The 56,911-nt window shown below is 61.4% G+C and carries 55 protein-coding genes and 1 tRNA gene (1 of these 56 only partly in view); 35 read left to right on the top strand and 21 right to left on the bottom strand.

The window, feature by feature from the left end; translation table 11 throughout:
- Positions 1-141 precede the first annotated feature (141 nt).
- Both ET418_RS11580 and nadA read left to right on the top strand, forming a co-directional pair.
- Positions 142-1,776 (top strand): class I adenylate-forming enzyme family protein, encoded by a 1,635-nt coding sequence (locus ET418_RS11580; RefSeq protein ID WP_149307777.1) that lies wholly within the window; start codon positions 142-144, stop codon positions 1,774-1,776.
- 179 nt (positions 1,777-1,955) lie between these two features.
- Positions 1,956-2,870, top strand: coding sequence for a quinolinate synthase NadA (gene nadA, locus ET418_RS11575; RefSeq protein ID WP_149307776.1), 915 nt, complete (start codon positions 1,956-1,958; stop codon positions 2,868-2,870).
- A 141-nt stretch (positions 2,871-3,011) separates the two neighbouring features.
- Here the strand turns inward: nadA and ET418_RS11570 are convergent, their stop codons facing one another.
- Complete coding sequence (locus tag ET418_RS11570; protein WP_149307775.1) at positions 3,012-3,788, bottom strand: MlaE family ABC transporter permease; 777 nt, start codon at positions 3,786-3,788, stop codon at positions 3,012-3,014.
- A gap of 62 nt (positions 3,789-3,850) precedes the next feature.
- Positions 3,851-5,302, bottom strand: coding sequence for a hypothetical protein (locus tag ET418_RS11565; RefSeq protein ID WP_149307774.1), 1,452 nt, complete (start codon positions 5,300-5,302; stop codon positions 3,851-3,853).
- Positions 5,303-5,471: 169 nt separating this feature from the next.
- Here ET418_RS11565 and ET418_RS11560 point away from each other — a divergent pair, with 169 nt between their 5' ends.
- From ET418_RS11560 to ahcY, 5 genes are all read left to right on the top strand, one after another.
- Positions 5,472-6,560, top strand: a complete 1,089-nt coding sequence (locus ET418_RS11560; protein WP_149307773.1) for an NAD(P)H-dependent flavin oxidoreductase — start codon at positions 5,472-5,474, stop codon at positions 6,558-6,560.
- Positions 6,561-6,737: 177 nt separating this feature from the next.
- Positions 6,738-7,661 carry an ArsR/SmtB family transcription factor gene (locus ET418_RS11555; protein WP_149307772.1) on the top strand — a complete coding sequence of 308 codons (924 nt, stop codon included), beginning with the start codon at positions 6,738-6,740 and terminating at the stop codon, positions 7,659-7,661.
- Positions 7,662-7,731: 70 nt separating this feature from the next.
- Positions 7,732-8,286: a hypothetical protein gene (locus ET418_RS11550; RefSeq protein WP_149307771.1), complete on the top strand. Its 555-nt coding sequence runs from the start codon at positions 7,732-7,734 to the stop codon at positions 8,284-8,286.
- 44 nt (positions 8,287-8,330) lie between these two features.
- On the top strand, positions 8,331-8,927 hold the full coding sequence (locus ET418_RS11545) for a transposase (RefSeq protein WP_246153033.1): 597 nt from the start codon (positions 8,331-8,333) through the stop codon (positions 8,925-8,927).
- A gap of 106 nt (positions 8,928-9,033) precedes the next feature.
- On the top strand, positions 9,034-10,428 hold the full coding sequence (gene ahcY / locus ET418_RS11540; protein WP_149307770.1) for an adenosylhomocysteinase: 1,395 nt from the start codon (positions 9,034-9,036) through the stop codon (positions 10,426-10,428).
- Between the two features lie 91 nt (positions 10,429-10,519).
- On the opposite strand, the gene ET418_RS11535 is transcribed toward ahcY, so the two are convergent.
- From ET418_RS11535 to ET418_RS11525, 3 genes are all read right to left on the bottom strand, one after another.
- Entirely contained in the window at positions 10,520-11,161 is a 642-nt protein-coding gene (locus ET418_RS11535; RefSeq protein ID WP_149307769.1) for an OmpH/Skp family outer membrane protein, read from the bottom strand.
- Positions 11,162-11,277: 116 nt separating this feature from the next.
- Positions 11,278-12,522, bottom strand: coding sequence for an HD domain-containing phosphohydrolase (locus ET418_RS11530; RefSeq protein ID WP_149307768.1), 1,245 nt, complete (start codon positions 12,520-12,522; stop codon positions 11,278-11,280).
- Between the two features lie 161 nt (positions 12,523-12,683).
- Positions 12,684-12,770: transfer RNA gene (locus ET418_RS11525), tRNA-Leu, on the bottom strand.
- A 134-nt stretch (positions 12,771-12,904) separates the two neighbouring features.
- Between ET418_RS11525 and ET418_RS11520 the strand changes: the two genes are divergently transcribed.
- Both ET418_RS11520 and ET418_RS11515 read left to right on the top strand, forming a co-directional pair.
- On the top strand, positions 12,905-15,391 hold the full coding sequence (locus ET418_RS11520; protein WP_149307767.1) for a TIGR03960 family B12-binding radical SAM protein: 2,487 nt from the start codon (positions 12,905-12,907) through the stop codon (positions 15,389-15,391).
- 36 nt (positions 15,392-15,427) lie between these two features.
- Positions 15,428-16,951, top strand: a complete 1,524-nt coding sequence (locus tag ET418_RS11515; protein ID WP_149307766.1) for an Rne/Rng family ribonuclease — start codon at positions 15,428-15,430, stop codon at positions 16,949-16,951.
- Between the two features lie 96 nt (positions 16,952-17,047).
- Here ET418_RS11515 and ET418_RS11510 read toward each other — a convergent pair whose 3' ends face one another.
- The 9 genes from ET418_RS11510 to ET418_RS11470 all read right to left on the bottom strand — a co-directional run bounded on the left by ET418_RS11510 (position 17,048) and on the right by ET418_RS11470 (position 25,313).
- Entirely contained in the window at positions 17,048-17,236 is a 189-nt protein-coding gene (locus ET418_RS11510; protein WP_149307765.1) for a ribbon-helix-helix domain-containing protein, read from the bottom strand.
- 202 nt (positions 17,237-17,438) lie between these two features.
- On the bottom strand, positions 17,439-19,739 hold the full coding sequence (locus ET418_RS11505; protein ID WP_149307764.1) for a sigma 54-interacting transcriptional regulator: 2,301 nt from the start codon (positions 19,737-19,739) through the stop codon (positions 17,439-17,441).
- Between the two features lie 285 nt (positions 19,740-20,024).
- On the bottom strand, positions 20,025-20,429 hold the full coding sequence (locus ET418_RS11500; protein ID WP_149307763.1) for a hypothetical protein: 405 nt from the start codon (positions 20,427-20,429) through the stop codon (positions 20,025-20,027).
- 126 nt (positions 20,430-20,555) lie between these two features.
- Positions 20,556-21,971: an ATP-binding protein gene (locus ET418_RS11495; protein WP_149307762.1), complete on the bottom strand. Its 1,416-nt coding sequence runs from the start codon at positions 21,969-21,971 to the stop codon at positions 20,556-20,558.
- Complete coding sequence (locus ET418_RS11490) at positions 21,947-22,609, bottom strand: response regulator (RefSeq protein WP_149307761.1); 663 nt, start codon at positions 22,607-22,609, stop codon at positions 21,947-21,949. The genes ET418_RS11495 and ET418_RS11490 overlap by 25 nt, the downstream gene beginning before the upstream one ends.
- Positions 22,609-23,316, bottom strand: a complete 708-nt coding sequence (locus tag ET418_RS11485) for a phosphatase PAP2 family protein (protein WP_149307760.1) — start codon at positions 23,314-23,316, stop codon at positions 22,609-22,611. The genes ET418_RS11490 and ET418_RS11485 overlap by 1 nt, the downstream gene beginning before the upstream one ends.
- An 18-nt stretch (positions 23,317-23,334) precedes the next feature.
- The gene (locus tag ET418_RS11480; RefSeq protein WP_149307759.1) at positions 23,335-24,093 is read right to left on the bottom strand and encodes a COG4705 family protein; all 759 of its coding nucleotides are present in this window, start codon (positions 24,091-24,093) and stop codon (positions 23,335-23,337) included.
- A gap of 61 nt (positions 24,094-24,154) precedes the next feature.
- Positions 24,155-24,751: an undecaprenyl-diphosphatase gene (locus tag ET418_RS11475; RefSeq protein ID WP_149307758.1), complete on the bottom strand. Its 597-nt coding sequence runs from the start codon at positions 24,749-24,751 to the stop codon at positions 24,155-24,157.
- Positions 24,752-25,082: 331 nt separating this feature from the next.
- Positions 25,083-25,313 carry a hypothetical protein gene (locus tag ET418_RS11470; RefSeq protein WP_149211975.1) on the bottom strand — a complete coding sequence of 77 codons (231 nt, stop codon included), beginning with the start codon at positions 25,311-25,313 and terminating at the stop codon, positions 25,083-25,085.
- 392 nt (positions 25,314-25,705) lie between these two features.
- On the opposite strand from ET418_RS11470, the gene ET418_RS11465 reads away from it, so the two are divergent.
- From ET418_RS11465 to ET418_RS11455, 3 genes are all read left to right on the top strand, one after another.
- Positions 25,706-26,197 (top strand): hypothetical protein, encoded by a 492-nt coding sequence (locus ET418_RS11465; RefSeq protein WP_149307757.1) that lies wholly within the window; start codon positions 25,706-25,708, stop codon positions 26,195-26,197.
- Positions 26,194-26,919, top strand: a complete 726-nt coding sequence (locus ET418_RS11460) for a M48 family metallopeptidase (protein WP_149307756.1) — start codon at positions 26,194-26,196, stop codon at positions 26,917-26,919. The genes ET418_RS11465 and ET418_RS11460 overlap by 4 nt, the downstream gene beginning before the upstream one ends.
- Before the next feature lie 115 nt (positions 26,920-27,034).
- Positions 27,035-27,997: a TIM44-like domain-containing protein gene (locus tag ET418_RS11455; RefSeq protein ID WP_149307755.1), complete on the top strand. Its 963-nt coding sequence runs from the start codon at positions 27,035-27,037 to the stop codon at positions 27,995-27,997.
- Between the two features lie 119 nt (positions 27,998-28,116).
- Here ET418_RS11455 and ET418_RS11450 read toward each other — a convergent pair whose 3' ends face one another.
- Both ET418_RS11450 and ET418_RS11445 read right to left on the bottom strand, forming a co-directional pair.
- A complete protein-coding gene (locus tag ET418_RS11450; RefSeq protein WP_149307754.1) occupies positions 28,117-29,067 on the bottom strand; it encodes an aldo/keto reductase in 951 nt (316 codons plus the stop codon).
- The gene (locus ET418_RS11445; protein WP_149307753.1) at positions 29,064-29,360 is read right to left on the bottom strand and encodes an integration host factor subunit alpha; all 297 of its coding nucleotides are present in this window, start codon (positions 29,358-29,360) and stop codon (positions 29,064-29,066) included. Before ET418_RS11445 ends, ET418_RS11450 begins: the two co-directional genes overlap by 4 nt.
- Positions 29,361-29,510: 150 nt before the next feature.
- On the opposite strand from ET418_RS11445, the gene lexA reads away from it, so the two are divergent.
- The 6 genes from lexA to ET418_RS11415 all read left to right on the top strand — a co-directional run bounded on the left by lexA (position 29,511) and on the right by ET418_RS11415 (position 33,942).
- Entirely contained in the window at positions 29,511-30,116 is a 606-nt protein-coding gene (lexA, locus tag ET418_RS11440) for a transcriptional repressor LexA (RefSeq protein WP_149307752.1), read from the top strand.
- Between the two features lie 36 nt (positions 30,117-30,152).
- Positions 30,153-31,388, top strand: a complete 1,236-nt coding sequence (dinB, locus tag ET418_RS11435; protein ID WP_149307751.1) for a DNA polymerase IV — start codon at positions 30,153-30,155, stop codon at positions 31,386-31,388.
- A 149-nt stretch (positions 31,389-31,537) separates the two neighbouring features.
- Positions 31,538-32,728, top strand: coding sequence for a molybdopterin-dependent oxidoreductase (locus ET418_RS11430; protein ID WP_149307750.1), 1,191 nt, complete (start codon positions 31,538-31,540; stop codon positions 32,726-32,728).
- A gap of 10 nt (positions 32,729-32,738) precedes the next feature.
- Positions 32,739-33,050: a SorB family sulfite dehydrogenase c-type cytochrome subunit gene (sorB, locus tag ET418_RS11425; RefSeq protein WP_149307749.1), complete on the top strand. Its 312-nt coding sequence runs from the start codon at positions 32,739-32,741 to the stop codon at positions 33,048-33,050.
- Positions 33,051-33,078: 28 nt separating this feature from the next.
- Positions 33,079-33,558: a class II SORL domain-containing protein gene (locus ET418_RS11420; RefSeq protein WP_149307748.1), complete on the top strand. Its 480-nt coding sequence runs from the start codon at positions 33,079-33,081 to the stop codon at positions 33,556-33,558.
- Positions 33,559-33,600: 42 nt separating this feature from the next.
- Positions 33,601-33,942 (top strand): c-type cytochrome, encoded by a 342-nt coding sequence (locus ET418_RS11415; protein WP_149307747.1) that lies wholly within the window; start codon positions 33,601-33,603, stop codon positions 33,940-33,942.
- Positions 33,943-34,029: 87 nt separating this feature from the next.
- On the opposite strand, the gene ET418_RS11410 is transcribed toward ET418_RS11415, so the two are convergent.
- Positions 34,030-35,202, bottom strand: a complete 1,173-nt coding sequence (locus ET418_RS11410; RefSeq protein WP_149307746.1) for a hypothetical protein — start codon at positions 35,200-35,202, stop codon at positions 34,030-34,032.
- A gap of 230 nt (positions 35,203-35,432) precedes the next feature.
- Here ET418_RS11410 and ET418_RS11405 point away from each other — a divergent pair, with 230 nt between their 5' ends.
- Both ET418_RS11405 and rocF read left to right on the top strand, forming a co-directional pair.
- Positions 35,433-36,518, top strand: coding sequence for a putative NPN-dependent ornithine cyclodeaminase (locus tag ET418_RS11405; RefSeq protein WP_149307745.1), 1,086 nt, complete (start codon positions 35,433-35,435; stop codon positions 36,516-36,518).
- Positions 36,519-36,550: 32 nt separating this feature from the next.
- Positions 36,551-37,441 (top strand): arginase, encoded by an 891-nt coding sequence (gene rocF / locus ET418_RS11400; protein ID WP_149307744.1) that lies wholly within the window; start codon positions 36,551-36,553, stop codon positions 37,439-37,441.
- A gap of 68 nt (positions 37,442-37,509) precedes the next feature.
- On the opposite strand, the gene ET418_RS11395 is transcribed toward rocF, so the two are convergent.
- Positions 37,510-37,923 carry a response regulator gene (locus ET418_RS11395; protein ID WP_149307743.1) on the bottom strand — a complete coding sequence of 138 codons (414 nt, stop codon included), beginning with the start codon at positions 37,921-37,923 and terminating at the stop codon, positions 37,510-37,512.
- Between the two features lie 255 nt (positions 37,924-38,178).
- On the opposite strand from ET418_RS11395, the gene folK reads away from it, so the two are divergent.
- From folK to ET418_RS11340, 11 genes are all read left to right on the top strand, one after another.
- Complete coding sequence (folK, locus tag ET418_RS11390) at positions 38,179-38,685, top strand: 2-amino-4-hydroxy-6-hydroxymethyldihydropteridine diphosphokinase (protein WP_149307742.1); 507 nt, start codon at positions 38,179-38,181, stop codon at positions 38,683-38,685.
- Positions 38,682-38,939, top strand: a complete 258-nt coding sequence (locus ET418_RS11385) for a transcriptional regulator (protein WP_338045081.1) — start codon at positions 38,682-38,684, stop codon at positions 38,937-38,939. The genes folK and ET418_RS11385 overlap by 4 nt, the downstream gene beginning before the upstream one ends.
- Positions 38,940-38,951: 12 nt before the next feature.
- A complete protein-coding gene (fsa, locus tag ET418_RS11380) occupies positions 38,952-39,596 on the top strand; it encodes a fructose-6-phosphate aldolase (RefSeq protein WP_149307741.1) in 645 nt (214 codons plus the stop codon).
- 100 nt (positions 39,597-39,696) lie between these two features.
- Positions 39,697-41,217: a glycogen synthase gene (locus ET418_RS11375; RefSeq protein ID WP_149307740.1), complete on the top strand. Its 1,521-nt coding sequence runs from the start codon at positions 39,697-39,699 to the stop codon at positions 41,215-41,217.
- 32 nt (positions 41,218-41,249) lie between these two features.
- Positions 41,250-42,536, top strand: coding sequence for a pyridine nucleotide-disulfide oxidoreductase (locus ET418_RS11370; protein ID WP_149307739.1), 1,287 nt, complete (start codon positions 41,250-41,252; stop codon positions 42,534-42,536).
- 127 nt (positions 42,537-42,663) lie between these two features.
- Complete coding sequence (locus tag ET418_RS11365; protein WP_149307738.1) at positions 42,664-43,827, top strand: hypothetical protein; 1,164 nt, start codon at positions 42,664-42,666, stop codon at positions 43,825-43,827.
- Positions 43,828-43,987: 160 nt separating this feature from the next.
- Entirely contained in the window at positions 43,988-45,046 is a 1,059-nt protein-coding gene (locus ET418_RS11360; protein ID WP_149307737.1) for a DHH family phosphoesterase, read from the top strand.
- A gap of 74 nt (positions 45,047-45,120) precedes the next feature.
- Positions 45,121-46,518, top strand: coding sequence for a UbiD family decarboxylase (locus ET418_RS11355; RefSeq protein ID WP_149307736.1), 1,398 nt, complete (start codon positions 45,121-45,123; stop codon positions 46,516-46,518).
- Positions 46,519-46,671: 153 nt separating this feature from the next.
- A complete protein-coding gene (locus ET418_RS11350; RefSeq protein WP_246153031.1) occupies positions 46,672-47,529 on the top strand; it encodes a 4-hydroxybenzoate octaprenyltransferase in 858 nt (285 codons plus the stop codon).
- Positions 47,526-48,134, top strand: coding sequence for a UbiX family flavin prenyltransferase (locus ET418_RS11345; protein WP_149307735.1), 609 nt, complete (start codon positions 47,526-47,528; stop codon positions 48,132-48,134). The genes ET418_RS11350 and ET418_RS11345 overlap by 4 nt, the downstream gene beginning before the upstream one ends.
- Positions 48,135-48,148: 14 nt before the next feature.
- Positions 48,149-49,414 (top strand): glycosyltransferase family 2 protein, encoded by a 1,266-nt coding sequence (locus ET418_RS11340; RefSeq protein ID WP_149307734.1) that lies wholly within the window; start codon positions 48,149-48,151, stop codon positions 49,412-49,414.
- Between the two features lie 78 nt (positions 49,415-49,492).
- Here ET418_RS11340 and ET418_RS11335 read toward each other — a convergent pair whose 3' ends face one another.
- Positions 49,493-50,686 (bottom strand): FprA family A-type flavoprotein, encoded by a 1,194-nt coding sequence (locus ET418_RS11335; RefSeq protein ID WP_149307733.1) that lies wholly within the window; start codon positions 50,684-50,686, stop codon positions 49,493-49,495.
- A gap of 170 nt (positions 50,687-50,856) precedes the next feature.
- On the opposite strand from ET418_RS11335, the gene ET418_RS11330 reads away from it, so the two are divergent.
- Complete coding sequence (locus ET418_RS11330) at positions 50,857-51,471, top strand: HEAT repeat domain-containing protein (RefSeq protein ID WP_149307732.1); 615 nt, start codon at positions 50,857-50,859, stop codon at positions 51,469-51,471.
- Positions 51,472-51,491: 20 nt separating this feature from the next.
- On the opposite strand, the gene ET418_RS11325 is transcribed toward ET418_RS11330, so the two are convergent.
- Positions 51,492-52,871: an HD-GYP domain-containing protein gene (locus ET418_RS11325; RefSeq protein WP_149307731.1), complete on the bottom strand. Its 1,380-nt coding sequence runs from the start codon at positions 52,869-52,871 to the stop codon at positions 51,492-51,494.
- A 2-nt stretch (positions 52,872-52,873) separates the two neighbouring features.
- Positions 52,874-54,463: a HEAT repeat domain-containing protein gene (locus tag ET418_RS11320; RefSeq protein WP_149307730.1), complete on the bottom strand. Its 1,590-nt coding sequence runs from the start codon at positions 54,461-54,463 to the stop codon at positions 52,874-52,876.
- Positions 54,464-54,624: 161 nt separating this feature from the next.
- On the opposite strand from ET418_RS11320, the gene radA reads away from it, so the two are divergent.
- The 3 genes from radA to ET418_RS11305 all read left to right on the top strand — a co-directional run.
- Entirely contained in the window at positions 54,625-55,974 is a 1,350-nt protein-coding gene (radA, locus tag ET418_RS11315) for a DNA repair protein RadA (protein ID WP_149307729.1), read from the top strand.
- Between the two features lie 90 nt (positions 55,975-56,064).
- On the top strand, positions 56,065-56,421 hold the full coding sequence (dksA, locus tag ET418_RS11310; RefSeq protein WP_149307728.1) for an RNA polymerase-binding protein DksA: 357 nt from the start codon (positions 56,065-56,067) through the stop codon (positions 56,419-56,421).
- A 41-nt stretch (positions 56,422-56,462) separates the two neighbouring features.
- Positions 56,463-56,911, top strand: partial view of a GAF domain-containing sensor histidine kinase gene (locus tag ET418_RS11305; protein ID WP_149307727.1) — the start only. 925 nt of this gene lie beyond the right edge of the window; the window shows 449 of its 1,374 coding nt (coding positions 1-449); it begins with the start codon at positions 56,463-56,465; its stop codon lies off the right edge, out of view.

Here is a 56,911-nt window from a genome sequence, read left to right as displayed (position 1 = left end):
TACTCTTGACTTGCCAGCCCGAAATTCCTATTCTACTCCCTTCAAAATTAAACTCATAGCGAAGCAAACGTGCGATGTGCCGGTTACATTCCCGCATATTGCCGGCGCAAAACAGTATGAGTACGTCAGAAGGCCTCGAAAATGCCCATCACAGAAATTCTTGCCCGCAACGCTGCCCTGTACGGCGAAGAGATCAGCCTGGTCGAAATCAATCCCGGCATCAGAGAGGTTAAAGCAAGCTGGAAGGATTACGAGCTTGTGGAAACCAATCCGGAAAAGAAGTACCGGAGGGATATTACCTGGCGCGAGTTTGACGACAAAGCCAACCGCTTGGCCAATTTCCTGCGGGAAAGAGGCTTGCAGAGAGGCCACAAGGTTGCCATTCTGCTTATGAACTGCCTTGAGTGGCTGCCGATTTATTTCGGCATCCTGAAGACCGGTGCCATTGCGGTGCCGCTCAACTACCGATATACCGAGGAAGAGATCAAATACTGCCTCGATCTGGCCGAGTGTGACATTTTGGTTTTCGGGCCGGAATTTACCGAGAGGGTCGCTGCGATCCGCGGGCAGATTCCGAAGGTAAAGATACGGCTGTTTTTGGGGCATGGTTGCCCCGCTTTTGCCGAAAGCTATTATGCGCTCACGGCGTGCTGCTCCTCCACGGCTCCCAAAGTCACACTCTCCGACGATGATGACGCGGTTATCTATTTTTCATCCGGCACCACCGGTTTCCCAAAGGCGGTGCTTCATGCGCACCGCAGCCTGATGACATCCTGCGCCGCTGAAATGAACCACCACAAACAGACACGCGAGGACAACTTCCTCTGTATTCCGCCGCTCTACCATACCGGAGCGAAAATGCACTGGTTCGGCAGTCTCCTGTCCGGCAGCAAAGCCGTTCTGCTGCGTGGCGTCAAACCGGAGTGGATAATCAAAACCATATCCGAGGAGCGGATAACAGTCCTTTGGCTGCTCGTTCCGTGGGCGCAGGACATCCTGGACGCCATCGACCGCGGGGATATAACGCCGGAGGAATATCATCTGGATCAGTGCAGGCTCATGCATATCGGCGCGCAGCCGGTTCCCCCCAGCTTGATCAATCGCTGGAAAAAACATTTCCCCCATCACGATTACGACACCAATTATGGCCTGTCGGAAGCCATCGGCCCCGGCTGTGTCCATCTCGGCATCGAAAATAGCCATAAAGTCGGCGCTATCGGGAAGGCGGGATACCAATGGGAATTGCAGATCGTGGATGCAAGCGGCCGTGAGGTGGAGCCGGGCGAAGTCGGCGAGCTTTGCGTGAAAGGCCCCGGCGTCATGAAATGCTATTACAACAACCCCGAAGCCTCTGCCGAAGTGCTCAAGGACGGGTGGCTGTACACCGGCGATATGGCGCGCATGGATGAAGACGGTTTTGTCTATCTCGTTGATCGCAAAAAGGATGTAATCATCTGCGGTGGCGAGAACCTGTATCCCGTGCAGATCGAGAATTTTCTGCATACGTACGACGCGGTCAAGGATGTGGCCGTAATCGGCCTTCCCGACCGGCATCTGGGTGAAATACCAGCGGCGATAATTGAGTTGAAGCCGGGCTTTTCCTGCTCTGAAGCCGAGATGGCGCAGTTCTGCACCGGGTTGCCGCGCTACAAGCGGCCGCGCAAAATCATATTCGAAGAGATACCGCGCAATCCCACGGGAAAAATTGAAAAGCAGCGACTCCGCGAGAAGCATTTTTGCGGCAGCCTTGTGGAGGCGCAAACCGAGAACCATTGACACGACAATCGGATGTATCCCCGCATGCATGCTTCCGTCCCACGCGTCATGCCTTGTTTTTTGGGGGACTTTCGGGTAGCATGTCCGCCTGCCTGATCAGGGGCGGGCGGGAGGACAGAACGCGAGGGGCCGCGAAGAATACCTACTATGATCAGGTACCTCCGGGAGGATCGGGAACGATGAACAACAGTATCGGGCAAGAGATCAGGGAACTGCTCAAGCTGCACAATGCCGTGCTGCTGGCTCACAACTACATGCGCGACGAGGTTCAGGAGATAGCGGACATCACCGGAGATTCCCTGGCCCTCTCCATGGAGGCGGCCAAGACGAAGGCGGATGTGATCGTCTTTTGTGGTGTGCACTTCATGGCCGAGTCGGCCGCCATTCTGTCCCCCGACAAAAAGGTGCTGCTGCCCCGCCCCGATGCCGGCTGTCCCATGGCCGACATGGTCACGGTGGAGGAGTTGGAGGCGCTCAAAGCCAAACACCCCGGCGTGCCGGTGGTGACCTACGTCAACTCGTCGGCCGAGATCAAGGCCCACTCCGATATCTGCTGCACCTCGGCCAATGCCCTCAGGGTGGTCAGATCGCTTACGGAGGACGAACTCATCTTTGTGCCGGACCGCAACCTGGGGCGCTGGGTGGCCCGATTCGTCCCGGAAAAGCGCTTCGTCTTCTGGGAGGGGTTCTGCCCGACCCACGAACGAATGACCGTGGAGGCGGTTCAGCGGAAAAAGAGCGAACACCCCGACGCCCTGTTCATCTGCCACCCGGAAAGTGCGCCCGAGGTCTCGGCCCTGGCCGATCATGTCTGCTCCACCAGCGGGATGTACGACTACTGCCGCGCCAGTTCGGCCCGGAAGTTCATCGTCGGCACCGAGGCCGGCATCCTCTACAAGCTGCGGCTGGAGAATCCGGGCAAGGAGTTCATCCTGGCCTCGCCGGCCCTGATCTGCCCCAACATGAAGCTCACCTCCCTGGAGGACGTACTCTACTCGCTCCAGACCATGTCGCCGGTGGTGACCGTTACCGAGGAGACCCGCGTCAAGGCCAGGCAGGCCCTGGACAGGATGCTGGCCGTGCCACGGGACTGAGAGGTTGTTGAAAAACTAAGGTTGTTCAAAAATAGTCAGATCGTCACACCCGCAGAATGCCCTGAGGAGGCGTAGCAGCGCTACGCCGCACGAAAAGGCGTTCGAGGACGGCGGCGAGATGGCTGTTTTTCAACAACCCACCTACATCAGGATGCGCGTCAGGAAGTAATCCGCCACCAGGATCAGCATGAAGGAGAGCACCACCGAACGGGTGGTGGAAACGCCGATCCCCCGCGCACCGCCCGAGGTGTTGAACCCCACGTAGCAGCAGATGACGGCGATGATGCCGCCGAAGACAAAGGACTTGATCAGGCCGGCGGCGATCTCCCTGAATTTGAGCGCCAAGCGCAGGGAATCGGTGTAGGTGGCGTAGGAGATGAACAGCTTCGGGTGCAGGTGGCTGATGATGGCGCCGCCAAGCATGCCGACGCAGTCGGAATAGATGGTCAGGATCGGCACGCAGATCAGGGCCGCGATCAGGCGCGGCATGGCCAGATAGCGCACCGGGTCGATCTCCAGGGTCGTGAGGGCGTCGATCTCCTCGTAGACCTTCATGACGCCGATCTCCGCCGCCATGGCGCTGCCCGCCCTGCCCGCCACCAGGAAGCTGACCATGACCGGCCCCATTTCCCGCACCATGGAGAGGCCGACGATACTGCCGACGATATCCTGGGTGCCGTACTTGGACAGTTCCACCCCGGTTTGCAGCGCCAGGACCATGCCGACGAAGAAGGCCATCACCGAGGCCACCGGCAGGGTCTCATAGCCGATGATGGCCACCTGGGCCAGGATGGACGGCATGTTGTGGGGCGCCTCGCGGAAGGCGAATACGGTCCGCTTGAGCAGGATCAGCACCTCGCCGACGATGCCGAACGAGTAGATCAGTTGTTTGCCGATGAATTCGAGAAATTTGGTCATGGTTTATCCTGAAAGAGGCCTTCTCCCGCATGGTCCGGGGTGTTCATGGTGTACAGAATACCCTATATCCCGAACGGTATCCAGAAGATACTCAGGGATGTCCCCCCCTTGTCCGTGGCATAGCCGAACAGTCCCTTCAGCAGTTTGAATTCGCTCCCCTCCCGGGCGGAACGGTACGAAACCAGCGGCGAGAGTTCCCAGGCGCTCTCGTTGCCCCGTTTTTCACGCCAGAAGAGGTTCCAGAGGATCGATGTCGCGCCATCACCCTTGTCGTCCCACGTGCTGATGAAAAGCCTCCAGAGCGGTGCCAGGTTGCGTTCAACCCGGTCGTTCCAGAAGACCGGTTCCACCAGGGCGGGCATGGAGAGGGTCCGCAGGCCGTTCTCGTCCCGCTTCCAGGCGTAGAGCGGCCAGAAGGCGCTCTGGGCGCGATCTTTGCCCGCTTGGGGCCAGGATTCGTCCGCACGGTGGAACAGGAAATAGAAGAGGCTGGTCTTCTCCTGGCGGAACAGGGGGGAGTCGATGGTCGCTTTGCGGTAGATCGGCCACATGACCCAGCGGCTGCTCCCCTCCTTGGTCTTCGATTCGGCATAAAAGGGGATGAAGCGTTCGGTGCTGGAAGTGGCGCTCGTGGCGGTCACCCAGAAGGGCCAGAAAAAGTCCCGCTCCACGACCGTTCCCGCGCCGTCCCGCACCACGCCGCACAGGGGCCAGGGGATGTGGGTCGAACTGCGCTGCGGCGACTCTGACGAGGCATAAAACGGCAGCAGGTTGAGGTTTCTGGTCGGATTATCCGTGTCCTGGCCGAGATGCTCGTCGCTGTAGATCGGCCAGAGTGCGAACCGTTTTTCGTAAACCCCCTCCTTGCGCGACTGTCCGTACAGGGGCCAGACGGCGAAGCCGCTTTCTTTTTCGCCTGACACGCTGTTGAAGATCGGGTAGAGCCAGTTGGTGGAGGTGGTGCCCCGCTTCACGGTGCGCCCATAGAGGGGAAACAGGACGTAATGGTACTCGTCGCGCCAGAAGCGCTCGTAGATGTCCCCGTACAGGGGGAATACGGAGGTGTAGGGGCCGTATTTGTCGGAGGTGCCGCTGATGTAGAAGGGGAACAGCATGCTGCTGTGCCGCTCCTCATCCGTCCCGGCGCGTTCGGTATGTTTTTGGAACAGGTGCAGCACCTGGGTGTCGGAATCGGTCTCGCCGCTGCTGGTGGAGGCCAGGGGGTAGAGGATATCGCTTTCGGCGGCTCCAGGGGTTGATTGCTTGAAAAAGAGCGGCCTGACGGCGGTCCTGGTCGTGTCGCCGCTGCGTTCCCGTTTGAAGATCGGCCCCAGGATGGAGAGGTTGCTGTAGCCGGTCGCCGGGCTGGAACGATAATCGAACAGCGGCCAGAGGGTGACGATGGTGCCCGATGGCACCGGTGGTGGTTCTGCGGGCTCGGCATTTCCCTCGCCATGGGCGAGGGCGGTGCTTACAAGAAGGATCGCGATGCAGTGTACAAACGTTTTTTTCATTCCTGCTCCCTGGGATCATCGACGGCAGGGCCATTATTCCTTATCGGCCCAGGAGAGTCAACCGCGAAAGGCCCTTGTTGCCGGGCGCTTTTACAAAACTATTACAAACATCAAATCCGATCCCCTGTATGATGACTTCATGGATGTAGAGTCTCTTTGGAGGAGAGTTATGGCGCAGTCGTTGACGATAGGAAAGTACACCGTCCCGTATCCGATTATTCAGGGGGGGATGGGGGTGCGCATCTCCGCCGGCCGCCTGGCCGGCACTGTCGCCAAGTGCGGCGGCATCGGGCTGGTTGCGGCGGCCGGTATCGGCCTGGGCAGCGGTTTTTACAACGGCAGGAATTTCTTCCAGGCCGATGCCGAGGGCTTTAAGGCAGAGATTCGCAAGGCCTATGAGATCGCACCGGACGGGGTCATCGGCGTCAACGTCATGGTCGCGTTGTCCGATTTCGAACAACTCGTCAGGGCTGCCGTGGAAGCGGGCGCCAAGGTGATCGTCTGCGGCGCCGGACTCCCCATGAGTCTGCCGGAGTTGACCGCCGAGCATCCCGATGTGGCCCTGGTGCCGATCGTATCCTCCCTGCGGGCGGCACAGCTCATTGCCCGCAAATGGCTGAAAGCCTATAAGCGTCTGCCGGATGCGGTGGTGGTCGAAGACCCGGATACCGCCGGTGGCCACCTGGGTGAAAAGATGGAGAATATCGGCACCGGCGAGTATGACCAGTATGCCACCGTGCGTCAGGTCAAGGCTTTTTTCCGCGACGACTGCGGCGTCGAGGTTCCGGTGATCGCGGCCGGCGGCGTATGGGACCGGGCCGACGTGGAACATGCCTTGGCGGAAGGCGCCGACGGCGTACAGATGGCCAGCCGTTTTGTCTGCACCGAAGAGTGCGATGCCGATGATGCCTTTAAGCAGGCCTACCTCAGCTGCACCAAGGAGGATATCGGGCTGATCATGAGTCCGGCCGGTCTGCCGGGGCGGGCCATTTTGAGCAACAAGGACAACATCCGCCGCTATGATGTGGAGAATAATACCCCCTGCCGCATGGGATGCCTGAAAAAATGCTCCTACAAGGAAACCGGCGAACGTTTCTGTATCGTCTCCTCTCTTGATCGCGCCCAGCGGGGGGAGGTGGACACCGGTCTGGTCTTCTGCGGCACCAATGCCTGGAAAGCCGATCGCATCACCACCGTGCAGGAGATCTTCGACGAACTGTTCGGCGAGGCGGAAGAGGCGCTGCAGGAAGCAGCCTGATCCTTACCCCCTGCCACACGACAGAGTACCTACCTCGGCCCGCCGGAATTTTTTCCTGCGGGCCGTTTTCGTTCCGCACCCCGCTGGCCGCCCCGTCCCCTCCCGTTTTCCCTTGACCGTCACCAGGTCCGATGTTATATAAAGAAAAGTTGATATAATAAAATTGGTAATCGTGATATGAACCTGCTGGATACACTCAAAGCCCTTGCCGACCCTTCCCGCCTCCGTCTGGTGGCGGTGCTGCTGCACGGTGAATTTACCGTCCAGGAATTGACCCGCATCCTGGCCATGGGGCAGTCTCGCATCTCCCGGCATTTGAAGATCCTGACCGAGGCCGGTGTGTTGGCCGTCAAGCACCAGGGGACCTGGAGCTACTACCGGGCGGGCGAGGCGAGTCGTTTTTTCAACGCCATCCGCCCGGCTTTCGAGGTCGAGTTGAACGGCCTGCCCGAGCGGGGCCGCGACCTGTCCGCTGTGGCCGAGGTGCTGGAGGACCGCCGGCGGCGCAGCCAGGAGTTTTTCGACCGCCATGCCCGCCAGTGGGACGACCTGGCCGGGACGCTCCTGCCGGTTCCCGAGTATCGCCGGCACCTGCTTGAACTTGTGCCCGATGATGGTACCGTTTTAGAGATCGGTACCGGCACCGGCGGGCTGCTGCCTGAACTGGCGGCCCGGGCGGCCAGGGTGATCGGCGTGGACCATTCCCCCGCCATGCTGGAGGAGGCCCGTCGCCGGCTGGCGCACGACGGCGCAGGCGGCATCGAACTGCGCCTGGGGGAGATGACCCACCTGCCCCTGTCCGACGCCTCGGTGGGATGCGTGGTGGCCAACATGGTGCTGCATCATGCCGCCAACCCGGCGGCCGTACTTGCCGAAATCAGGCGGGTGCTGGCCCCCGGGGGGGTACTGTTGCTGGCCGATCTTGCCCGCCATGAGCGGGAAGCGGCCCGGGAACAGTTGGCCGACCAGTGGCTGGGGTTTGAGGAGGCGGAGTTGGGCTCGTGGCTGATGACGGCGGGATTTTCCAAGGCTTCTTGTGAAAGAATAGAAGGGGAGAGCGGACAGGAAACGGTGCTGGTGGTGAAGGGAGTGGTATCGTAGGGGCGCTGCTTGCTGCGCCCGATAGTCTGTGTTGGCGAGAGTACAGGGTCTAGCTTCCCGAGTAACTACTATGAAAGAAAAATTTGAGAAATTTTCACAACTCGTTGAGTCAGGTCAGGTTGAAATTTATAACGAGTTCAGCCTGCAGCATGAGTTGGGTCTTTATCTGAGGTCTGCAATTCAGGATGCAAAGGTAAAGGTACAGTTTGAGAGGAATGTCTCCTTCTTCTTTGATTCAATCAATTCATTTCGAAAAAAAGAAATTGATATTTCTATTTTTTTAACTGACAAATCCAGGAAACTTTGCGCTATCGAGTTAAAATATCCACGCAATGGACAGTACCCAGAACAAATGTTCAGTTTTTGCAGAGACATTCACTTTTTAGAACAGCTCAAAGTGGCAGGGTTTGAAAAAGCATACTTCATAGTTTTTGCGGATGAAAAGCCATTTTACGAGGGCAAAGCAGACGGGATTTATGGGTACTTCCGAAGTGGGAGGACACTGTCTGGAACTATCCAGAAGCCAACTGGAAGCAGAGATGATTTCATAGAAATCGGTGGGAGTTATTCTGTCTGTTGGAGCACTGTCAGAGGTGATCTTAAGTTCGCTATCGTTGAAGTGTGAAAATTAGGCCCGAAAGGCAGCCGGGTCAAGGTGTATGGAAATTATTGGGCGAAATACCAGAGCACAACGAAGCAACGCCCCGCGACGTGAATAAAACTATGACCTTCAACCCGGATATCCATCATCGCCGTTCCATCCGGCTCCGTGATTACGATTATACCTCTGCCGGGGCGTATTTCGTAACGATCTGCACACAGGGAAAGGAATGTCTATTTGGGCGGATTGATGGGGAAGTTATGGTGGCGAATGATGCCGAGCGGTTGGTTGAATCGGTATGGTATTCATTACCGGAGCGGTTTTCCGGCACTGAATTGGATGCCTTCGTGATCATGCCAAATCATGTGCATTTCATTGTTTTTCTCGTAGGGGCGACGCTTGCTCCGCCCCTAACAAAAGACGGTGGGACAAGCAAGGGCGCAGCAAGCAGCACCCCTACATTGGGTTCCGTTGTCCGGGCATTCAAATCGATATCCGCCATTGAGGTAAACCGAGTGCTGGGACGACAGGGACAACCGTTATGGCAACGCAATTATTATGAACGGGTAGTGCGGGATGATGGCGAATTGCGTGGATTCCGCGAATACATCCAGCACAACCCGGCCTGCTGGTCCGAGGACGAAAACAATGATTTAACGACGTAGGGGCGCTGTTTGCTGCGCCCCGTTTCCCGGGCTCAATAAACCAGGGCGGAGCAAGCGCCGCCCCTACAAAATCGATACGAACACCACACAAAAGGAGAGTAAACAGATGTCCAAAGATTTTATCGTCGCAGACCTTGCCCTGGCCGATTGGGGCCGCAAGGAGATCAGGATTGCCGAAACCGAGATGCCGGGCCTGATGGCCATCCGCGAGGAGTATGCCGCCGCCAAGCCGCTCAAGGGAGCCCGCATTACCGGTTCGCTGCACATGACCATCCAGACCGCCGTGCTGATCGAGACGCTGGTTGCCCTGGGCGCCGAAGTGCGCTGGGCATCCTGCAACATCTTCTCGACCCAGGACCACGCCGCCGCCGCCATTGCCGCCGCCGGCGTGCCGGTCTTCGCCGTCAAGGGGGAGAGCCTGGAACAGTACTGGGACTACACCCACAGGATCTTCGAGTGGCCCGATGGCGGCTTCTCCAACATGATCCTGGACGACGGGGGAGACGCCACCCTGTTGCTGCACCTGGGCGCACGGGCCGAGAAGGATAGCAGCGTGCTCAATAACCCCGGTTCCGAGGAGGAGACCATCCTCTTCGCCGCCATCGGGAAAAAACTGGCCGTTGACCCGACCTGGTACTCCACCCGCATCGCCCGGATCCAGGGCGTGACCGAGGAGACCACCACCGGCGTGCATCGCCTCTACCAGATGCATGAGCGCGGCGAACTGCGCTTCCCGGCCATCAACGTCAACGATTCGGTCACCAAGTCCAAGTTCGACAACCTCTACGGTTGCCGCGAATCCCTGGTGGACGGCATCAAACGCGCCACCGACGTGATGATCGCCGGCAAGGTGGCCCTGATCTGCGGCTATGGCGACGTGGGCAAGGGCTCGGCCCAGGCCATGCGGGCGCTGTCGGCCCAGGTGTGGGTGACCGAGGTCGATCCGATCTGCGCCCTGCAGGCCGCCATGGAAGGCTACCGCGTGGTGACCATGGAATACGCCGCCGACAAGGCCGACATCTTCGTCACCTGCACCGGCAACTACCACGTCATCACCCACGACCACATGGCCCGCATGAAGGACCAGGCCATCGTCTGCAACATCGGCCACTTCGACAACGAGATCGAGGTCGCCGCCCTGGAGAAATACCAGTGGGAGGAGATCAAGCCCCAGGTGGATCACATCATCTTCCCGGACGGCAAACGCATCATCCTGCTGGCCAAAGGGCGCCTCGTCAATCTGGGCTGCGCCACCGGCCACCCCAGCTATGTGATGAGTTCCTCCTTCGCCAACCAGACCATCGCCCAGATCGAGATCTTCACCAATCCTGGCAAATACCCGGTGGGGGTCTACACCCTGCCCAAGCATCTGGACGAGAAGGTGGCGCGCCTGCAACTCAAGAAGCTCAATGCCCAATTGTCGGTGCTGAGCGACGAACAGGCCGCGTATATCGGGGTGAAGAAGGAAGGCCCCTACAAGGCGGAGCATTACCGGTATTGAGCCGGCCCGCATAACGGGGCTGGGCAGCACAACGAAAGGGGGCGGCATCATGCGATGCCGCCCCCTTTTCGTTTCGTGTGCCGCGGGAAGGCTATTTCTTTTTGTCCGCCTCGTCCATCGTCTTGATCAGGGCGTCGGTCACGTCCTGAGCGTCCACGTCGCTGCCGACATAGAGCAGTTGCTTTTTGATGATGATAATGGCAAAGCCGTTGGCCTTACCGTAGGCCGCGGCCGCCCGCTCGGTTTCATCGTACAGCGCCTTGGTTTCCTTTTCCTGCAGGGAGGACAACTCCTCTTCCAATTGTCTGCCGAACTTCTGGAACTCTTCCACCTTTTTCTGGAATTCCTTTTCCCTGGCGGCACGTTGGGCCGGGGAGAGAGTGGGGAGCTTGGCCTGGATGCTGGCGCGCAGTTTGTCCAACTGCTTCCGCTTGCCGTCGACCCTGGTCTGGAGCTTGTCCTTCTTTGCCTGGAGTTTGGTTTGAACCGCCTTGCCCCGTTCGGTTTCGTCGCCGACACGGGCCAGGTCAACGGTGCCGAGCTTGGTCGTCTGGCGGATCGGGGCGGCCTCGGAGGTTTTCTTCTCCGGCGCGGCCGCCGCGGGGGCGGTGGGGGCAGATGCTGCTGCGGCAGGCTTTGTGCCGGCTGCCGGAGCCGGATCGGAAGCGGCTGCCAGGCCGGGGAGGCTTGTGACAAGGGCAGCGACGAGAAGCGTTTTCACTAGGGTGATCATAACAACTCCATTTCGTTTTTGGGGAATGATGCTACCGCTACAGCATAAAAGGATTGGCGTCGTGAGGCAACACAATTTCCCGCAGCAGGGCGGCGCCGGGCGCGGTCCTGGGGGCTCTAGTTGAGGACCTCCATGTAGATGTCGAACGCATTTTTCTGATACAGGGCCCTGATGTCGTTGATCTCGTCATAGGCGGAGACCAGCGTCGAGGTGACATAGGGGTCCAGGTGGGTGCCGGTGAGGCTGTTCAGGGTGCTGATGGTGTCGCGCTTGCACATCCCCTTGCGATAGGGCCTGTCCTCGGAGAGGGCCGTAAAGATATCGGCGACCGCCATGACCCGGGACCCCAGGGAGAGTTCGCTGTCCGTGCGTCTGAAGGGGTACCCGCTGCCGTCCAGCTTCTCGTGGTGTTCGCAAGCCCACTTGACGACGTTTTCCATGCCCCGCACCTTTCTGAGCGCCGCGAAGGTTATGTAGGAGTGGGACCGCATGACCGCCATTTCCTCCCTGTTCAGGCTCGACGGCTTGTAGAGGATCTCGGCCGGGACGGAAAGCTTGCCGAGGTCGTGCAGGTGTCCGGCAATTTCGAAAAGGGTCCCTTCGGCGCTGCTGAAGCCTATTTTACGGCTGACAGCCTGTGCCACCCGGGCGACGCCGATGGAGTGGGTCGCCGTAAACCGGCACTTATAGTCGATGATGTTGGAGATGAGGCGGGAAAATTCGTAGAGTTCGTCGATGCCGATATCGATGGAAGAAGAGCGGATCGAACTGTTGACCAAATATTTGACGTCGTTGCTGTTCATGTCGAGCCAAAACGAATCCCTTTGGGCCAGTTCATGGAATGCGGCCACGATATCGGGATGGAACACGGCATCGGCATGCTCTTCGACGGTCTCCAAAATGTCATGGGAGTGCAAGAGGATGTTGTTGTTGACCGCGGAAAGGGTTGCTACGCGATCTGCCAGGTGGATGATATGGCTGGTGAACGGTATGGCGCGGCCGTCCCCGGTGCCGGCCCCCTCGCCATGCTTCCAGGAGGTGTGGTGGAATCGGACTATTTCGGAGATATCGATGAACGTAAGGCCCTTGAGGAGTTTCGAGCCGATCTCGGCATGGTTGTTCGCCGTTGTGTCGAATTCAAAGTGCGTGATCGAGTTCGCCTCGTCGCCGGTGAAGACGCCGCAGTCGTGGAGCAGTGCGGCATAGATCATCCTCTCGATGTCGTTGTTGCTCATGCCGAGCATGGTGCCGATCCGCATGGAGATATAGGCGACCTTGCCATGGTGCTCGGACAGGTTGCTGTTGATCATGTCCAGGGCATTTGAAACCGATTCGATGAGATCCCATACCATTATCTTCATATTACTTCCCTTGCGGATCGAATACCCGCGTTGTTTGTCGGTGAGAAACCATCACGTGGTTGGTCGTGGCGCCGGGTTTCGGAAGGCCGCCCTGCCTGCGTGGGTGCTGTTTGAAAATGGAAAAGGCTTTGCAGAAGTCTGCAAAGCCTTAATTCCTTAAATGGTGCCGAAGACTGGAATCGAACCAGCACTCCCTTGCGAGAACCAGAACCTGAATCTGGCGCGTCTACCAATTCCGCCACTTCGGCAACGAGAATCTTTTCTTTACCATTAATGACAGGCCGATGCAAGAAAAAAATGGCTATTTCCCTTGCCATCATCCCTTCCGATTTGTTACAGTCCCTTGCCTTACCATCACATTCTTAAGGATTGCCTTCCATTTATGAACCTCCTTGCCGTTGAAAAGCCCGCCCGTTACATGGGGGGAGAGATGGGCTCCATTCGCAAGGATGAGGCCGAACTGCGTTTTGCCCTAGCCTTCCCGGACGTCTATGAAGTCGGCATGAGCCACCTGGGGCTGCGGATCCTGTATCATGTTCTCAATGCCGTTGACGGGATTGCGGCGGAGCGCGTCTATGCCCCATGGCCGGATATGGAGTCCCAGATGGAGGCCGCAGGCTCCCTCCTGACGACCCTGGAAAGCGCTACCCCGCTGGCGGCCTGCGATATCATCGGTTTTACCCTACAGTATGAACTCTCCTATACCAATATCCTCACTATGCTGCGCCTGGCCGGCATACCGCTTTTGGCCGACGAGCGCCATGACGTTTTCCCGTTGGTCATCGCCGGCGGCCCGTGCGCCTATAACCCTGAGCCGCTGGCCCCGTTCTTCGACGCCTTCCTGCTGGGCGACGGTGAAGAGGCGGTGCTGGAGATCGCCGAGGCTGCGCGTCTGGCAAAGCGTGCAGGCCTGGGAAAGGCGGCGCTCCTGGAGCGTCTGGCCGCCATCGAGGGGGTATACGTCCCCTCGTATTTTGAACCCCGCTACCACCCGGACGGGAGCATCGCGGAGATTGTCCCGCTCAAGCCCGGCGTGGGGCGTGTGCGTCGCCGTTTTCTCGCGAACCTTGACACGGCACCCTATCCCGCTGCGCCGGTCGTCCCCTTCATGAAGACCATCCATGACCGGGTGGCGGTGGAGATCGCCCGCGGTTGCACCCGCGGCTGCCGTTTCTGCCAGGCTGGCTATATCTATCGGCCGGTGCGCGAGCGTTCGCCCGGAACCATCTTCGATCTGGTGGAAAAGTCCCTGGAGGCCACCGGCTATGACGAGGTGTCGCTCCTGTCGCTCTCTTCGGGGGACTATTCCTGTATTGCTCCGCTTTTGACCGGGCTGATGGAGCGCTATGCCCATGACCGGGTGGCGGTTTCCCTGCCGTCGCTCAGGGTCGGGACCCTCACCGAAGGGTTGATCGCCGAGATAAAGAAGGTGCGCAAGACCGGGTTCACCCTGGCCCCGGAGGCGGGCAGCGAGCGGATGCGCGGGGTGATCAACAAGGGCATCACCGAGGCGGACCTCCTGGAGGGGGCGGCCAACGTCTATGGGGCCGGGTGGCGGCTCATCAAACTCTACTTTATGATCGGCCTGCCGGGGGAGACCCTGGATGATGTGCTGGAAATCCCCGCCCTGGCGCGCCGGGTCAAGGACCAGGCCAAAGGGTCGGGTGTTTCGGGCGAGGTCAACGTGTCGGTCAGCAGTTTCGTTCCCAAGGCACATACGCCTTTCCAGTGGGAACCGCAGATCTCCCAGGACGAGATCAGGGAGCGGCAGGGTCTGTTGCGCGGCGAATTGAAGCGGCGCAAGCTCAATTTCAAGTGGCAGGACGCCCCGCTTTCATTCATGGAGGGGGTCTTTGCCCGGGGCGACCGGCGGCTGGCACCGGTGCTGGTGCGGGCGGTAGAACTGGGCTGCCGTTTTGACGGCTGGGGGGAGCACTTCTCACCGGAACGCTGGCGGCAAGCCTTCGCCGACTGCGGCATCGAGCCCGAATGGTACTTGCGCCGGCGGGCCCTGGACGAAGTCCTGCCGTGGGACCATCTCGACTGCGGCGTTACGCGGGAGTTTTTGCTGGCGGAGCGGGAGCGCGCCTTCGCGGAGTTGGCGACCGAGGATTGCCGCCACGGCCGGTGCAGCGCCTGCGGCGTCTGCGACTTCAGCGTCGTGGAACCGCGGCTCTCGCCCCATGAGGCCGTGCCGGCGCCGGCTCCCGCGGCGCTGGTCGAGCCGTTGCCGGCACGTATCCGGCTGCGCTTTGCGAAAACCGGTGCCATGCGTTTTCTGAGCCATCTTGAGTTGATTACGGTCTTCACGCGCGCCGTCAGCCGGGCAGGGGTGCCGATCCTTTTTTCCCAAGGTTTCCACCCCCATCCCAAATTCTCCTTTGCCACCGCCACCTCGGTTGGTATAGAATCCAGGGCGGAATACATGGATATGGTTGTGGCGGCCGGCTGCGAAGCGGCTGAGGTGCAGCGCAGGCTGAACAACGTCCTGCCCGAGGGGCTGCGGATTCTGGAGGCGGAACAGGTGGACGTGAAATCACCATCTCTTTCGACCCAGATGATCGCCACCCATTATCGTATAACCTTTAATAATGCGCCCTGTGACGATCTGCCTCAAAAATGTGAGCAGTTTTTGGCGCACAGTGATTTCGTCATTCAGCGGATTAAAAAGGGCGAACGTCAAACTATTGATCTGCGGTCGGAAACCGTATCGCTCGTTGCCGGGCCCGACTCGCTGGACCTGGTTGCCGGCAGGGGCAAGCCGGTGGAGTATGTCCGCGCCATTACCGGCAACGATGCGCTCGCCATGGATGACCTGCGGGTTGAAAAGCTCGATGTCGTTTTTGCCGCGCCATCGCCACGTGACTGATTTTGAATGCATTTTATATAGACGGAGACAAATTGTATGGGAGCAGAACTGGTTATCAACGCCGCCTCCCACGAGACGCGTATCGCGCTGATTGAAAACGGCACCATTGCCGAGCTTTATATCGAGCGCAGCCGCGAAAGAGGGATTGTCGGCAACATCTACAAAGGGCGGGTCATCAGGGTGTTGCCCGGCATGCAGGCCGCCTTCGTGGACATCGGCCTGGAGAAGGCGGCATTTTTGTACGTGGCGGATGTCTTTGACGCCATTGAGGAGTATGAGTCGCTTCTGGACGAGGGCAAGAAGGAGCATGAGCCCAACGTCGAGCAATCGGAATCCGCCCATCCCGATTACAAGCCGTTGCACCCTATTGAAGAGCTGCTTCAGGAGGGACAGGAGCTGCTGGTCCAGATTTCCAAGGAGCCGATCGGCACCAAGGGCGCGCGCATCACCTCCCACATCTCCCTGCCGGGCCGCCATCTGGTGTACATGCCGACGGTGGACCATGTGGGCATTTCCCGCCGTATCGAGGACGAGGCCGAGCGGGAGCGTTTGCGTGAAATCGTCGACCGCCTCAAGCAGAGCGGTTCGGGGTATATCGTCAGGACGGTCTCGGAGGGGAAAAGCGAAGAGGATCTGCTGTCGGACATGCAGTACCTTTCCACGCTGTGGGGCGAGATCGCCAAGCGCCGGGAAAAGGCTGCGGCCCCTTCGTTGGTCCATTCCGACCTGGACGTGGTCCAGAAGGTGGTGCGCGACATCGTCACCGAGCAGGTGGACCGGATCATTGTGGACTCGAAGCCGGATTTTGACCGGATTGTCCAGTTCATCTCCACCTTCATGCCCAAGATGAAGTATTCCATCGAGCTCTACGATGACGAGGAGCCGATCTTTGACCATTTCGGTCTGGAGGTGGAGATCAGCCGGGCGCTGGGCAGAAAGGTCTGGCTGAAGAGCGGCGGCTATATCATCATCGAGCAGACCGAGGCGCTCACCGCCGTGGATGTGAATACCGGGCGCTTCGTGGGCAAGCATAATCTCGAGGACACCATCCTCAAGACCAATCTGGAGGCGGTCAAGGAAATTTCGTATCAGTTGCGGCTGCGCAATATCGGCGGCATCATCATCATCGATTTTATCGACATGGAGAAAGAGGTCAACCGGGACAAGGTCTTCACCGCGCTGGAGGAGGCCCTCAAGGGGGACAAGTCGAAGAGCAACATTCTCAAAATTTCAGAACTGGGCCTGGTGGAGATGACCCGCAAGCGTGTCCGGGAAAGCATCGGCCGGATGATGTGCGAGCCGTGCCCGTACTGCGAGGGGCGCGGTTACATCAAGTCGAAGATTACGGTATGTCATGAGATTTTTCGGGAGTTGCGCCGTGAGATGCTGGATATCAAGGGGACCAAGGCCACGGTGTCGGTCCATCCCCAAGTGGCGGACCTGCTCTACGATGAGGAGCGGCGGGGGCTGGAGGAGTTGGAAAAGCGCTTCAAGAAGCGCATTACCGTGCGGGCCAAGCCCGGCTTTCACCAGGAACAGTTCGAGATCCTGATAAACTGAACGGCTCTGTGGCCAGTGGTTGCGAAACAAAAGGCGTGGGTAGGTATAACTACCCACGCCTTTTGCGTGTGTCCCGTATGCCTGTAGAATGAGGTCTTAGGCGGCCTTCTGCTCCAGGTTCGTCTGCTGGTCATGTTGGGCCGAGAAGTATTCCATGGCCTCGCGCATGATATCGGATACGCTCTTTTTGGTCTTGCTCATCAGGTTTTCCAGGTGCTCACGCTCTTCGTCGCTGATACGCATCGAAATTACGTTGTAACGCGGATTTTCTCTCATTCTGCCCATGTTTGGTTCCTCCGTTTTTTTATGTGGTGTGATATGGCACGCTTAAGTAAGTGCTCACTCTACTGCCATATCTATGCCAAAACGGAGTATACATAAAATTAAGTAATAAAAACGGTATGTTGATAATTGGGGGTACGCCATTCGTTCTTGGCTTAGGGAAAAAGTGTGCACAATCTGGCGCACGCGTGGTCAAAAGTATACACTATTCCGGGGCCTCCTGTTCCGCTGACTTGGTCCGCACCCGCTGTACGATTTCAAGACCGTGTTTTTCCAAGAGGCGGTAAAAGGTCCGGCGGGGGATATTGGCCAGCCGGGCCGCCTTGGCCACGTTGCCGCCGGTTTCTTCGAGATAGCGCTGGATCAGGTTTTTTTCGGTGCGGCTGATGTGCAGCTCCCGTTCGGCTTTGAACGAGGCATGGCGGCGGTTGACCTCTCCGTTGCTGCACCGTTCGTAGGTGTCGGCAAAGATGGTGGGAAGGTTCTCCAGCCTGATGATCGTGCCTTTGGTGAGGACCGAGGAGCGCTCGATAACGTTCTGCATCTCGCGGATATTGCCGGGCCAGGGGTAGTGCTGCATGGCCTTGACGGCCCGGTCCTCGATCCCGGCAATGTTCTTGTTCAGTTTTTTGCGGGCCTTGTCGAGGAAATGCTCGGCCAGGCTCGGGATGGAGTCCTGCCGGTTGCGCAGCGGCGGCAGATGAATATTGAAGACGTTCAGGCGGTAGTAGAGGTCTTCGCGGAACCACCCTTCGCTCACGCCCTGTTCCAGGTTCTTGTTGGTGGCGGCAATCAGGCGCACATCAACCTTTTTGGGCGCCGCCCCCCCCACCGGCCGCACCTCGCCCAGGTCGAGAACCCGCAAAAGCTCCGCCTGCAGCTTGGGGGTGATATCCCCGATCTCGTCCAGGAAGATGGTGCCGCCATTGGCGGCCTCGAAGAGCCCTTTCTTGTCGCCGATGGCGCCGGTGAATGCCCCTTTCTTGTGACCGAACAGCTCACTCTCCAGCAGGGAGTCGGTAATGGTCGTGCAGTTGACCGTGACCAGCGGTTTGTCGTTGCGCAGGCTCAGGCGGTGGATGGCCCGGGCCGTCAACTCCTTGCCGGTGCCGGTCTCGCCCCTGATGAGGACCGTGGTCGGCGTCGGCCCCACTTGGCGGATCAGTTCCAACACCTCCTGAATCTTGCTGTCGTTCCCCACAATCGGGTCGTCGCCCAACTGTCGGTCCAGTTCGCGCCGGATCAACTCGTACTTCTGCATCAACCGACCCCGGTCGTCCTCAACCTGCTGCAAATTGTGGGGGAGGCACATCTCGATGTCCGCCAATCCCTGAAAAACGGCCACGGCATGTTCCCGGCAGGTGTTATAGCCGCAGGCGCGGCAATTGAGCTCGTCGCTTTGCGTAAACTTGTTGGTGGAGTGCAGGATGCGTTTGATGTCGTCTTTGCCCGGACTCGGCAGCCGGCATGATTTGTTCGAGTAGGGGCGCATCAGGTCGGGTATGGATGTCGTGGAGCGGTAGTGTGGCGCCGTTTTGTAGGGGAGCGTGCTGTCGTTGTAATTGACGATCAGTTTGCGCTTGTAAAAATGATTCAGGGTCTGATCGCGGGCGGGGCCATCGACGCAGCCGCCGTCACAGAGTCGTAAATCCACAAAGGATGGAGTGATCCGCCCGGCGGCAAGATCGCGGATGATGTCGATGGCGTGATTTTCGCCCTCGGCGGAGATGATCTCCGTATCCAGGAAATCCGGTTCAACCTCGAACACCTTGAGCGGGCCGCCGGTAAGGGTGAATATGCGTGCGTTATCCGGGTCAAGACCATCGAAGGGCGCTTCCGCCAGGGACGCTGGGTTGATGCCGCGGCCCTTGAAGAATTTGTCGATCTCCTGGTAGGTGAGGACCACGTCGATGGCGCTGGACGATTCCGCCGCCTGTACCTCGAATTTGCCGGCAATGCAGGTGCTGATATAGATGACCTTGGTATCCTTGCCGAGGATGCCCTTGATGAAACGCCCCATGGCGATCATGGGTGAAACGACCCCCGCCAGGTTCGGGATCAGCTTGGGGTAATGGCGTTCGATCAGGCTGACCACCGCAGGGCAGTGGGAGGAGACCAGGGGGATCTCGGTCTGTCGCAGCACCTCTTTGTACGCGTCGGCAATCATGCGGGCGCCGTAGGCCCCCTCATGCACCTCGCAGAAACCGAGATTTTTCAAGGCGGCCACCAACTGTCCGGGGGTGATGGCGTGGAAGAATGCCGGGAAGGAACACCCCAGCACGGCCACAACGGGCGCGCCCGATGTCAGCAGTTCTTGGGTCTGTCCCATTCTGTCCACCACGGCCTTTGCCTGTTGCGGGCAACTCAGGCAGTTGCCGCAGCCGATGCAGCGGTTATACATGATTTGGGCAAATCCGTTGTCAACCTTGATGGCCTTTACCGGGCAGCTGCGTACGCACGAGTAGCAGAGCCGGCAACGCTCCTTGAAGGTGATGATCGGTTCCATGGCGGTGTCCCTTGCATTTTGTGGAGTGATATTGTGGAATAATATACTGAAAACGGAAAGTGTGCAAGGAGTGACACAGTGGTGGTAGTTTTTTTACATGGCCGTTGTTACCGGAACCATGATGTGGCCGTTTGGGACAGCCGTACATCATGGCCACTATTGCCATGGTTCTTGGACCGGCCAGTGGGATGTCATTCCCGGGTGGGGGCAATAAAGAAGCCGCTCATTGCCGAATTCGGGCAGTGGGCGGCCATGTGGTTTCGCCGGAAGGTGGGGCTGCAGATATTACTTTTTGCCCTGAGCCGTTTCTGCCGCTTTTTGGGCTGCCGATTCCGTCGCTTCTTCTGCCGGGCTGAACGTTTGGGGCGCCGCCGCAGTAGTCTGTGCCACCTGTTGGGTCTGTGGGGCCGGGCTTGCTTGCGGTGCCGGTGTGGCCGTTGTTGCTTTGATATTCAGGTAGCTGTCTACCGTTTTCACATCCACGCCCATCTTCAGGGCGATTTGTGCCGGGCTCTGCCCGGCCAGTTTCAATGATTTCGCAAGAGCCGTACCGGTGAGTTCAACGGTATCGTGTTGTGGTTGTGACGGCTCCGGTGTCGAAGCAGCGGGTGCGGCGGATGCTGCGGGCGTCAAAGCTGTACCTTGTGTTTGCGGTGATACGACGTTCCCTGAAATCCCATTGATGTCCATAGAGCCACTCTCCTTTTTCCCGTGATTCTGGTCGCAAAAGCTGCGCATTTCATGGTGTCGACCACGACGTGATCGGCGCAGCAATGCCCTGTGAGGTGACGATAGAGGTGAAGACTTAGGTGAGACTTAGGGAGTGTGCACATTTTGAGGTTGACGGAAAGAATCCTGAATCCGTGAGGGGGCCCCTCTCAAGCGGCGTCTACCGGGCGGAAATAGATAACGAAACAGGGCTCCTGCGGCACCTTCCCGGTTACGAAGCGTGACGGTCCCGCCCAACCGGTCGGCAATACTGCGCACGATGGCCAGTCCCAGGCCGCTGCCGGTTTCATCGGTGCCAATGACCCGGTAAAACGGTTCAAAGATCCTCTTCTCCTCGTCGGACGGAATCCCCCGGCCGTTGTCGGCCACCTGAAAGACCACCCGGCCTTCCTCGCGGTACAGTTCCACATCCACGATCCCGCCGGCCGGGGTATAGCGGACGGCATTATCGACGGCGTTACGCATCAGGATGGCCAGCGCATCGGCAGGGGCATTCACGACTACCTCCTCAAGGCGTTCACAACCCAGGTCGATCCCCTTGGCCGCGGCCAGCGGCATCACATCCTCGAGCACCTGCTGGACAAGGCGGTCCAGACGAAATTCGACCGCGGGAACGGCACTGGATTGTTGCCGCGCCAGAGAGAGTAATTGATCCAGCAGCGAGCGGGTACGGGCCAGACCTTCCTTGAGGTGCCGGAGGCGCTCCCCGCGCTCCTGGGGCTGGTCGCTCCGCTCCAGGTTTTCCGCCTGCAAGGTCAGGGCTGTCAAAGGCGAGCGCAACTCGTGGGCGGCATCGGCGATGAAACGGCGTTGTTGTGCGAGCGTATCGTCGAGCCGCTGCATCAGGCCGTTGATGGACGTTACAAATGGCCTGATCTCCTTGGGAACGCCGCCTTCGGGGAGCGTTGTCAGATTGGTGTCGTCCCGTTGGTCCAACTGCCGGGAAAGGCTGGCGACCGGTGCGAGCGAGCGCCGGACGAGCCAGGCGGTCAACAGGCTCAGGAAGGGCACCAGCAGCAACACCGGCACCAGGGTACGCAGGCCGCTGCCCCGGGCGGTCTCGTTGCGAACGGCCGTCGGCTGCCCCACCGCAATCCTCAAGCCCGACGGCAGGGTACGAACAAACAACCGCCAGGTTTCGCCCTGACCGTTGATGGTCTGGAGTCCTTCCGGGAGGTCGGGCGGAATCATGGGCCGCGTGATCTGGGTGGTCTGCCTCGCCGGTACCGGCGTCCCCAGGGGGATGATGATGATCCGCGCATCGGGGTCGTGCCGTTCCTCTGCCTTGGTTATTCCGGCCCATGGTTCCACGGTCTTGTCGGAACGCCCGACCAGCAGCGCCACCTGTTGGAGCTGGTCATCCTGCAGCTCCTGGGCCTCCCGAAAGGCCAAAAAAAAGGAACATCCGCCGGCGGCTATGCCGCTGATGATCGTTACCAGGGCAATCCAGCCGGAAAGTTGTCGATGCAGGGAGGTATTCATGGGTGCCGATCCACCATCCATCCCAACCCCCTCACGTTTCTGATCGCTTCACTGCCGAGTTTCTTGCGCACGGAGTGGATCAGAAACTCGACGGCATTGCTCTCGACCTCCTCGTTCCAACCATAGATGCGGGTTTCCAGATCCTGGCGCGACAGGATGGCGCCGGGCCGTACCAACAGCGCCTGCAATAGGGCGAACTCCCGGGCGGACAGGCGGCAGCGCCGCTCGCCGAAGCCGGCCTCCTTGGTCACCGGATCGAGGCACAGAGCACCGTTGGTTAACAGCACCGCAACCTGCCCCCCCTTGCGCCGGGCAACGGCCCGCATGCGGGCCAGCAACTCCCCCGCGGCGAACGGCTTGACCAGATAGTCATCCGCCCCCAGATCCAACCCCCTGATTCGGTCATCCAAGCCGTCCCGAGCCGTAACGATCAGCACGGCGGTTGCGTCGCCACGGCTGCGCATCCGCTCCAGAACCACCAAGCCGTCCTCTTTGGGCAGCCCCAGGTCAAGGAGCATCACGTCGTACTCGCCGGTCTCGACGGCATCCAAAGCCTGGTCACCGTCCCGCACCCAGTCCACGGCATAGGCGGCATCCTTCAACGCCTGCATCGTCGCTTCACCGATCATCCGGTCGTCTTCAACCAGTAGCACCCGCATCAGATCTCCTGTAATTCACCGTGATTCCTCAAATATACCACATCGGCCCTGCGCGGCAACAGCAGGGCCGACAGCGCCAACGCCGTCAGATAGACCATCCCCCAGGCCCAGATGATGTCGCTTAGGAAATGCCCTCCCTGGGCTATGCGGGCATAGCTCATGAGCAGGCCGAAGACAAGGCCGCCCGCCAGCCACCTCCCGGCAAGCGCAGGCTTGGTGCGGCGATAGATGAAGAACGGCGCAGCCAGGTAGAACGCCGCCGAACCGTGGCCGCAGGGGAAGGAGCGCCCCTGGCCGTCGATGCCCGGCTGCCAGGGGTGGAGAAACTGCTTGGAACCGCCGAATTGCACGATCTCACGGGGCCGTGGCCGGCCCCAGTGGTCCTTGAAAACGGCATTTACCAGCACCCCAGGCCCCAGGGCCAGGAGCAGGACCAGAAAAATTCCTTGACGGCGCCACGGGCGCCAGGAAGATTTCGAGTTGCCGTAGCAGGCGGCACACAGGCCAAAGAGCGCTATGGCGAGTGCCGGGTACCGGTCCAGGCGATAGAGCAGTTTCCAGGGGAACCGCTCCCCGACCGGCCACCCGCCGGACTGGTAGAAATGGGACGAGACCACCAGATCTGCCCCGGTAGCGGCAATTATGGCCGTGGCTACCGTCAGAAATACCAGTACGAGCAACGCCTCGCGCCATGTGTTCGCCTGCATAGAGTCTCCTGTTCTCAATCAGTGGTGTTTCTGTGCGGCCATTTGCGGAAAACTGTACAGGCTTATCAGTATTAACGTAAGAAGCACCGCCGATGCCGAGTAACGGCTGAGCGCCAGCCCTCCGGAGCTGTGCGGTTTGTCGAGCAGGTCGCCTACCACCGCCCCAAGCGGGCGCGTGAGGATGAATGCCGTCCAGAAAAGCGTCGTACGGGATATGCGTGTCCAGTAATATGCGGCAACAACAGCCACCAGCAGCATGGTGAACACAACGACGCCTTTCGCGTAGCCAAACCCTGCCGTATCAGCGGTCCAGTCCCCAAGCGCGGTGCCGAGGGTCTGGGAAAACATGATCGTCACCCAGTAAAATATCTCTGCCTTTTTTGTCCGTACCGTATCGATGGAGACGGACCCCATGGTGCGATACCAGGTGGATAGGGAAGCCACGAGTAGGACAAACAGAATCGATGCGCCCCCGGCATAGCCAATACCCAGGGAACGGTCGAAAAAATCGGCCAGCGTAGTACCTACCGTAGTCGTTGCGATGATGGTCGTCCAATACAAAAGCGGGTGATAGCGCTTGGCCGAGACCTGGGCGGTGACGGCGACGGCAAAAAGTACGGCGAAGAGTGCCGTCCCAACAAGATAGCCCAGGTTCATGGACATGGATACTGCGTCGCCGCCGGTTTCACCAAGGGTGGTGGCGGCGATTTTGATGATCCAGAAGACGAGTACCACCTCTGGAACCTTGCTTACGTTCTCTTTAACGGTGCTGTTCATGCTTGATCTTTCTCCGTGCGGTGATTTCATGCGAGTTTTCCGAAGCTTTTTACGTATGACGTTACTTCAATATCCAGCCACGCCGGATCAGCGGCGTGGCCACCAAGCGATAAAATGCCAGGACGGGCCGGTAGAACCGCCCGATAAGGTGTCGTCTCTGGTACAGGGCCAACCGGGCAGCGACCAGTGCTACCATGGCTGCGCCTGCCATGTCCAACGGGAAATGCACTCCCAGGTAGATCCGCGCCCAGGCCACCGGCAGCCCCAACAACGCGAGGGCAAGGCCTGCTGCCCGGGTGCGTTCGTGCAACAGCAGGCTGAAGGCCACCGCCCAGATCAGGGTCGCATGATCGCTGGGGAAGGATGAGTCCGGGGCATGGGCGAGAAAGGTGTGCCCCAGGCCGATCATAAAGGGGCGCGGATGCTGCCAGAGGAGGCCGATCCCCTGATTGATCAGCAGCCCGGCTCCACCCGATGCCGCCGCCTCCAGCATCAGCCTGCGCTGTCGTCCATCCCCGCGGAGCCAGCCGAGTGCCAGGAACAGCGGTATCAGCCAGATACTCCACTCGGCCAGCCCACGCGCCAAGGCCAGTAGCAATGCCTGGGGGTGCGCCGGGGCGTTGATCGTCAAAAACAGTGCTTCGTTAAATTTTTCCATGGCAATTTCGCGGCGGGAGATGGGGGTTCCCGGCCGGTGATTTCCTCTGCTTTCTAAGATGGCTCAATCTTTTTCCTGCGATTCAGACTGTTTTTTCCTTGGGGCATCGTTGCGGCGATGTCGTATGATAGAACTCTATAGGGGGAAACTTAGCTGATGATTAGCTGGGGAATTTTTTGGCGAAACCGGTTGGGGCTGCACGGGCTGATGGTTTGAAGCGATGGATACTGGTGATGTCCTGTGTGTGGGACGGATCTGGGGCTGGAACGCAAAAGGCCGCATACAGTGATGTATGCGGCCTTTTTTTGTTTTCCTTCAAGAGGAAAGGGAATTACTTGGCAGCCGGAGCAGCAGCGTCAGCAGCAGGAGCGGCTTCTTTTTTCTCAGCTTTTTTTGCTTTCTTTGCTTTTTTTGCTTTCTTAGCCGGTTTCTTCACTTCTTTTTTTTCAGCAGCCGGAGCAGCGGCGTCAGCAGCAGGAGCAGCAGCGTCAGCAGCGAAAACAACAGCCGAGAAGGACAGGGCTACGATAGCGGCAACGATGGTGGAGAGAACTTTTTTCATTTGTACTACCTCCGAAGAAATTTAAAAACCTGCGAAAGAAAAAAGCATAAGTGGTGCCAATTGTGGTCAATGTGTGAAAATTATGAATAATCAGCGGGTTGTATTTTTTTGTTTTTGAGGCGTGGATTTTTTGTGCCCGATATGGGGTATTGGTCGCCCCAAATAAGCCATTTTATGTATATAAGCGCTATATAATTTAAGGATGGTGCTTTCCGCTTTTGCCGCCCTGTCCTTCAGGCAAGCTCCTTTCAAGGGCAGGTGCGGATGTCGTGCCACCCGGTTGCGGGGCAAAGGCTCAGACGCCCATCACCTTGACCGGAGGGCGCCTCTGGCGTACCATACATCCCAATGGGCAACCTCGGAAAGGACCGCCGGCAATGCCGGAAACTGCCATGAATGTTACGCTCCGCAAAGACCGGTCCGGCATCTGGAGCCGTGCGCAACGGTGCTGCGACCTGAAGAGTTGGCAGCGCCTCTGGCTGGTGACGGGGGGCGCGTATCTGCTCATGCTTGTCGCCACCGGTTGGCTGCTCATGCCGGAGCGCCGGCAGGTGGACAAGGCCATGGTGTTCGCCGTTACGGAAGAGGTGCGCCGGTACGACGGTCTCGCCTTTGTGGGGGATTCCCCCGAGAAGATATTCGAAATGGCCCGCACCCGGGGATATGGCCCATGGATCGCCCAGGTCCGCAAGACCTACCGGATCGGCCGGGAGGGTGATAGGGGCTTTGACAGGATAGAAAGGGAATACCGCCAGGCCGTGGAAACCCTGACATCGAGACGCCTGAAGTTGTCGGGCTGGCTCTTTGTCGCCTGGGCCGTACCCATGGGGGGGCTCTACGCCATGGGCAGCCTGGTCGGCTGGATCAGGCAGGGGAGATCGTGACCGTTTCCAAAGTTCAACTTCGCCTCGACTCCATCGAATGCCATGGCATGGTGATCCCGTTCCAGTACTGCCATGCCCGGCGCAGGACCCTGGGCATGACGGTCAGGCCGGACAAGTCGGTGATCGTCAGGGTTCCGGTACGCACCTCCCTCGGGGAGATACGGGACTTCGTCTCCCGGCGGGCCGTGTGGATCGCCAAGGTATGGCGGGAGTTCGACAGCACGCCGCCCAAGCCTCACCAAACATACGACAACGGCGCGACCTTCTGGTTCCAGGGGCGGGGGTATGGATTAAGCCTGGAGCGGGGCACGGCGGAAGCGGTGGCGCTCAGGGGGGACGCGTTGGTGGTTGCCGCCCCGGGCGAATTGGACCCTCGGGCCACGCGCCTGCTCATCGACGCATGGTACCGCGATCAGGCGGCGGGGATCTTTCGGGAACGGGCAATCGAGTGCCACCGGAGGATGGGGGAGGAAGACCTTCCCCTTCCCTCCATCGTGATCCGCTCCATGAAAAGCCGCTGGGGGAGCTATTCGTACCGCACCGGCCGCATAGCCCTCAACCTCCACCTCATCAAAGCCCCTCCGGCGTGTCTCGACTACGTGATCATCCACGAGTTGTGCCATATCAGGGCGCGGCACCACGGACCCGGCTTCTGGAACCTGGTCGAGCGTTACGTGCCGGACCACGCCGGGCTGCGCAAGCAACTCAACGGCATCAGGTAGCGCTGCCCGCCGCCGCGCAGCCTTCGTATACCGGGGAGCACGCCGCCTGCATTGACATATGGCACAGCAGTGATTACTCTTTCTGCAAAGAATACCTCGGTTAAAAGGAGCCACGATGAAAAATAGATATCTGTTGGTGGTGGTTTTCAGCCTGGTGGCCATGCTGGCAGGCACAACCCTCGTCACCGTCGACGCAGAGGCCCGCGCCGGCGGCGGCAAATCCTTCGGCAGCCGCGGGTCGCGCAGCTATTCCCAGCCGGTGTCGCCCTCTTCGCAGCCCCGCCCCAGCCAGCAGGCTGCGCCCCAGCCGTTCTCGCCGTCGCCCTACCAGGCTCCCCAGCCTGCCGGCGGCGGTTTCCTGCACAGCATGGCCGGCGGTCTTGCGGGCGGCCTGCTGGGCGGTATGCTGTTCCGCAGCCTCGGTTTCGGCGGCGGGATGGGAGGAGGCTTTGGCGGCGGGATCGGGCTGTTCGAGATCATCCTGATCGCCGGGATCATTTACCTGGTCTACCGGATCGTCAAAGGAAGGCGTAATGAGGCCGCCCCCTACCAGAGCCCCTCTGCCATGGGAGGGTACTCCGAGCCCGAGGCGCCCCGGCCCATCCAGCCGGCCTACGCCGATATCGCCGGCGACCTTGCGGCGGGCCTCTCCCACATCAGGCAGATGGACCCCGGTTTCGATGAACAACGCTTCGCGGACGGGGTCATGGATATCTTTTTCAAGATCCAGGGCGCCTGGATGAACAGGGACCTCAGCAGTGTGACCCCGTTATTGACCCCGGATATGCGGCGCATCTTCCAGGAGGATATCGACCGGCTGCTGCGCGAGCACAGGGTGAACCGGCTGGAGAATATCGCCGTGCGCAACGTGGAGGTCAGCGAGGCGTGGCAGGAGTCGGGCCAGGACTATATCACGGCCCTGATCTACGCCAACCTGCTGGACTACACGACCGACGACGCGAGCGGCCAGGTGGTGGAGGGGAGCAAGACCGATCCGGTGAAATTCGAGGAGTTCTGGACCTTTACCCGGCCGGTGGGCAACAACCCGTGGCAGCTTTCGGGGATTAACCAGAAATAATTTTATTTGGGAAGTCGCGAACGGGAACGGCCCGGCCAGTCAATGTACTGGTCGGGCCGTTCTGTTTGTGGCTATGGTGTTCCTGAATCCGGGAGGCCTTCACGGATTCAGGGCCTCGTTCAGACCACCCGGATGAAGAACTCGGGGCAGCCGGAACCGCAGTAGCCGCACAGCACGCAGGCCGCCTCGTCCACCACCGCCTTGCCCCCCACCAGCGACAGCGCCTTGCTGCCGCAGATTTCGATGCATTTGCCGCATCCCTTGCAGAACTGCTCCATGATCAACAGCTTGCGGCGCCGGCTTTCCAGCCCTTGCCAGACCGCCTCATCCATCGCCTCGCGCTCGAAGAAGGCGACGTTGGCGTCGATCTCCTGTTCGGAAAGCATGCCGACGGCGACCCCGTGGATGCCTTCCAGGCCAGCCACGAAGGCCATGCTTTGGCGCGCCTCGGCGATCAGGTTGCCCCCCGCCAGCGCCTTCATGGCATAGACCCCCTGGCCGGAACGGGCGCAGGCGGCGATGGCCAAGGCCATCTCTGCGGCGGTTCCATCCAGGATGCCCATGCCGTTCTTGTTGATCAGGGGGTGGACCACCTCGAACTCCGGGTGGGAAACGGCCTTGCGGAAGGCCTCGATATAGTGGGAGGAGAATCCCACATGGGCGATCTTCCCCTCCTGCTTCATGGTGAGGAGCGCTTCCAGCACCTCGGCCCGTTCCGTGAAGGGGTCGGCCACCCGGGCGCCGTGGATATGCACGATATCGAGCCGTTCCCTGCCCAGTTCCCGCAGGGCCTGTTCCACATGTGCGCGGGCGGTGGCTGCGTCGGCGGCATGGGTCTTGGTCGCGATGGTCACCTCGCCCCGCCAGCCGTCCAGCCCTTCCCGGACATGGGGATAGGTCCCGTAGAGGGCGGCCGTGTCGAGCATGGTGACTCCCTGCTCAAGGGCATGGCGGATGAGCCTGCCTCCCTCGCGGGGGGTAATGCCGGCCTGGAGGGGCCCCAGGGGGAGGGTGCCGTAGATGAGCGGAAAGATGCCGATGCCGGTGGCGCCGAGTTGTACCCGTTTCACGCCGGCTCCTGCTCCGTATCGCCGTTGATCGCCGCTCGCAGCAGGTTGCTCGGCTTGAAGGTGAGCACCCTCCGGGGGTCGAGTATGATCGATTCTCCGGTCTGGGGGTTCCGGCCGCGCCGGGCATTCTTCTGCTTGACCTCAAACTTGCCGAAGCCCGAGATCTTGACCTCCTGACCGGTTTCCAGGGTAGCCTTGACGATACTGAAAACCGATTCAACCAGATCGTAGGATTCCTTTTTGGCGAATCCGCACGTTCTGGATACGTTCTCCACGATGTCTGCTTTGGTCATGTTTGCCTCTCATCTGAGTAATAATTCAGAAACATACACTAAATGACTCAGTTATCGCAAGCCCGGCGAAAAAAATTTCGCAACCGGGCAAACTTGACATCCGCTTTGCCATCGCTTATGGTATTCATATGAATACCATAAGGGGGTGCCATGGAGGAACTGACCGGCCGCCAGCGGCAAGTATTGGATTTTATTGCTTCACACATCGACGGTAGCGGCTACCCGCCCACCCAGCGGGAGATCGCCCGCCACCTGGGGGTCAGCGGGACGCTGCCCGTGGCCAAGCACCTGGCCGCCCTGGAACGGAAGGGGTGCCTCAGGCGGGATGAAGGCTCCCGGGGTATCGCCCTGGCCGGATTCACGGGCGGGACGCAGTCGCTTCCCATTGTCGGAACGGTGCGGGCCGGCAACCTGTCCCCCGCCATCGAGGATATCCAGGGTTATTTTGCCGTTGATCGAAACGAGATCAAGGGTGCCGGCTGCTTTTTCCTCCGGGTCAGCGGCGATTCCATGATTACGGCCGGCATCTTCGACGGCGACCTGGCGCTGGTACACCCCCAGCCCATAGCGGAGAACCGGGACACCGTGGTGGCCATGGTGGACGGCGAGGCCACCCTGAAATGGTTTTACCGCGAGCATGACTGCATCCGCCTCCAGCCGGCCAACCCCAACATGAAGGCCATCATCCTCCGCCCCGGTGACGGAGAGGTGAGCATCGTCGGCAAGGTCATCGGCATCTACCGCCGCATGGGATAACCTTTGGCCGCCTCGGAGCATTCCCGGTACACAACCATGAAACCAAGAACCATTCTCCATATCGATATGGATGCCTTCTTCGCCTCGGTGGAACAGGAGGCCAACGCCGACCTGCGGGGCAAGCCGATTGCCGTCACCGGCGCCGGTCACCGCACGGTCGTGACCACCTCTTCCTACGAGGCCCGGGCCTGCGGCGTGAAGACCGGCATGGCGGTGTGGGAGGCGAAGCGCTGCTGCCCGGAGTTGATCGTCGTCACCGGCAACAACCGGAAGTACACCGAAACCTCCCGTCGGATCATGGGGATGATGCAGGATTATACCCCCGAGGTCGAGGTGTTCTCCATCGACGAGGCCTTCATGGATGTGACCCACTCCCTTTCGATCTTCGGCACCGGTGAGAACATCGGCCGTCAGATCAAGGCCCGCATCCGGGAGGACCTCGGCATCACCTGCTCCGTCGGCATCGCCCCCAACAAGCTGCTCGCCAAGCTGGCCAGCGACATGCACAAGCCGGACGGGTTGACGACCATCGTCCCGGCGGACGTACCGAGGGTCATGGAGCGTCTGCCCATCGGTGCCCTGTGCGGCATCGGCAAGAAGATGCGGCGCCACCTCAACCTCATGGGCATCTATACCTGCGGCGAACTGGGGCGGTGCGACGAAACCCGGCTGACCCGGAAGTTCGGGATCATCGGTACCCATCTCAAACAGATGGGGTTGGGGCGGGACGACTCACCGGTCATCCCCTGCGGGGAAGAGGATGAGGTCAAGTCGGTCAGCCACAGCATGACCCTGGAACGGGACATCGAAGAGCGGGACGATATCCTCCGTTTCCTGCTGCAACTCTCCGACATGGTCGGCAGCCGGGCGCGCAGGTACAACGTGGCCGGCAAGACCGTCGGCCTGTACGTGCGCTACGCCGACTTTTTCACCAGTTTCGGCAAGCAGACGACGCTTCCCGGCTACATCAGCCTGAGCAGCGATATCTACCGGGCTGCCCTGTCGATCCTGGACGGCGTGGAGCTGGAACAACCGGTCAGGTTGCTGGGGGTGCGGCTCACGAACCTGAAGCACCAGTCCGAGCAGTTGCACCTGTTCGAGGACGAGCGCAAGAGGACGGCAGCCGCCAGGGCGGTGGACGATCTCAACCAGCGCTTCGGCTCCCTGGCAGTTACCTTCGGCACCCTCCTCCCCGCCAGGGAATCGGGCGGCTCCCATGTCATCTCCCCGGCCTGGCGGCCGGCCGGGATCAGGAACGTAGAGGTGAAATAAGCGCCGGAGATAAAAAAAGCGCCCCCCGGCAGGTTGGCCCGTTGCGCAACCGGCAACCTTTGGTATCATAGTGGTGGCGTTCACAGCCCCCTGCATTTTCCTGCCGGCGTCGCTGTCATCTGCCGGTTGACAAGACAAGGAGGTCCCCCATGCACCTTCCGGGGATTACTCGCAGAGATTTTTTGAAGGCCGTTGGCGTCACCACGGCAATGGCCGCCACGGGTACCCTTTCCCCCGTGCTGTATGCCGGCGAGCGCAGGCTTGAAACCTATCCGGAAAAGGCAGACTTGCTGCTCCTGACGGCCCGCCCTCCCCAACTCGAGACCCCACTGAAATACTTCAAGGAGTTGATAACCCCCAATGAGGCGTTGTTCGTCCGTTGGCATCTGGCCAATATCCCCACATCGGTCGATCTGGCCACGTGGCGCCTCGTCGTTCATGGTGAGGTGGAAAACGCGCTTTCCCTGACGCTGGACGACCTGAAGAGGTTTGAGAAAATTGAATACACCGCCGTGATACAGTGCGCCGGCAACGGCAGGAGCTTCTTCGATCCGCCGGTCTTCGGGGGGCAGTGGCTGAATGGGGCCATGGGCAACGTCACCTGGAGCGGTGTGCGCCTCAGGGATGTCCTCAAGCGTGCGGGCATCAAGGCCGGGGCGCAGGAGGTGATTTTCAAGGGGCTGGACAACCCTCCGCTGCCCACGGTGCCGGGCTTTGCGAAAAGCCTGGCCCTGGATAAGGCGCAGGAGGACGAAATCATGATTGCCTATGAGATGAACGGCCGGGAATTGCCCCTGCTGAACGGTTATCCCGTCCGGCTTGTGGTGCCCGGGTGGTATGCCACCTACTGGGTAAAATCCCTCTCGGATATGGAGGTGGCGGCCCAGCCGTTTGAAGGCTTCTGGAAAAAAAGCGCCTATCGGATTCCCGACACCGCCTGCGGCTGCGTCGAACCCGGCTCTACCCCCGCGAAGACCATCCCGATCACGCGCATGACGACCCGCTCCCTGCTCATCAACCCACAGGACGGCAGCCGGCTCAAGGCCGGACGCCCGATCGAGCTTATGGGGGTCGCCTTCTCGGGGGGCTACGGCATCAAAGAGGTCTCGGTTTCCGTCAATGGCGGCCTGGATTGGCGTCCTGCCCGCCTCGGCAAGGACCTGGGGCGCCATTCGTGGGTACAGTGGTACTACCCCATGAAGCCTCAGAAAGCGGGCAGCTATGACGTCAGGGTGCGGGCCGTCAACAGCATCGGGGAATCGCAGCCGTTGGACAGCCTGTGGAATCCGGCAGGCTATCTTTGGAACAAGATCGAACGAAACACCCTGATTGTCGTTTAGGAGGGGGATTGTGAGGATACGACTCCTGTTCATACTGATGACGATCTGTGCCGGGGGGGCTGCCGGAGCGGCCGATCTGCACCGCATCACCCTCCCGCCGCCAACCGTGTCCCTCAAGGAGGGGGCCGGAGTGTATGTGGTACGCCGCTATTGCAGTATCTGCCATAGCCTGGACTATATTACCACCCAGCCAAAATTTCCGAAGGCAAAGTGGCAGACAGAGGTAGCCAAGATGATCAAGGTCTACGGCGCTCCCATCCCCGAAGAAAGCGCCAAGGTGATCAGCGACTATATCGCCGCCTATTACGGAACAGGATCGTAGTCGGCACCATTCGAAAGGAGAATACCCCATGGACAGACGCACATTTTTGAAGGCAACGGCCATCGGCTCGATCGCCACCGGCATCGGTTCCACCCTGGCGGCGGCGGAGCGTTATTTCCCCACCAAGGTGGACCAGTCGCTTTTCGAGGGGACCAACCGGGTAAAGGACCCGGCCAAGAAGACCCCCCTGGAAAAATCCCATGCCCCGGCCATCTCGGCACCCGCTTCGGTAAAAGCGGGGGAACCGTTTACCGTCGAGGTCTCGGTCGGCGAAAAACTGCATGTCATGGGGCCGGCCCATTGGATCGAATACATCGCCCTTGCCATCGGCAACGAGCCGGCCGGTCGCATAGACCTCCAGCCCAAGGGATTCCTGAGTCCAAGGGTTACGTTCACCGTCGTCATCCCCAAGGAAGCGGCCCCGGCCGGAAAGGTCACCCTGGTTGCGTCGCAGCACTGCAACCTGCACGGCACCTGGGAGTCGAGCCTGGATATATCGGTTGTCTGACGGAATGAACGCCGGAGCGGCAAACCACGGGGGGATTATCGGATGGAGAATGGCAGGGGGTGGTTTGTTGCGGCGTTGGTGATGGTGGGGGCGGTACTCCTGCCCCCCTTGTCTGCCCACTGCGGGGATACGGCCCTCGCGAGGGGCGAAGCGGCATTTTTGCGAAACTGCGTTGCCTGCCATGCCGATGGCGGCAATGAGGTCAACCCGGTAAAAACCCTCTCCCGGGCGGACCTGAGGCGGAACAATATCCTCACCCCCGACGATATCGTCAGGCTCATGAGGAACCCCGGTCCCGGCATGCTGAAGTTCGACCCGGCCACCCTTTCGGACGAGGATGCCCGGGCCATAGCGGAGTATATCCTGGCCACCTTCAACAAATAGGCCCCGTCCTCCCCGCCCCCTGGCGGGAAAACCCCCTGCCCGATGTTCCGGTGAGTGTCCTGTGCGGTTGGTCCGCCGCACGGGACGCTAGCGGTGGCCTCTGGCGGAGAATCCGCCTCCCGAAAATCCGTTGCCACGGAAGCTTGTCCCCACCATTCCGCTTCCCCTGAAAGATTCTCCCGAGAACCCGCTCTGGGCCATCGGTGTGCTGCTGAATCTGTTTCCCGGGCCCGAAACGGCGGCTACGCTGGTGCCCCGATAGGAACGGGATGGGGTGATGGAGGGGCCGCTACCCCGATAGGCGCTTCTCTGCTGGGTGACCGCCGTTCGGGAAGCCGATGCCGCCCCATTGAACGCCCCCCGGCCGCGGTATGACGGCGTGCCGTACGTTCCGCCCCCGCGGGAAGCCGGCGCACTGAATCTGCTGTTGGGCGCCGGGTGCCAGGTGCTGCCGGTGCCGCCCGCTCCCCTGCTCCCCCGGGAGGCTCCGGCTGGCGGTAGTCCGCTTCGCCCCGCCCCACCGGTGGCCGCCGCCCTGCCGCTGAACCGCGTCACCGGATCGATGCGCGTATAGCGCCGCCCTCCCAGATCCCGGTAGTGGTTCGAGACGAATACCCCCCGGCGCCCCGCGTAGGCGACCCGGTGGAAGTCGTTCAGGATATAGTAACCGGGGAACCAGAAACCGTAGCCCCAGAACGGGTACGGCACCCAGGCGTACAGGTAGAGATAGTCATAGGGTGGGGAATAATAGGTGACGATGGGCGGGCCTTCATTGTAGTAATAGTTGTTGATGACCGTCTCGCCGGGCGCGCTTGCGGGGCCGGAGTATCCGCCCGTTCCCGCTCCCTCGGAAGAGGCTGCGGCCGGCAGGCCTGCCTGGGCCATCACACCATCCAGGCGCTCCAGTGCGCTTTCGATGCTCAGCCCGACCTTGCCAGCGTCTGCGGCGTCCCGCACCGATTTATAAATCTCTCCGCAGATATCCGGGGTCATGGGATAATCGGCGATCCAGCCGTTTCTGGGGCTGATGCCGATTTCGGCCAGACGGCTCTCCGCTTCCGCTTCGTTTTCCGCCGTTCCCATGCCGAGAGCGGCCACCGCCTTGACGGCGAAATCGCCTTCCCGTACCACCTGCTGTCCTATGGGCGGCGCGCTATTTACCCGTGCCGCCTGGTCCGAATCCGCGTAGCCCGCTACCGGCACGAGCAACAGGGTGCAGGCGAACCCCGCAATCATCATTCTCACGGCCAGCCGTTTCATGGAACTCACTTCCTCTCCTCACGCGGGGCATCCTCTGCATCCTCTGCATCGTTCAAAAATAACCCCGCGCCCTCATCGATTAAATTATAAACCTTTCCCATGATGGTGGGGCATAAAACATTTGCTGCCCTGCCACACCTTGACAACCTCTGCCTGCAGTTGTTTACTTGTCGTAAGGTTCATATCCGGGACACCCGTAACGAGGGGAGGCCGGAAGACAGGAGGCCGTCATGTCGGCCATACCAGCCTACACGCCACCGGATTTCAGCCGGCCGGACCTGGCCGCTGCACCGGCGGCTCGCACTGAACCCGCTCCGGCCGACGGGGTGCTGCCCCAGGGGTTCCACGCCACCTCCAACCACCCCGAGTACCTCCATCTGGGGGACGGGGATTGGTTGCTCGCCCGGGAGAGCCGCATGGATGCCGTCATGATTCTGCGGGGCAGGGAGGTCGGGGTCATGGAACCCCGGTTGGTGAAGCGGGGCGACCCGGTGGTGGTCGGCAGAAGCGAGGAGGGCGAAGAGGGTATCTATGTGCATCCCGCAGGCTTTTCGTCGCCCGCGGCTGCTACCGGCAAGTTCGCCTTCCGTACCCGCGGCACCAGAGAAACGCCCTTTTCCCGTTCCTACGACGAACTCTACGCGGTGTTGCGCCATGACCGGGAGCGTGGTCACATCGTGTGGGTGCTCGGCCCGGCGGTCGCCTTTGACAAGGACAGCCGCGACGCGATGCAGTTCATGGTAGAGCACGGCTACTGCCATGCACTGCTGGCGGGCAACGCCCTGGCCACCCACGACCTGGAGGCGGCCCGTTTCCGCACCGGCCTCGGCCAGGACATCTATACCCAGGTGTTGCAGCCCCACGGCCACTACAACCACCTGGACATCATCAACGAAGTGCGCCTGCACGGTTCGATCCCCCGGGCCATTCGGGAACTGGGGCTGTCCGACGGCATCATCCCCGCCTGCGAGCGGCAGGGGGTTCCCTACGTGCTGGCCGGCTCCATCCGGGATGACGGACCGCTGCCCGGCGTCATCTCCGATGCCTGTCTGGCCCAGGATGCCATGCGGGTCCACGCCCGCCGGGCTACCACGGTGATCGCACTGGCAACCCAACTCCATACCATCGCCTTCGGCAACATGGTTCCCGGCTACCACGTCACCGCGGAGGACGTGGTGCGCCCGGTCTTCTTCTATGTGGTCGACATGACGGAGTTCAGCACCGACAAACTCGCCAACCGGGGATCGTTGCAAGCGGTTGCTATCCTGACCAATGCCCAGGATTTCATGGTCAATCTGTGGCACAACCTGAGATGAGCAGGGGCGGCAGCCGCCGGGGAGGAGACGCCATGAGCGCGACCATTCAGATCATCGGTGTCCCGATCGACCTGGGCCAGACCCACCGCGGGGTTGACATGGGGCCGGGCGCCATGCGTTATGCCGGCCTGGCCTCCCGGCTGGCGGCACTGGGGTATCACATCCGGGACATCGGCAACATTGCCGTCCCGATCCGGGAAACCCTGTCCGAGGAGCGGCAACAACACTACCTGCCCGCAATCAGCCAGATCTGCCGGGCCGCCTATGAGGCCGGCCGCCGGGCGGTGGAGGAGGGGGCGGTTCCGTTGTTCATCGGCGGGGACCATACCCTGGCCATCGGCTCCATCGGCGGGGTCACCCATAACGCGCCGGCAGGGTTGATCTGGATCGATGCCCACGCCGATTTCAACACGCCCGCAACGACCCTGACCGGAAACATCCACGGCATGACCCTGGCCGCGCTGCTGGGGGAGGGGTATCAGGAACTGGTCGATGTGGGGCGCCCCGGCCCAAAACTGGAGCCGGCCGACGTGGTCATGATCGGCATCCGCGACCTGGACCCAGAGGAACGGACGCGCCTGCGGGAGAGCGGCATCACGGTCTACACCATGCGCGACATCGACGAGAGGGGGGTCGGTGCCGTTACCCGCGAGGCGCTGGAGCGCCTTGAACACCGGGAGCGGCTGCACGTCAGCCTCGATATGGACTGCCTCGACCCTCAGGTCTGCCCCGGCGTCGGCACCACCTCGCCGGGCGGCCTCAGCTACCGGGAGGCCCAGTTGCTGATGGAAGTCCTGGCCGACTCGGAACGGGTACGCGCCCTGGACGTCGTGGAGATCAACCCGATCCTCGATCAGCGCAACCAGACCGCCGCTCTCGCGGTCGAGCTGGCCGCATCGCTATTTGGCAAGCGGATCCTCTGATCGAAAGCCGGTAGCGCCCCCTCCGTCGCTTTCTGCCGGTTCCCGTGCATGGGAACCGGCAGAAACGGTCAGGGGGTGGGAGATTTCATGGCTTCCTGGATCTTTTTGTGGATGGCGCTCATGTCAAAGGGTTTCTGGATGAAGGGGACCCCCTCGTCCAGGACCCCGTGATGGGCGATGACGTCCGAGGTATAGCCGGACATGTACAGGGCCCCGATGCCGGGGCGCAGGACGCGGATCGCCTCCACGAGCTCCTTGCCGCTCATGCCCGGCATGATCACGTCGGTCACCACGCAATCGATGGGCTGGTCACCCTCGCGGCAGATTGCAAGGGCCTCCTGGGGCGAGGGGGGCGCGAACACGGCGTATCCCAATATTTTCAGCATCTGTGCCGCCATACGGCGTACATTTTCGTCGTCCTCCACCAGTAAAATAGTCCCGCCCCCCGGGGGCGTTGCGTCTGTTTCCTTGTCGGTCTCCATGGTCCCTCCTGAAACGCAGAGAGGAAGAACCGAGAGGCCCTTTTCCCTGTGTGGTCTACACTATTTTAACGGGAGGTGGATGAAGCGCAATGTTATTTGTGCAAAAAAAAGGTTAAATCCCCACAAAATAACCGCGGCCGTTGCCCGCGGCCGGGAGTGCAGCCGGGCCGCGGCTTCGCAGGGGGCGGGGCGCCGTGATTCCCGAGCCCCATCGGCGCGGTTGACGCCGTCCACAGGTTATGCTTTAATCATCAAGTGGAGACAGAAGCCTATATCGCCCTTGGTTCAAATATGGGGGACCGCGAGCTCAACCTGCTGCGGGCGGTGGCCGAGGTCGGCAAGCTGCCCGGCTGCCGGGTTACCGGCCTGTCTGCGTTCTACGAGACATCCCCGGTCGGGGGCATTGACCAGCCTTCTTTCTACAATGGTGTCCTCAGGCTTGCTACCGAACTCCCCCCCCGCGAACTGTTGGAACGACTGCTGCATATCGAAAGCGACGTCTTTGGCCGGGTACGGACCGTTCAATGGGGGCCGCGGCCCATGGACCTCGACCTGTTGCTCTACGGTTCGATGATCGTGGAGGAGGAGGGGCTGATCGTCCCGCATCCGCGCATGGCAGAGCGGCGTTTTGTTTTGGAACCGCTCTGCAACCTGGCTCCGGGGCTGGTGCATCCGGTCTTGGGACAGACCGTTGCCCAACTGTTGAAAACGCTGCGATCCGATGAGAGCGTGGCGAAACTACAACCGGAGATACTAACGTGATCAGACTATTGATCTGGGGCCTTCTGATCTATGTCGGCTACCGTGTCGTCGTGGCGCTGACAAAAGGGAAAGAGAAGGAAACCAAGACATCGGAGAAGCGGGAGGCTGCGGTGACCCATCGCGACCCGGTCTGCGGCGTCTATGTTTCCGAGGACGATGCCGTGGTGGGCAGGCTCGAAGGCGAGCGCCACTACTTCTGCTCCATGAACTGCCTGGAAAAATTCCGCGAACAGCTTGACCATAAACCATCATAAACGGAGGAACACATGAAGTTTTTCATCGATACAGCCGACGTCAAAGAGATTCGCGCGGCCCACGACCTGGGTCTGGTGGACGGCGTTACCACCAATCCTTCCCTGATCGCCAAGTCGGGGCGCAAGTTCAAGGATGTCATCAAGGAGATCGTCTCCATCGTGGACGGCCCGATCTCGGCCGAGGTCATCTCCCTGGACGCCCCCGGCATGATCAAGGAAGCCAAGGAACTGGTCAAGATCCACAAGAACATCGTGGTCAAGGTGCCCATGACGCCGGAAGGGCTCAAGGCCACCAAGGCCCTGTCGGAAAAGGGGGTCAAGATCAACGTGACCCTGATCTTCTCCCCCATGCAGGCGTTGTTGGCCGCCAAGGCCGGCGCCACCTACGTTTCCCCCTTCGTCGGCCGGCTGGACGACATCTCCCAGGACGGCATGGGGATCATCGAAGAGATCCGCACCATCTTCGACAACTACGGCTATACCGCCGAGATCATCGTGGCCAGCGTGCGCAACCCGATCCATGTCCTCAATTCGGCCCTGATCGGCGCCGACATCGCCACGATCCCCTACTCGGTCATCATGCAGCTTGCCAAGCACCCCCTGACCGACGCCGGCATCAAGAAATTCCTGGCCGACTGGGAAAGCGTGCCCAAGTAGAACTCCCATAGCGGTCGCAGGGGCCACGGAGACCTGGCCATGCCGGTGATGTTCTCCGTGCGCCCCGCGGCTGCAATTACGCCTGTCTCCCGGAGCCCCTGTGAAGCCTTCCCCCGACAAGCTCTCCATCCTCTTCTCCGCCTCCGAGGCCGCACCCTTTGCCAAGGAGGGGGGGCTGGGGGATGTGGTCGGCGCCCTGCCCAAGTACCTGGCACGCATGGGGCACGATGTGCGCGTGGTCATCCCGCGCTACTATGCCGTCAACCGGGAGAAGTACGGCCTCAAGCTGCTGCCGGGCACCCTGGTGGTGCCCATGGGCATCATCGGCCGCATGTACTGCGGCGTCTACGAGGGGCGGCTGCCGGGGAGCGATGTCCCGATCTACTTCCTGGAGCACGAGCAATTCTACGGCCGCGCCGGGCTCTACCAACAGGACGGCCAGGGCTACCCGGACAACGACAACCGTTTCGTCTTCCTCTCCAAGGCCACCCTGGAACTATGCAAGATGCTCGACTGGTCGCCGGACGTGATCCACACCCACGACTGGCACACCGGCGCCATCCCCCTCCTGCTCAACACCTCCTATCTGCACGACCGTTACGTGGGCAACTCCGCCTCGCTCCTCTCCATCCACAACATGCAGCACCAGGGCAATTACTATCCCGGCCTGATGGAGGTGCTCGGCGTCGGCTGGAAACACTTCAATTACCTGGAGCTGGAAAAGGACGACCAGGTCAACCTGCTCAAGGGGGGGATCTACCACGCCACCCTGCTCTCCACGGTCAGCGAGGGGTATGCCCGGGAGATCCAGACGGCGGAGTACGGCTGGGGGCTGGAGGGGGTGGTGCGGGACCGGGCGGCCGATCTGTACGGCATCCTCAACGGCGTGGATTACGAGGAGTGGGACCCGGCCGCCGACCACTGCATCGCCGCCACCTACACGGCCCGGACCGTGAAAAAGGGGAAGGCCGCCTGCAAACGCGACCTGCAGCGGCGCATGGGGCTGCCGCTGCGGGCAGACGTGCCGCTGTTCGGTGTGGTCTCCCGCATGGTCAGGCAGAAGGGGACCGACCTGATCGCCGAGGCCATCCACCGCATCCTGGAGATGGATGTGCAGTTCGTGATGGTCGGCAACGGCGAGCCTTGGGCGCACTTCTTTTTCGGCGACGTGGCCGCTGCCCATCCGGACAAATTCGCCTGTTACATCGGCTACAGCGAAGAACTGGCCCACAAGGTGGAGGCGGGGGCGGACTTCTTCGTCATGCCCTCGTCGTTCGAGCCGTGCGGCCTGAACCAGATGTACTCCCTGACCTACGGCACGCCGCCCGTGGTCCGCGCCACCGGCGGCCTGGAGGACAGCGTGGAAAACTTCGACGAAGAGGCCCTGACCGGCGACGGCTTCAAGTTCCACAACCATACCGCCGATGCGCTCTTCGACACCATCGGCTGGGCGGCCTGGACCTTCTTCAACAACCCCAAGGGGCTGGCGGCCCTCAGGAAAAACGGCATGAAGAAGCGTTTCACCTGGGAGACCGCAGCCCTCAAGTACGAGGAACTCTACCGTTTGGCCGTCCGCCGGCGCCGTGGCGAGGAATATTTCCGTAACCGTTTCGGCGAGTGACGTTCCCAGCGATGGTTTCCGGAGGTCCAACCATGGCATCCGACCAGTATGACGTCGTCATCATCGGCACCGGCCCGGCAGCCCTCGGTGCCGCCTTTCATCTCACCGACCGGCTTCCCGCCATCTCCATCCTGATGATCGACAAGGAAGCGATCTGCTCCGGCGGCCTTTTGAACGACTGCAAGCAGAACTACTCCTTTCCCATCGGTTTTGCCGAAGAGTATTGGACCAGGGAGGAGGCCGAACGGCTGTTGCCGCTCGTGGAGGATAAGCTCCAGCCGGTCTTCAAGGAACGCCATAATCTGGAGACCTACCGCAGGCGCGCCGAACGGATCGGCGTGACCCTCTACGACATCCGCCAGGCCCATGTGGGCACCGACCAGAGCACATTTCTCATCCAGCGCCTGATGGCCGAGCTTGCCGGCCGCGGGGTCAACATCCTGCTGAAGCGCGAGGTGACCGACGTGCGGGAGGCGGACCACGGGGCGGAGCTGACCATCGATGGTGCGGAGCGTATCCGGGCGGACACGGTGATCATGGCGCCGGGCAGAAAGGGGTTCGGCTTTCTGCAACGCGTCATGGAGCAACTGGGCATCCCCTACATCGACAACATCGTGGATGTGGGCATCCGCGTCGAGACCCGGCTGGCAAACTATCCCATCGTCAGGGACTATTACGACCCCAAGTTCTACTTCCCCGAACGGGTGCGGACCTTCTGCACCAACTCGGGGCACGCCCGGGTGGTGCTGGAGCGCTACGAGGACTTCAGCCTCGTCAACGGCCATGCCCTGTCCGAACGGAAGAGCGGCAACGACCTGGTCAATTTCGCGCTCTTGAAGACCATCGGGCTGAAGGACCCGGTCCGCAGCGGCCAGCAGATGGCCCTCTTTCTCGGCCGGCTGGCCCACGAGATCGGCGGCGGCCGGCCGCTCATGCAGCGGGTGGGTGATTTCAGGATGGGGAAACGCTCCTCGACCGAGACCTTCAACGACGACCTCTACTCCTTCCGTCCCACCTGCCCGGTGACCGCCGGCGACCTGGGGCTGGCGGTCCCGGCCAAGATCATGCGCCACATCTGGGCGGCCCTGAAAAAACTCGACACCATCGTCCCCGGGGTCCTGCATCCCAGCACCATCATGTACTACCCCGAGATCAAGATGTACGCCAACAAGCCCTCCTTCGTCGATCCCCATTTCCGGGTCAGCCCCCATCTCTACATGGTCGGGGACGGCGCCGGCACCTCCCGCGGCATAACCGGAGCCTGGGCCAGCGGGATCAGGGCGGCCGAAGGGGTCGTGAAGGCGCGGGGACAGGGATGAAGCGGCTGGCGGGGCGGTGCGCTGCACGGCCTGCCGGGAACCCTTGTGGATTGCGCGGGAATTGCGTATGGTGTTCCACCATTGTCGTGTGTTTACTACCGTTACCAGGCACAAGGAGCGAGAGACCATGAAGCGGATGATTATGACGGTTCTCGGTACGATGGTTATCTGCATCAGCGGTTGCGCCACGAGCCTGCCCCCCCATGAAGAACTTAACCGGGCGGTGAAAAAGAGTCTCGATGCGACCGGGTTCAACTACCGCTCGAAAAGCAGGGTCTCCGAGCTCTCCCTGCCGAAACAGGATGCGGACACCGCCGCAAACGCCAAGGGGTTGAAGTATCTGATGGCGGGTCTCGATATCGTCCGGGGCTTTTCCGTGAATATGGACGGCGCGATCGATATGACGGCCAAAAAATCGGAGGTGCTGTACGATCTGCAGTACAACAAGGACAACGTGGACGTTTCCATTAAATTGCCCCTGTTGTTTGATTACAACGCCCAAACGATCTATGTGGGTACGTCGTTTTTGAATACGGTCCTTGATTTTGTCGCTCCCCAGGCCCCTGAAACCAGAGGCAAGCTGATAAAGATAAACATCGGCGAGTTGCTGCAGGAAGGTGCGGCAAGCACCCCGGAGCTTGCAAAGCTGATCGGCGGCAATCGCTTCAGCGCAAAGAATATGGATCTGTTCAACACTGTTTTCAAGGCGGTACTCCTGAAGGCCGTTACCACGCTGAACGACTCCAGTTTCAGCGACCAGCCGCTTACCGGGCAGGATAAGAAAGCCGGGGTGACACGGCATATTCGGGTGGCGTTGGGCCATAGCGATTCCGTTGCCGTGGTTGTGGATATTATCGGTGGCGTCGCCCAGGCCCTGTTTCAGGAAGGTGCCATCAACAAGAAAGAGTATGCCCTGCTGCTCACGCTTACGGACAAGCAGATGCTGGACGGACTTGCGGATCAATTCACCCTGACGATGGCCAATGATGTGGGCATCGGGCATACGGGCCACATCGGTTACTGGGCGACCCGGCTGAGTGTTGCCGATACGAAGGGGGAGTACCGGATCGGCGTTGAAACGGTCAGCACGTTTGACGGCTACAATGCGCCGCGCTTCTCCATGACCCCGGAAGCCGGCAAGGTTGTCGACTTCAAAGAGGTGTTGGCCGCCGTAGCGGCAGCCACGGCACGGGATAAGGAGGACGCTGCGCAACCGGACGAGGAGGCCCCTGACGACGATTCCTGCTCCCCGGAGGAGCCGGCCCCGGACGGCGCGGGATCGATGCTGTAGGGCTTTGACGGATTGGTTGAATCTTCTCCTCTTCCCGACACGTCGCCCATTCCCATCGTACTCCGGAAAGCGATTTTTTCCCCCCAGGGCATGGGAACATGGCGCTTTGCCACGGGTTTGGTATGATAGGTACGTACAAACCGCTTGAAGGGGAAGCTCCATGACGACTGACAACTGCGTGCCGGAATGCCTCCAGCGCTCCAAGGAACATTCCGACAGGATGCTGGAATGGTTGCAGGGCCGGGGAAAGACCATCATCGTCATCCATGACAACCCGGACCCCGATTGCCTGGCCTCGGCCATGGCGCTCCGCCACCTGCTGGCCATGAAATTGAGCCGGGATGCGGTCATCACCTTTTCCGGCATGATCGGGCGCAGCGAAAACATCGCCATGGCAAAGGAGTTGGAGATGACGCTCCACCCCCTCAGCACAGTCGATATGGGGGAGGTCAGCGCGGTCTGCATGCTGGACACCCAGCCGGGCACGGGAAACAATTCCTTTCCCCCGGACTGCCGGGTGGATATCCTCATCGATCATCACCCCCTGCGCGAAGCGAGCAGAGCGTGCCGCTGGGTGGATATCCGCGATGATTACGGCGTTACCGCCACAATCCTCTACGAGTATCTGGTGGCGCAAAACATCACCATCGGTACGAAACTGGCTACGGCCCTCTTCTACGCGATCAAATCCGAGACCCAGGACCTGGGCCGGGAGGCGAACCGGCCCGACCGGGACGCGTACCTCCGCCTCTTCCCGGTGGCGAACAAGCGGATTCTGTATGAAATAACCCACCCCAAGCTGCCGGTGGAGTACTTCCTGGCAATCCACAGCGGCCTCGAAAATACGATGATATACGGGAAACTGCTGGTGGTTAACCTGATGGCCATCTGCTTTCCCGAAATGGTGGCGGAGGTGGCCGACTATCTGGTCAGGCTGGAGGGGGTCGAGACCGTGCTGGGCATGGGGCATTACAACGATGAGGTGATCCTCTCCCTTCGTACGAACGATAGCCTCTTCAATGCGGGCGAGGTGATCAGGCGGCTGGTGGCGGGAAGAGGGACGGCCGGCGGGCACGGCATGATGGCGGGAGGCAAGCTGGGCCATGTCCCATTCACCCCGGCCGCGCTGGAAGAGGCCGAAGCGTTCCTGACCCAGGGGCTGTTACGGGAACTCTCCCTGGGGGATGTGGTCCCGACCCGGCTGATCAAGCCCCGGTAGGCGAATGGGCCCGCACCGCTTTCCCAAGCCCGTGCTGCACTCCCCTTGAACTCAACATCGCCGGAGCAGTGGAAATGACCGCACCGATCCAAAACCTCCGACAGTTCCTCGCCCTCCTGGAAGAGCAGGGGGAACTGAGCCGCATCGAGGCCGGGACCGACCCCATCCTGGAGATCGCCGCCATTACCGACCGGGTCTGCAAACAGACGGGCGGCGGTCGGGCGCTCCTCTTCCTGCATCCGAAAGGGAGCAGCCGCCCCGTTGCTACCAACCTGTTCGGCTCCCTCCGGCGGGTGTGCCTGGCCCTGGGGGTGGACCGTATCGACCAGCTGACGGAGCGCATGGCAGGGCTGCTCGCTCCGCTGCCGGAACTGGACATCGCCGGCCTCGACCGCCAGGTCGGCGCCCTGCCGGAGTTCTCCCGTTTCGTGCCGGTTGCCGGGCAGGACCCCGACCTCATGGCCATGGAGACACCCGACCTGGGCGGGTTCCCCTTTCTCCAGAGCTGGCCGGGGGATGGCGCCGGCGAGGGGCATGGGCGCTACATCACCCTGCCCCAGGTGTTCACCGTTGCCCCGGACGGCACCAGCCCCAACTGCGGCATGTACCGCTGCCAGGTGCGCGGGCCCCGGGAACTGGCCGTGCGCTGGCATCCGGGGAGCGGCGCGGCCCGACATTTCGAGGCTTACCGCCGCCGGGGCGAGCCGATGCCGGTGGCGATCGCCCTGGGCGGCCCCCCGGCGGCGCTCTTCAGCGCCCTGCTGCCGTTGCCGGGCGACCTGGACGAGATGACCTTTGCCGGGTTCCTGCGGGGCGCCCCCCTTGAGCTTGCCGCCTGCCGGAGCGTCCCCCTGCGGGTTCCGGCCGGGTGCGAGGTGGTGATCGAGGGGCATGCCGAGCCGGACGGGACGGTGATGGAAGGCCCATTCGGCAACCATACCGGCTTCTACGCGTCCGTAGCGCCGGTCCCCCTGGTGCGGGTGACCGCCATCAGCCTCAGGGCGGATGCCGTTATCCCGGCAACCCTGGTGGGGCCGCCCCCCATGGAGGACTGCTGGATGGCCGCGGCCTGGGAACGGCTGCTGCTGGCCGTTGTGCGCCGCGTGGCGCCGGCGGTGGCCGATATCCGTTTTCCCCGGGAATGGGTCTTCCACCAGAGCGCCATCATTTCCCTTGAAAACCCGCGCCCCGGCATGGTAAGGGAGATTGCCGGCCTGCTCTGGCATACCCCCTGGTTCAGGGCTGCCCGCCTGCTGCTCTTTGTCGCTGCGGACGGCATTCCGGCGGACCTCTCCCGTGCGGCCTGGCGCGGCATCAATCTGGTGGACGATAGCCTTGACCTGATCCGCGACGAGAGCGGTACGCGGTTGGCGCTGGATGCCACCGGCAGCCGCGCGCCCCGGTTACCGGTCGTCACGGATGGGGCCATAGCGGAACAGGTGGCGCGACGGTGGCGGGAATACGGGTTTTAGAAATCTAAATCTGCCACGAAGCCGCAGGCACAGAGAAAGCCAAAGACGTAATCAATGAAGGTTGAGATTCTCCTCTGTCTCTCTGCGGCGAACTATTTTTTATTTTTAGGAAGGTTATTCGTAATGATAGCTATGGCAACGGAAACAAGACTCATGCGTAAGATCACCGTCTTTCTGGAGATGATCAAATTTTCCCACACCGTCTTTGCGCTCCCCTTTGCCCTGACCGGGGCACTCCTGGCGGCAAACGGCCTTCCCAGCGGTCGCCAGGTCCTCTGGATCATCCTGGCCATGGCCGGCGCCCGGACGGCGGCCATGGGGTTGAACCGCCTCATCGACGCCGAGATCGACGCCAAAAACCCCCGTACCGCCAACCGCGCCATCCCGGCCGGGCTGATCGGCAAGGGGGCAACCCTGGTCTTCATCGTCGCGGCCACGCTGCTGTTGCTCTTTGCCGCCACGATGCTCAACCCGCTCTGCCTGAAGCTGGCCCCCGTGGCCATCTTCTTTCTGGTGCTCTACTCCTTTTGCAAGCGCTTTACCGCCCTGGCCCACGTGGTGCTGGGGATCTGCCTGGCAGCGGCCCCCATGGGGGCCTGGGTCGCCATTCGCGGCAACATCGATACCCCCGCCCTGATCCTGGGGGGTGTCGTGCTCTTCTGGGTGGCCGGTTTCGACATCCTCTACGCCCTCCAGGACCTGGAGTTCGACCGCGCCGCCGGGCTGCACTCCATCCCGGTCGTGCTGGGGGTGGCAGGATCGCTCTGGGCGGCACGCCTGTTCCACCTGGTGATGCTGGGGCTGCTTCTTTTGCTGTTCGTCACCATGCACCTGGGGGTACTGTTCCTGGTCGGCATCCTGGTTGCCAGTGCCATGCTGCTGTACGAACACCTGCTGCTCAAGGACGGTAACCTGGACAAACTGGACGCGGCCTTTTTCAACATGAACGGCTATATCAGCATCGCCATCCTGGCCTTCACGGCAGCCGACCTGCTGGTGAAGTGGCCATGACCGCGCAGAAGAGGGTGTTCGTCGCCCTGACCGGGGCGTCAGGCTCGATCTACGGGATCCGCCTGATGGAGGAACTCCTCAAGCGGGGCTTCCTGCTCACCGTGGCGGCCAGCGAGAGCGGGCAACTGGTCTGCCGCGAGGAGACCGGCCTGGACCTGGGGGGCGATCCTCCCGCTGCCACCGCACGGCTCTGCGCCCATCTCGGGGTGAAACTGGGGGTGGAGGTGGTGGCGGCCGACGACCTCTTGGCCTGCGCCGCCAGCGGTTCCGCCGCGCCGGCGGCCATGGTCGTGGCGCCGTGCAGTATGGGCACCCTGGCGCGCATCGCCTGCGGTACCTCCGGCAATCTGATCGAGCGGGCGGCGGACGTGATGCTCAAGGAGCGCCGCCCCCTGCTGCTGGTCCCGCGGGAGACGCCGCTCTCGGAGATCCATCTGGAGAACATGCTCAAGCTGGCCCGCGCCGGGGTCCGCATCATCCCGGCCATGCCGGCCTTCTACCACCAACCGGCAACCATCGACGACCTGGTGAACTTCGTGGTGGGCAAGGTCCTGGACCAATTGGACATCCCCAACGAGCTCTTCAAGCGCTGGGGTGAGCGCTGACGCCCCGCACCACCATGCCTCCCCTGCCGCCGCCCATTGCCGCCTACCTGCGCAGCCGTGGCGTCGCCGCCCCCTGGCAGATCCAAGGCCTGCCCGCCGGGCCGTTCACGGGCGCCGTGGTCATCCCCGCTCTGGCGGAGAGCCGCCCCCTCCCCCTGATGCTCCGTTCCCTTGCCGCCAATCCGCCCGATGCCCGCTCCGGTTTCCTGATCCTGGTGGTGGTCAACCAGCGCAGCGACGCTCCCCCCGAGGAACTGGCCGATAATCGGGCCACCCTGGAGGCGTTGCCCGCCTGGAAACGGGAGTACGGGTTGGAGCATCTGCACTGGGTGGATGCCGCCTCGCCGGGCAAGGAACTGCCGCCGAAACAGGGGGTGGGGCTGGCGCGCAAGATCGGCCTGGACCTGGCCCTGGGGCATTTGGATTTTGCCGGGGGGGATCCGCTGCTGATCTGCCTCGATGCCGATACCATCGTCCAGCCCGACTATCTGGCGGCCATCGACCGGCATTTTAAGGATACCTGTGCAGGGGGGGCGAGCATCCCCTATCGCCATCGTCCGGCCGCCGATCCGGCCGGCCAGGGGGCCATCGACCGCTACGAATTATTCCTGCGAACCTATGTGCTGGGGCTGGAACAGGCCGGTTCCCCCTATGCCTTTCATACCGTGGGGAGCGCCATGGCCTGCCGGGCATCGGCCTACGCCGCCAGCGGGGGGATGAACCGCCGCCTGGCAGGCGAGGACTTCTACTTTCTCCAGCAGGTGCACAAGGTGGCCGGGGTTGCGCCCCTGGCCGGCACCATCGTCCACCCCTCACCCCGCGCTTCCCATCGGGTCCCCTTCGGCACCGGCCGCGCAGTGGGAGATATGCTCGCGTCCGGCGGGGAGCGGCTGCTCTTTTATCAGCCGGTGCTGTTCGGGATTCTGGGGGAATGGCTGGCGTGCGTGGTGGGACATGGCGGGGCGGACGGCGCCGAACTGTTGCGCCGGTCGGTCGGGATTTCGCCCCATCTGGCCGGTTTTCTGGAACAGGCCGGCTTTGGCGCGGCCTGGGACAACCTGCTGCGGCACACCCCCGACGAAAAGAGGCTGATGAGCGCCTTTCACGGCTGGTTCGATGCTTTCCGCACCATGCGCCTGCTGCATCACTTAAGCGACAGCGCCTGGCCGCGCATCCCGCCGGAGCAGGCCGTGGGGCCGCTGCTGGAACGGTCCGGGCAGGATGCGCCGGTTGGTGTGGCCGGGCTGCTGGCGCGGCTGAGGGCGCTCCAGGGGGTGTGAGAAGATGCGGGAATGATAAAGGGCGCACCGTCTGTCGACGGTGCGCCCTTTTAGTTTATCCATACCGCAAGCTGTGTGTCAGTTTTTCGCTTGCACCGCCTCGGCCACGGCCCGGCCCAGGGCCCGGCACTGTTCCAAGGCGTCTTCCCTGGGGTTGAAAGGGGTGCGGACCGATTCGCCCACCAGCTTGAAACCGATCCCCTTCAGCCGCTCCTCGGCCATCTTGCACGCCTCGCCGCTCCAGCCGTAGCTGCCGAATACCGCCGCCAGACTGCTCTTGAGCTTGACGGTGCTGAGGTAGGCCAACACGTCCCACATCGGCTTGGGGATGTCGCGGTTGATGGTGGGGATGCCGAAGATGAGGGCCTCGGCCTCTTCCATGATGTTGCGCACCTCGTCGGCGCCCAAATGGCTGATGTGATAACTGATGACCTCCACGCCGTTGGCCCTGGCCCCGTCGGCCACCGCCGTGGCCATCTTTTCCGTGTTGCCGTGGGGCGACAGGTAGAGGATGAAGATTTTTTTCACCAGGGTCGTCGGCTTGCTCCAACTCTCGAACTGCTCGATGGCCTTCCACGGGTCCTGCCTGATGATCGGTCCGTGGCTCGGACAGATCATGTCGATCACGTCGTGGCGGATCTTCTCCACGGCGGAAAGAACCTTGTCCTTGAAGGGGCGCATGAGGCAGTCGTAGTAGAACCGGCGGGCCGAGGAGAGGTCCTCGACCTCGTCGTTGAAGAGGTGCCCCGGACTGCAATAATGGGCGCCGAAAGCATCGCAGGTGAAGAGGATGTTGTCCTCCTCCAGACGGGTGAACATGGTGTCGGGCCAGTGCAGGAAAGGGGCCATGATGAAACGCAACCTACGGCCGCCCAGATCGATGGTATCGCCGTCCTTGACGACCTGGGAGGCGAACGGTTTGTGTATCAGGTTGCCGAGGAAGGTCTTGGCGGCGGTGGTGGATACCACCGTGGCCTGGGGGCAGTGCTCCAGCAGGTAGGAGACCGACCCGGAATGGTCGGGCTCGGCATGGTTGACGATGATGTAGTCGATGCTTTTGGGATCGACCAGGGATTTGATCTTGTCCATGAACTCATCGGCCCGTTTGCCCTTGACCGTGTCGATGATGGCGATCTTCTCGCTCCCCTTGAGGAGGTAGGAGTTGTAGGTGGTGCCGTGTTCGGTGGGGAAGAGGTCGTCAAAGATGCGCAGGTCCGGGTCTTCCGACCCGATCCAGTAAAGTCCCGGTTTGATTTCAACGGTTCCCAGCATGGTGGTAGTTCTCCTTTTCGTCGTTTCTTCCGTGAACCACGACGGCGCTGTCGCAAATTCCCATTCTTGATAAATTTTGTCCTTTATTATACCAAACCATTTACCCATGGACAAGATATATCAGAAGAAGGGGGTTGTGCCGGGGGCCTTGATCTGCTACAAATTTAGTCATGAGCGAGATTGTTCGGACGAGAATCGATGCCTTGCGGCCGCTTCTGAAGGACGCGGACCCGGACGTGCGCGATGCCGTTGCCACGGCGATCGAACGGTTGGAAGCCACCGGCAGCATCGACGAGATACTCCACGCCCTGAAAACCGGAAATATGGGCGCGCGGGTTGCCGCCATCCATGCCCTGGGCGAGATCGGCGGCGAACGGGTGGTCGCTCCGCTGGTCTACTGCGCCGGCCGGCCGGAGGCCGACATCCGCTCCGCAGCCGTGGAGGCGCTCGGCCGACTGGCCGTTCCGTCCACACTACCGGTGCTGCTGGAGCGTCTCGATGATGAAAATGGCGCCATCCGGGCGCGGGCGATAGGGGCCGTGGCCCGGTTTCTCCCCTCGCCGGCTTTGTACGAACGGCTGCGTCCGTTTCTGGAAGCGGCGGATGGTGCCCTTGAAGCCGAGGCCGCCCTGGCCCTGGCCAAACTCAGCGATCTTTCGTCCGAGGGGCGCATCGCGGCGCTCCTCGCCTCGCCCCACGCCTCCACCCGCCAGGCCGCCGCTACGGCCCTGAGCCTGCTCCCGCTGGAGTTCCTCTTCTTCCCGGCACCCGACACCGGAAAATAACGGCCTGACGGTATCCACCATCAGTAATGCCCGCGATTGATCAGGCTCCCCACATCGATATTCTTCAGGAGCGGGTCCACTACCGCCGCAATCCTGGCATAGCTCGAGCCGTCACGTTCAACCAGACGCTGCTCTCGGGGCTGGGGGAGGCGGGCGCCGTCCGGTGCGAATACTATTCTGACCACCGGCGCCTCTTCATCCAGCGGGTTGGGGCGATGGACGAGCGCTATCTCGTTGTTGTCCAGGCGTACCAGCGTCCCAACCGGGTACTTGCCCATCATCTCCACGAAGCGGGTCACCAGATCGCCGTCCAGGATGGTCCCCATCAGTTTCTGCATCACCCCGAGGGCGGCCCGGGGGGTGATGGGGTGCTGGTAGACCCGCAGGGTGGTGATGGCGTCGTAGGTGTCGGCGATGGCGATGATGTCGATCATCCGGTCGTAGTCGAACCCGCGGGCCCATTCGGGGTAACCGTTGCGGTTGTAGTGCAGGTGGTGTCCCAGCACGGCCTGGCCGACCCGGGGACTGAGCCCTTCCATCTCGCGGATGATCTTGGCGCCCAGTTCCGAGTGGCGCTTCATCTCATGGAATTCCGCGCTGGATAACTTGCCCGGCTTGTTGACGATCTCCTTCGGGATCATGGTCTTGCCGATGTCGTGCAGCTGCCCCGCGATGCCGGCCTCCTTGACGCCCTCCGCGTCCATGCCGAAGGCGGCCCCCAGGGACATGGCCAGCACCCCAACGTTGACGCAGTGGTTGAAGGTATAGTTGTCGTAGTCCTTGATCATGGCAAGCCCCAGGAGGGTGGAGGGGTCGCGCATGGTGATGCCGACCAGCCGGTCCACCACGCCGATCACCGGGGCGCTGCTGGGGATCCGCCCCTGCTCGATATCGCGGCAGACGCCCCGGATCGCTCCCAGGGCCTGGCCGTAGGTCGCCAGGGCGTAGCCCTCCTCCCCATCCTCAGCGTCCCTGTCCTCCGGCAGGGTGGGGCGCGCCACCAGGATGTGGCGTATTTCCTTCTGTTTCATACGGGCGCAGAGCTCGTCGAATCCGGCCGAGGTGTCGGCAAGAAGGCGCACGAACCCCTGGAGCTCGTCAAAGGTAAGTCCGCTCCCCATGACGATCCGGTCGATCTCCTTTTCCATCATCCGGTTGGTCAGATCGGCGACGGCGGTTGAGGGGGTGATGAAGAGATGTTTCCCGAAGAACATGACGCCGTCGATGACCCCCCAGGTAATCTCCCCGGCTTGGGCCAGAGCGGTGCCGAAAAGTCTGTCCAGTTCGAGCAGGGGCCGACGGATGGCGGGGTGGGATTCGGGGTAGAAGGCGATGCCCTTGACCGCCCCGGAAAAGAGGGTGATCATCCGCAAGGCGAGTTGTTTGTCCAGCTCCTCCATAGTCAGTCCTTTGCCCGTCCGATGGCGTCGAGCGCTTCGGTGCAGGCGCGGGCCAGCTCTCCCGAGCCGCGGGCCTTTTTCTTCAGGGCCGGCAGGGCTCGGCCGTCGTCCAGCCTGGCCAGGGTAGCGGCAATGGCGATCTTGAGCTGGGTCCAACGGCTCCGCGCGAGCAGATGCCTGCCTTCGAGGAGTCGTACGAGACGGGGGGTTGCCCGCCGGTCGCCGATCATGGCGATTGCCGCCAGGGCATCGCATTTCAGAGGGAGGTTTTGCAGGAACCGGTCGTCGTCGCAGGCGATCTGCAACAGCACGGCAAGGGCCTTGCGGCTCTTCATGCCGCCAAGGGAGGCGATCGCCTGGGGCCACAACGCCGCATCGGTGCTGCGCAGTATGGCGATGATGGCCGCTTCCGCCTGCCGCCCGCCGATTTTTGCCAGGCTGCGTATGGTCTCCTTGGCAACCCTGCCGTCGGAGTGCCGCAGGCATCTCTCCAACTCGGGAACCGCTGCCCGGCTGCCGATATCGCCCAGGATAGCGGCCAGGTTCCTGACGACATACCAGCGATTGTCGTTCAGCATGGGGAGGATGGATGCAACAGCGGATTCCCCCTGGCGCCCCAGCAATTGGATCAGCTTCTTGCGTACGGCCGGATTGTCGGTCAGAGCCATCTTTTCAACGGCGCGATTGAGGGTCGCCTGGCCGCCGGCAGCCACGAGAGCCTGGGCGCCCCGGGGGGAAACCCCGTTGACGGAGCCCAGGCTCTCAAGGACAAACTCGAGGAACTCCTCCTGTGCGGCAAGCTGTTCAAGTCCGAAGCGCGCAACCGCCATGATCTTTTTCCCGCGCCCCGGATCTGAGGTATGCTGTGCGAACAGCTCCGCCAGGGGGAGTACCGCGGTCGGTTCGTGGCGGGCCATGAGCGTCTCGCAGCAGATAATGCCCTGGCGGGCGAGCATGGGGTAGATGTCTTCGTCAACGGTCGTGCTCAGACGGCTCAGGAGGGCGTGTAGCGCCTGTTCCGGGTCGGCGTCTCCGGCTGAGGGGGCGGAAGGTTCCGGGGTGACCGGGAATTCCAGGTCCGCGTCTTCGATCTCGTCAAGCCCCGGCGGAACCACCCCCCGGGACTCGATCTCGCGGCGCTTGCCCCCAATGGCAGCGAGATCGAATTCGTTGGCCCAGATGGTGCGGATGCCGTGCCCGCCCATGACCTTCTCCAGGCCGCCGGCTTCCTGGATGGCGTCGGGGGGCAGGGAGACTATCCTGATGAAGTCCAGCAGGTCTTCCTGGAAGAGGTCGCGGAGAAAGGTAATCTTTTGCGCGCGCCGGGCAAAAAGCTCGAAGGAGAGGGAAGCGGCTATGTGCATGCCGTCCTGGAGCGGCTCTCCGTTTGGCAGGCTAAATCCGCCGCGCCCGCACAGCAGGGAAAGGTCGTTGCCGTCCAGGGCGCGCTGGAGGGAAAGGTGCGCCTGGAGGATACTGTTTTTGTGGCTGGGGTGCCCCTTGGGGTAGAACTGCCATGCACGCAACGCCCGGCTGACGTTGCCCAGGGCATGCAGGACAGCGGGTGGCGATGAGGGAGTGATGACTTGCATGTGCGGTTCCTTGTGGATTACCGGGGTAATGTGCAATACTATACGGATTATTGCGGGTTTTTGTCAAACCTAATGCAGACCTTTGCGCCGGATACATCGGGAGCCAGGCAGCGAGATCAACCAGATCACATCATTCATAATCAAACATCGGGGGATGGAACGTGAAACAGAAAACCGTTTTTGCCTGCCAGAAGTGCGGCTGCCAGTCACCAAAATGGCTGGGGAAATGCCCCGACTGCGGCGCCTGGAACAGCATGGCCGAAGAGGCGGCCGCCAAGCCGGCCCACAGCCTGCCGGCGGGCGGCACCTCCCGTCCGGTACCGATCTGCGATGTGCCGTCCCAGTCGGAAACGCGCATAAGCTGCGGCATCGTCGAACTGGACCGGGTGTTGGGTGGCGGCATCGTCCCCGGCTCCCTGGTGTTGATCGGCGGCGACCCCGGCATCGGCAAGTCGACCCTCTTGCTCCAGGCCATGAACAACCTGGCGGCCGGCGGCGGCCAGGTGCTGTACGTGTCCGGCGAAGAGTCCGCCTCCCAGACCCGGCTGCGGGGGGAACGGCTGGGGGTCTCCCACCAGGGGCTCCTGGTCCTGGCGGAAAATTCGCTGGAGGCCATCATTGCCCATGCCGCGGCCCTCAAGCCGCAGGCGCTGGTGATCGATTCCATCCAGACGGTCTGGACCTCCTCCCTGGAATCCGCCCCCGGCAGCGTCAGCCAGGTCAGGGAATCGGCCGGTAAGCTGATGCTCTTGGCCAAGGGGCACAACATCCCGGCCTTTCTGGTGGGGCATGTCACCAAGGACGGCGCCATCGCCGGGCCGCGGGTGCTTGAACACATGGTGGACACGGTACTGTACTTCGAAGGGGACGGTAGCCACCCCTTCCGCATCCTGCGGGCGGTCAAGAACCGTTTCGGCTCCACCAACGAGATCGGCGTGTTCGAGATGAAACAGGAAGGGTTGTGCTGCGTGGACAACCCCTCGGAGCTCTTTCTTGCCGAACGCCCTCTCGGGGTGGCCGGTTCCGTGGTCACCACCTCCCTGGAGGGGAGCCGGCCGCTCCTGGTGGAGCTTCAGGCGCTGGTGAGCCAGTCGTCCTACGGTGTTCCCCGCCGCACCACCATCGGGGTTGACCACAACCGCCTGGCGCTGTTGGTGGCGGTGCTGGAAAAAAAGGTCGGGCTGCATCTGGCCGGGCAGGATATCTTTCTCAATGCCGCCGGGGGGGTACGCCTCAACGAGCCGGCCGCCGATCTAGCCATGATCATGGCGGTGGCCTCCAGCCACCTGGACAAGGTGATTGCACCCCAGACCGTTGTCCTGGGTGAGGTGGGGCTGGCCGGAGAGGTGCGGGCCGTAACCCAGCCGGAGCAGCGCATCGCCGAGGCGGAAAAACTCGGCTTCCGGACCGCCATCCTACCGGCCGGCAACCTGAAAAGGCTCAAGAAGGGAAAGATGAAGCTCGTGGGGGTTTCTTCGGTTGAGGAAGCCATGAACCATGTTCTGGAATAGCGCCCGGCCCGGCCCGCAACCATTTTTTTCTGGACTTGCACTGCGGTAACCTATAAAATCTGTACATTTATATGAATTCAGGAGCAGGCCATGGAAGCGGAAAAGATTGAATACTTCAGAAATGTTCTGATCGATGAGATGAAATCTCTGCTCGGCGAGGCGGACAAGACGGTTACGGAAATGACCTCCGATGCGGCCAACTTTCCCGATCCCACCGACCGTGCCACCCAGGAGTCGGACCGAAACTTCGAATTGCGCATCCGCGACCGGGAGCGCAAGCTGATCAACAAGATCAAGGACGCCCTGGAGCGCATCGATGCCGGCGAATTCGGTATCTGCGAGGAGTGCGGCGAAGAAATCAGCGAAGCGCGTCTCAAGGCGCGACCGGTGACAACGCTCTGCATCAACTGCAAAATGGAAGAGGAAGAGAAAGAACGGCGTCAATAGGCACTCAGCAATCCCCGCATACCCTGCGGCAGGTGTACGACATGGAAGCCCGCACCCCTCCCAAACAGGCCGCATCCCACAAGCAACTTGTTGAGCTGACGATCCTCTATCAGTTCAGTAATACCATGCTGTCCACCATTCGCCTCAACAAACTGACCCATCTCATCCTCACCGCTCTCACCTCCGACAGCACCAGGCTCTTCGAGCGGGCGATGCTGTTCCTGCGCAACGAGAAATCGGGTGTGTTGCAGGGCATGCTCGGCGTCACCCGGGATACCGCCGGGGGGCTGAAGGTGGTCGGAGGGAAAGACGCCCTCAGCAGCCGCTGGGATATCGACGATGACGCCATTCTCCACCAGCGTGACTCCGCCTTTTCAAAACATGTCCGTGCCACCCGTATCGAGGCCAGCGCGGATTGTACCATTATCCGGCGCGTCATCCACGAACACCGCCTCTACGCACTGGGGGAGGATGACTGCCCGGTCTGCGA

The organism is Oryzomonas rubra (assembly GCF_008369015.1).
GTDB classification, from domain to species: domain Bacteria; phylum Desulfobacterota; class Desulfuromonadia; order Geobacterales; family Pseudopelobacteraceae; genus Oryzomonas; species Oryzomonas japonica.
This window is presented reverse-complemented; position numbering and strand designations above follow the sequence as displayed.

Bases quoted from the DNA above. Each gene is read 5' to 3' on its own strand.
- ET418_RS11580 (WP_149307777.1), top strand. From the start codon at position 142: ATGCCCATCACAGAAATTCTTGCCCGCAACGCTGCCCTGTACGGCGAA.
- nadA (WP_149307776.1), top strand. From the start codon at position 1,956: ATGAACAACAGTATCGGGCAAGAGATCAGGGAACTGCTCAAGCTGCAC.
- ET418_RS11570 (WP_149307775.1), bottom strand. From the start codon at position 3,788: ATGACCAAATTTCTCGAATTCATCGGCAAACAACTGATCTACTCGTTC.
- ET418_RS11565 (WP_149307774.1), bottom strand. From the start codon at position 5,302: ATGAAAAAAACGTTTGTACACTGCATCGCGATCCTTCTTGTAAGCACC.
- ET418_RS11560 (WP_149307773.1), top strand. From the start codon at position 5,472: ATGGCGCAGTCGTTGACGATAGGAAAGTACACCGTCCCGTATCCGATT.
- ET418_RS11555 (WP_149307772.1), top strand. From the start codon at position 6,738: ATGAACCTGCTGGATACACTCAAAGCCCTTGCCGACCCTTCCCGCCTC.
- ET418_RS11550 (WP_149307771.1), top strand. From the start codon at position 7,732: ATGAAAGAAAAATTTGAGAAATTTTCACAACTCGTTGAGTCAGGTCAG.
- ahcY (WP_149307770.1), top strand. From the start codon at position 9,034: ATGTCCAAAGATTTTATCGTCGCAGACCTTGCCCTGGCCGATTGGGGC.
- ET418_RS11535 (WP_149307769.1), bottom strand. From the start codon at position 11,161: ATGATCACCCTAGTGAAAACGCTTCTCGTCGCTGCCCTTGTCACAAGC.
- ET418_RS11530 (WP_149307768.1), bottom strand. From the start codon at position 12,522: ATGAAGATAATGGTATGGGATCTCATCGAATCGGTTTCAAATGCCCTG.
- ET418_RS11520 (WP_149307767.1), top strand. From the start codon at position 12,905: ATGAACCTCCTTGCCGTTGAAAAGCCCGCCCGTTACATGGGGGGAGAG.
- ET418_RS11515 (WP_149307766.1), top strand. From the start codon at position 15,428: ATGGGAGCAGAACTGGTTATCAACGCCGCCTCCCACGAGACGCGTATC.
- ET418_RS11510 (WP_149307765.1), bottom strand. From the start codon at position 17,236: ATGGGCAGAATGAGAGAAAATCCGCGTTACAACGTAATTTCGATGCGT.
- ET418_RS11505 (WP_149307764.1), bottom strand. From the start codon at position 19,739: ATGGAACCGATCATCACCTTCAAGGAGCGTTGCCGGCTCTGCTACTCG.
- ET418_RS11500 (WP_149307763.1), bottom strand. From the start codon at position 20,429: ATGGACATCAATGGGATTTCAGGGAACGTCGTATCACCGCAAACACAA.
- ET418_RS11495 (WP_149307762.1), bottom strand. From the start codon at position 21,971: ATGGATGGTGGATCGGCACCCATGAATACCTCCCTGCATCGACAACTT.
- ET418_RS11490 (WP_149307761.1), bottom strand. From the start codon at position 22,609: ATGCGGGTGCTACTGGTTGAAGACGACCGGATGATCGGTGAAGCGACG.
- ET418_RS11485 (WP_149307760.1), bottom strand. From the start codon at position 23,316: ATGCAGGCGAACACATGGCGCGAGGCGTTGCTCGTACTGGTATTTCTG.
- ET418_RS11480 (WP_149307759.1), bottom strand. From the start codon at position 24,093: ATGAACAGCACCGTTAAAGAGAACGTAAGCAAGGTTCCAGAGGTGGTA.
- ET418_RS11475 (WP_149307758.1), bottom strand. From the start codon at position 24,751: ATGGAAAAATTTAACGAAGCACTGTTTTTGACGATCAACGCCCCGGCG.
- ET418_RS11470 (WP_149211975.1), bottom strand. From the start codon at position 25,313: ATGAAAAAAGTTCTCTCCACCATCGTTGCCGCTATCGTAGCCCTGTCC.
- ET418_RS11465 (WP_149307757.1), top strand. From the start codon at position 25,706: ATGAATGTTACGCTCCGCAAAGACCGGTCCGGCATCTGGAGCCGTGCG.
- ET418_RS11455 (WP_149307755.1), top strand. From the start codon at position 27,035: ATGAAAAATAGATATCTGTTGGTGGTGGTTTTCAGCCTGGTGGCCATG.
- ET418_RS11445 (WP_149307753.1), bottom strand. From the start codon at position 29,360: ATGACCAAAGCAGACATCGTGGAGAACGTATCCAGAACGTGCGGATTC.
- lexA (WP_149307752.1), top strand. From the start codon at position 29,511: ATGGAGGAACTGACCGGCCGCCAGCGGCAAGTATTGGATTTTATTGCT.
- dinB (WP_149307751.1), top strand. From the start codon at position 30,153: ATGAAACCAAGAACCATTCTCCATATCGATATGGATGCCTTCTTCGCC.
- ET418_RS11430 (WP_149307750.1), top strand. From the start codon at position 31,538: ATGCACCTTCCGGGGATTACTCGCAGAGATTTTTTGAAGGCCGTTGGC.
- ET418_RS11420 (WP_149307748.1), top strand. From the start codon at position 33,079: ATGGACAGACGCACATTTTTGAAGGCAACGGCCATCGGCTCGATCGCC.
- ET418_RS11415 (WP_149307747.1), top strand. From the start codon at position 33,601: ATGGAGAATGGCAGGGGGTGGTTTGTTGCGGCGTTGGTGATGGTGGGG.
- ET418_RS11410 (WP_149307746.1), bottom strand. From the start codon at position 35,202: ATGAAACGGCTGGCCGTGAGAATGATGATTGCGGGGTTCGCCTGCACC.
- ET418_RS11405 (WP_149307745.1), top strand. From the start codon at position 35,433: ATGTCGGCCATACCAGCCTACACGCCACCGGATTTCAGCCGGCCGGAC.
- rocF (WP_149307744.1), top strand. From the start codon at position 36,551: ATGAGCGCGACCATTCAGATCATCGGTGTCCCGATCGACCTGGGCCAG.
- ET418_RS11395 (WP_149307743.1), bottom strand. From the start codon at position 37,923: ATGGAGACCGACAAGGAAACAGACGCAACGCCCCCGGGGGGCGGGACT.
- fsa (WP_149307741.1), top strand. From the start codon at position 38,952: ATGAAGTTTTTCATCGATACAGCCGACGTCAAAGAGATTCGCGCGGCC.
- ET418_RS11370 (WP_149307739.1), top strand. From the start codon at position 41,250: ATGGCATCCGACCAGTATGACGTCGTCATCATCGGCACCGGCCCGGCA.
- ET418_RS11365 (WP_149307738.1), top strand. From the start codon at position 42,664: ATGAAGCGGATGATTATGACGGTTCTCGGTACGATGGTTATCTGCATC.
- ET418_RS11360 (WP_149307737.1), top strand. From the start codon at position 43,988: ATGACGACTGACAACTGCGTGCCGGAATGCCTCCAGCGCTCCAAGGAA.
- ET418_RS11355 (WP_149307736.1), top strand. From the start codon at position 45,121: ATGACCGCACCGATCCAAAACCTCCGACAGTTCCTCGCCCTCCTGGAA.
- ET418_RS11350 (WP_246153031.1), top strand. From the start codon at position 46,672: ATGCGTAAGATCACCGTCTTTCTGGAGATGATCAAATTTTCCCACACC.
- ET418_RS11345 (WP_149307735.1), top strand. From the start codon at position 47,526: ATGACCGCGCAGAAGAGGGTGTTCGTCGCCCTGACCGGGGCGTCAGGC.
- ET418_RS11340 (WP_149307734.1), top strand. From the start codon at position 48,149: ATGCCTCCCCTGCCGCCGCCCATTGCCGCCTACCTGCGCAGCCGTGGC.
- ET418_RS11335 (WP_149307733.1), bottom strand. From the start codon at position 50,686: ATGCTGGGAACCGTTGAAATCAAACCGGGACTTTACTGGATCGGGTCG.
- ET418_RS11330 (WP_149307732.1), top strand. From the start codon at position 50,857: ATGAGCGAGATTGTTCGGACGAGAATCGATGCCTTGCGGCCGCTTCTG.
- ET418_RS11325 (WP_149307731.1), bottom strand. From the start codon at position 52,871: ATGGAGGAGCTGGACAAACAACTCGCCTTGCGGATGATCACCCTCTTT.
- ET418_RS11320 (WP_149307730.1), bottom strand. From the start codon at position 54,463: ATGCAAGTCATCACTCCCTCATCGCCACCCGCTGTCCTGCATGCCCTG.
- dksA (WP_149307728.1), top strand. From the start codon at position 56,065: ATGGAAGCGGAAAAGATTGAATACTTCAGAAATGTTCTGATCGATGAG.